Raw genomic sequence first — 57,671 nt, 5'->3', positions numbered from 1 at the left:
AGGCGAAGCGGATAGTGGACTTCTTAAGCGGTACAGTGTATGCTATAGGTGGAGACATTCAGCGAATCGGCTCCAATATTTTTCTTTGCACACCTGACAACGTTGATGTGTCAGGCAGCATTACCGGTATACTTCAAGATGAAGAGTCTGATGATTTAAGGTGGTAAATAAATGAGTTTAGTTTTTGTAATTTTGGTGCAAGCAATAAGAATATACTCATATGCATTGATTATCTACATACTAATGTCATGGTTTCCAGGTGCACGTGAGTCGTCTATCGGACAAATTTTAGGAAAGATTTGTGAACCGTACTTAGAAGTGTTCAGAAAATTTATCCCGCCGCTTGGTATGTTTGATTTCTCGCCGATTGTGGGCATTCTTGCTCTGCAGTTTGCGACATATGGAGTCTATCAAGTGTACGCATGGATTATGTAATTATGAAGAGAAAAGGCTAATGCTCGGAATTCGTTCCGTTGTATTAGCCTTCTTGTACTTTTAATAGATGGATGAAGGGATCTTTATGAATATATATCAACATTTTCGCAAGGAAGAGAAAGCGTTTATTGACCAGTGCATGCAGTGGCAGGAGCAGGTTGTCAGGCAATATACTCCCCGTCTGACGGCGTTTTTGACACCGCGTGAGCAGCAGATTTTAGCTTCGATTATCGGTAAAAACAGCGAATGTCAAGTTGCTTTTTTCGGAGGTTCGCAGACAGCTGAAAGGAAAAGAGCTTTTCTTTATCCTGAATATTATGAGGCGTCTGAAGCGGATTTCAATATAGCGGTGCTTGAAATCGGCTATAACAGCAAGTTTCATGAATTACGCCATCAGCAAATATTGGGGACGATGATGTCTTTAGGCATTGTACGCGACAAGTTTGGGGATATACTGATTGCCGATAATAAAGCGCAAGCAATTGTCTCTGATGACATAAGCGATTATGTTTGTGCGCATATTAATAAAATAGCAAATGCCGGAGTGGCTTTGTCGAAAATTAGCATAGCTGAAGTTGTGCACGTTCAAGAAGCTTGGAAAGATTATTCGACGACGTGTTCGTCATTAAGGCTCGATACGGTTTTGGCAGCAATGACCAACTTATCGCGGCAAAAAGTCCAGGAAGCAATAGCTGGCGGTAAAGTAAAGGTCAATCATGAACTGATTGAAGAAAATGATTTTGAGTGTGGTGAGGCTGATATCCTATCAGTCAGAGGTTTAGGTAGGTTTAAACTGATGTCGATTAATGGTAAGTCAAAAAAAGAAAAATGGAAAATTTCTTTTGGAAAACAACAATAATTGTCACTTTGAAGGATTTACAAATGTTGTGTCGAAACGTAGAATATAAATAACAGATAAATTAATTCTTTGGAGGTGCAACAATGCCCTTAACGCCACTTGATATACATAATAAAAGTTTTAATAAAGGTTTTCGTGGTTATGATGAGGATGAAGTGAACGAATTTCTTGAGCAAGTAATGAAGGATTATGAGCTAGTCCTTCGTGAAAAGAAGTCGCTTGAGGAAAAATACGCAAATGTCCGTGAAAAGCTAGGTCACTTCAACAATATCGAAGAAACGCTGAATAAGTCGATTTTCTTTGCTCAGGAAACCGCAGAGGAGATAAAGCGCAACGCAAAAAATGAAGCGAAACTCATCATAAAAGAAGCGGAGAAAAATGCCGATCGCATTGTCAATGATTCTCTTGTAAAGGCTCAAAAAATCGCGCTTGAAATCGAAGAGCTGAAGAGACAATCGAAGGTTTTCCGAACAAGATTCACGATGTTGGTAGAAGCCCAACTTGATTTGATTAAGAACGAAGATTGGGAGCACTTAATGGAATTTGACAAAGATGCGACAGATATTTTATCGAAAGATATAGAATCGTAATATTGACTATTTAATCAGTTTTGTATATAATTCCAAACAAGATTATAATTCATGACGTTGATAGGGACAGTACGTTTCTTTTAGCACTTATAACAGTCGTTTTGACTGATCAGCGAAGCGGGGATGGTGGAAGCCCGCCTGTAAGTAGAGAGATGGAAGATCACCCTGGAGTCCTTTTATGAAACCATCTTGGGAGTAGTTAAAGCGTGTCGTTCGCGATAAGAACAAGTAGAGCGGATGTTTGTTTATAAACATTTACTAGGGTGGTACCGCGGGAATAACAAGCCTTCTCGTCCCTTATTTTTTAGGGGATGGGAAGGCTTTTTTGCTGTTTATATAGATTTATCCGGCACTTAACCTAATCCTAGCCCCAAAAATTTGCGAAAGCTTTATATAAAAAGATTCGCATTTCATGAATGCGAGAATTGGAGGAAGCAAAATGGAATATAAAGATACGTTATTAATGCCAAAAACTGAATTTCCGATGCGTGGAAATTTACCAAAAAGAGAACCAGAGATGCAAGCTAAATGGAATGAGATGGACATCTATAAGAAAGTTCAAGAACGCACAAAAGGTCGTCCGATGTTCGTATTACACGATGGGCCTCCATACGCAAACGGCGATATCCACATGGGTCACGCATTGAACAAAGTGTTAAAAGATTTCATTGTTCGTTTCAAATCTATGAATGGTTTTAACGCGCCATATGTGCCAGGTTGGGATACACACGGTCTTCCAATCGAGACAGCTTTAACAAAGAGCGGCAAAGTAAACCGTAAAGAAATGAGTGTAGCGGCTTTCCGTAAACTTTGCGAAGAGTACGCATATGAACAAGTAGCTAGACAAAAAGCGCAATTCCGTCGTTTAGGCGTTCGCGGTGACTGGGATAATCCGTATATCACATTGAAGCCTGAATACGAAGCGCAACAAATTAAAGTATTCGGTGAAATGGCTAAAAAAGGCTACATCTATAAAGGTCTAAAACCGGTTAACTGGTCTCCGTCAAGTGAGTCAGCATTAGCGGAAGCGGAAATTGAATACCAAGATAAAAGATCAGCTTCAATTTATGTGGCATTTGATGTAAAAGATGGTAAAGGTGTTGTTGAAGAAGGAACGAAATTCATCATCTGGACAACAACTCCTTGGACAATTCCAGCTAACTTAGGTATTTCTGTACACCCTGACTTGAACTATGTAGTAGTTGATGTTGACGGTACGAAATACATCGTTGCTGAAGAATTGTTAGCAAACGTTAAAGAAACAATCGGCTGGGAAATAGTAAATATCGTAAAAACAGTAAAAGGCCGCGATCTTGAGTATGTTGTTGCTAAACACCCACTATATGACCGTGATTCATTAGTAATGAATGGCGAACACGTTACGACAGATGCAGGTACCGGCTGCGTTCATACAGCTCCTGGTCACGGTGAAGATGACTTTATCGTTGGTCAAAAATATAAATTAAAAACATTATGTCCAGTTGACGAAAAAGGTCACATGACAGAAGAAGCACCTGGTTTTGAAGGTATGTTCTACGAAAATGCCAACAAAGCAATTGGTGAAGCGTTAGAAGAGAAGGGCGCATTATTAAAGCTTTCTTTCATCACTCACTCTTACCCGCATGACTGGAGAACGAAGAAGCCGACTATTTTCCGTGCAACAGCACAATGGTTCGCATCAATCCATGATTTCCGCGATCAGCTTCTAGAAGCAATCAAAGAAACAAAATGGTATCCTGCATGGGGCGAAACTCGTCTTTACAACATGGTTCGTGACCGTGGTGACTGGTGTATTTCTCGTCAACGCGCATGGGGTGTTCCAATTCCGGTATTTTATGCGGAAAACGGTGAAGCAATCATCACAGACGAAACAATCAACCATGTATCGAACTTATTCCGCGAGCACGGTTCAAACATTTGGTTTGAGCGTGAAGCGAAAGACTTATTGCCGGAAGGATTCACGCATGAAGGTAGCCCGAACGGCATCTTCACAAAAGAAACAGATATCATGGACGTCTGGTTCGATTCCGGTTCATCTCACCAAGCTGTATTAGAAGAGCGCGAAGATTTGGTAAGACCTGCTGACCTTTATTTAGAGGGATCTGACCAATACCGTGGTTGGTTTAACTCTTCTTTATCTACAGCTGTTGCGGTAACTGGCAAAGCGCCATACAAAGGCGTATTAAGCCACGGCTTCGCTCTTGACGGCGAAGGACGCAAAATGAGTAAATCATTAGGTAACACAGTTGATCCAATCAAAGTTATGAATCAACTAGGCGGAGACATCCTACGTCTATGGGTTGCTTCTGTAGACTATCAAGCAGATGTTCGTGTATCGGATGCAATTCTTAAGCAAGTTGCGGAAGTTTACCGTAAAATCCGTAATACTTTCCGTTTCTTATTAGGTACGTTAGAAGGATTTGATCCTAAAACTGATAGCCTTGCTTACGACGAACTTCGTGAAGTCGATCAATTCATGCTTGTGAAGCTGAACAACTTGATCAAGAACGTGAAAAAAGCATACGACGAGTATGAATTCGCGAACATTTATCATTTTGTGAACAACTTCTGTACGCTTGATTTGAGTGCGTTCTACCTGGATTACGCGAAAGATATCCTTTACTGCGAAGCGCCGAACAGCAAAGATCGCAGAGCGATTCAAACAGTTCTGTATGAAACATTACTTTCATTAACGAAACTTGTAACGCCAATCCTTCCTCACACAGCGGATGAAGTTTGGGCTTATATCCCGAATGTGGAAGAAGAAAGCGTACAATTAACAGATATGCCGGAAGCAAAAGAATTGCCGAATGCTAAAGTGCTAGAAGAGAAATGGACTAAGTTCCTTGTACTTCGTGATGACGTGCTAAAAGCATTAGAAGAAGCTCGAAACGCGAAAGTAATCGGTAAATCATTAAATGCGAAAGTGTCTATGTATGTAGATGCTGATACTAAGCAATTCCTTGACAGCATTGACGAAAGCTTCGAGCAATTATTCATCGTGTCTAAGTTTGAAGTGGCTGGTTTGAGGGAAGAAGCTCCTGCTGAAGCTCTTCAACTTGAAAACAGCGCAATCGTTGTTTCTAAAGCGGAAGGCGAAACTTGTGAACGCTGCTGGAATGTAACAACTGAGGTAGGTCAAGATGAGTTGCATCCGACACTTTGCCCTCGTTGTGCAACTGTAGTAAAAGAAGCATATTCACTATAAGTAATTGGCAAATGTAGGCGTGCTGGCTGATTTTATTAGTCAGCGCGCTTTTTGTTTGCCGGCCGATGTGCTAAAATGCTAAAGAATAGAATATATATAGAAGCTTGGGGGATTACCGTGAAAAACATTGTTTATTATATAATTGCACTTGTTATTATCGCTGTGGATCAACTGACTAAGAAGCTTGTTGTTGATAATATGGAAATTGGGGAAAGTATTGAAGTCATTAATAATTTTCTATATATCACGTCTCACCGCAATCCTGGCGCTGCTTGGGGGATTTTGGCGGGGCAAATGTGGTTCTTCTATTTAGTGACGGTTGTTGTAATCGTCGGATTAGTTATTTATATTCAGAAAATGGCAAAACAGCATGTGATGCTGGGTGTATCTCTTGCATTGATGTTGGGCGGAGCAATCGGCAATTTTATCGATCGCGTTCGGCATCAAGAAGTCGTGGATTTTGTGCATACATATATTTTCGGATATAATTTTCCGATTTTTAATGTTGCGGATTCGGCTTTAACTGTCGGGGTCGTATTGTTAATTATTTTCATGTTATTTGAGGAAAAACTTTTGAAGGAGAAAAAAGAATGAATGTAGTTGTTTACAACGTTGATGAAGCAAACAAAGGAGTACGGATTGACAAGTTCATTTCGACTGTAAATGAAGAAATGTCCCGTACGCAAGTGCAGCAATTAATTAAGGAAGATCACGTGAAAGTTAATGATCAGCCTGTCAAAACGAATTATAAATGTCAGGAAGGCGATGAAGTAGCTGTAAGCATCCCTGAGCCTGTAGAACTGAACATTGAAGCGGAAGAAATGAATCTTGATATTTATTACGAAGATGAAGACGTTCTTGTGGTCAATAAGCCTAAAGGAATGGTTGTTCACCCGGCCCCTGGACATACAAGCGGTACTCTTGTTAACGGTCTGATGGCGCATTGCAAAGATTTATCCGGCATTAACGGCGTTATGCGCCCAGGTATTGTTCACCGTATCGATAAAGATACTTCTGGTCTGTTAATGGTGGCGAAAAATGATATGGCGCACGAAAGTCTTGTTGATCAACTTGTTGAAAAGTCGGTTACAAGAAAATATACTGCCATCGTTCATGGGGTTATCCAACATAGCCATGGAACAATTGATGCGCCAATCGGTCGCGATAAAAAGGATCGACAAAGCCAAGCAGTTACACCGGACGGTAAAAATGCAGTCACGCATTTTGAAGTGCTGGAAAGATTCAATGACTTTACACTTGTTGAATGTCAGCTTGAAACGGGACGCACACACCAAATCCGTGTTCATATGAAATATATTGGCTATCCATTAGCTGGCGATCCGAAATACGGGCCGAAAAAGACGTTGGATATTGGCGGACAAGCACTGCATGCGGGCGTGTTAGGGTTCGTACATCCGCGCACGAAGGAATATATGGAGTTTAATGCGCCGTTACCTGAGTATTTCGCGGAATTAATTGAAAAATTACGTAAATAAAGTTATTGACAAATAACTTTTAGGCATGTAAACTAAAGTCAGTTGAATATGAACCTTTAAAAACAGTCCCGTGAGGCTGACAAGGAAACGGATAAAAGCGATTCATGTATATTTGCAGGATTCGTGTATATTTTCTTGTATCCTCTCGCACCGGGCGAGAGGATTTTTTTGTTCTATTAAGTTTGAGAGGTGTTAATATGAATGAAAAAGCGATAGTGCTAGATGAGCAAGCGATTCGCCGAGCGCTAACAAGAATAGCGCACGAAATTATCGAGAGAAATAAAGGAATCGATAATTGTGTGTTAGTTGGAATTAAAACAAGAGGGATTTTCATCGCCAATCGGTTAGCTGAGCGCATTCAGCATATCGAAGGGAAATCAATCGAAGTCGGTGAACTGGACATTACACTTTATCGTGATGATTTAACTACGAAAAGTGCAGATGGAGAGCCTTTTGTAAAAGGTTCGGATATACCGGTAGATATTAACAACAAGAAAGTAATTGTCGTTGATGATGTCCTGTATACAGGGCGTACAGTGCGAGCGGCAATGGATGCTTTAATTGATATCGGCAGACCATCACAGATTCAACTGGCAGTTTTAGTAGACCGCGGTCATCGTGAGTTACCGATTCGGGCTGATTATGTCGGGAAAAATGTACCGACATCTTTAAATGAAAAAATAACAGTCCATTTAACTGAAGTAGACCAACAAGATAAAGTAAGTATTTTTGAATAATAATTTACCTTTTTAAGTGAGTCCCGAGAGGCTTACAAGGGGAAGCATGGATTAAACATACAACGAGAAAAGTATGTCCTGCCCCTTAGTGCCCTCGATTAATTCGAGGGTTTTTCAGAAGGATGGAGGAGAACATCATGGAACAAGAAAAAAGAAATGTAGTTTTAGACGTAGAAGAGAAGCCGAAACCGTCGCAATGGCTGACATTGAGTTTGCAGCACGTGTTCGCGATGTTTGGTGCGACAGTATTAGTTCCATTCTTAGTAGGTTTAAGTCCTGCGGTTGCATTAGTATCAAGCGGTTTAGGAACATTGGCATACTTATTGATTACAAAAGGACAAATTCCCGCATATTTAGGATCATCATTTGCCTTCATTTCGCCGATTATTATAGCTAAGACATTGGGCGGACCGGAAGCTGTCATGTTCGGCTGCTTCTTGGCAGGTCTTGTATACGGAGTTGTAGCGCTAATCATTAAGAAAGTCGGAGTAAAATGGCTGATGACGCTTCTTCCACCGGTAGTAGTAGGACCTGTAATCATCGTTATCGGATTAGGTTTAGCAGGAACAGCAGTCGATATGGCAATGTACAGTAACTATGGTGCACCTGCGGGAGAGCTTGTATATAGTCTTAAGCACTTTGGAGTAGCATTATTCACATTAGCAGTAACAATCATTTGCTCAATCTTTGCAAAAGGATTTTTGAAAATTATTCCGATTCTGATCGGGATTGTATCAGGTTATGTATTAGCGCTATTTGTAGGAATTGTTGATTTCAGCGGCGTTAAAGAAGCAGCTTGGTTTGCTTTGCCGGAATTCCAAATTCCATTTGTGAATTATGACCCGGTGTTATCTTGGAAAATTGCCATCGTAATGGTACCGGTAGCAATAGTAACTTTGGCAGAGCATATAGGACATCAATTAGTACTTGGTAAAGTAGTCGGCAGAAACTTTATCGAAAAGCCAGGTCTCCACCGCTCAATTTTAGGTGACGGTGCCGGAATCATCATCGGTTCTTTCATCGGTGGACCGCCATTAACATCATATGGAGAAAATATTGGCGTAATGGCCATCACTCGTGCATATAGTGTTTATATCATCGGAGGAGCTGCAGTAATTGCAATCTCGTTCGGTTTCATCGGAAAAGTTTCAGCATTAATCAGCTCAATACCGCAAGCGGTTATGGGCGGTATCTCAATCCTGCTGTTCGGTATTATCGCTTCAAGTGGTTTAAGAATGCTGATTGACAACAAAATTGACCTTGGAGTTAACAGAAATCTGATTATCTCTTCAGTCATTCTGATCATCGGAATCGGCGGCGCATTTGTACAAATCGGAAAAGACTTCTCACTATCCGGCATGGCGCTGGCAGCAATTGTCGGTATCGTTTTAAACTTAATCCTTCCGGGTAAAGAAGAAGGAAAAGAATTATTGGATGAAAATGTAAATTCATAATCACCTTTTAAAAATAGTCCAGAGAGGCTATCAAGGGTGTTGCAATAAGGAGATATAGCTGTCAGGTTCCGTATGCTCACAGGCAGGAGGAATCAGATTACCTGCATCTGCTTACTTGCGCAAAAACACCCTAAACAAAATCGTTTAGGGTGTTTTTTATATAAAGAGTGTCTTTAACGAACTTTAATTAGTGAAGGGAGCAAGCGATTATGAATCATTTATTGACAACGAAAGAGTTAACGGTGAACGAAATTTATGGAATCTTAAATGATGCGATTAGCTTTGCGAATGGACAAACGTGGAAGCCGAATAATCAGATATTTGCCTGTAATCTCTTTTTTGAGAATAGTACGAGAACAAAAAGCAGCTTTGAAGTAGCGGAACGCAAACTAGGTTTGGATGTGATTCCTTTTGAAGCATCAACATCAAGCGTACAAAAAGGAGAAACCTTATACGACACAGTTAAAACGTTAGAGTCAATCGGAGTAGGAGCAGTAGTAATCCGACATTCGGAAGATGAGTACTTTAATGAGCTTGTCGGAAAAGTGAATATCCCAATCATTAATGGCGGGGACGGATGTGGTCATCATCCGACACAATGCTTGCTCGATTTGCTGACAATCTATCAGGAGTTTGGAAGCTTTGAAGGGTTAAAAGTCGCAATAGTCGGAGATATCAGACACAGTCGTGTAGCACGTTCAAATGCGGATGCACTAACAAGACTAGGAGCACATGTCGTTTTCTCAGGTCCTGAAGAATGGTTTGATGAAACAATTGAAGGGGCAGAGTTTGAAGAACTTGATCGAGTAGTGAACAATGCGGATGTAGTTATGCTGCTTCGCATACAACACGAACGTCATGACGGTAAGACGGTAATGAGCAAAGAAGAATATTTAGCGAACTACGGCTTAACGAAAGAAAGAGAAAGAAACATGAAAAAAGGAAGCATTATCATGCATCCTGCACCTGTAAATAGAAATGTAGAGATTGATGAAGACTTAATAGAATGCGAACGTTCAAGAATTTTTAAGCAAATGGAAAATGGTGTGTATGTTCGCATGGCAGTTTTAAAAAGAGCATTGGAAGCACAACAATTAAAGGGAGGCAACGCAAATGGCGCTTATCATAAAAAATGGTCAATTGTTTAATAAAGAGGGAGTTTTACAAACTGCAGATGTGAAAATCGAGAATGGCAAAGTTATAGAAATTGCCGCAACTATAAACGATGAAGGGTATGAAGTAATCGATGCGAAAGGATTAGTTGTTTCACCGGGATTCGTTGATATGCATGTCCATCTTCGCGAACCTGGTGGAGAAAAGAAAGAAACAATCGAAACGGGCACAAAAGCAGCGGCAAGAGGAGGATTCACAACAATCGCAGCGATGCCGAATACTCGTCCGGTTCCCGATACAAAAGAAACTGTTGAAGCATTGATGAAACGTATAGAAGAGACAGGGGTTGTCCGTGTGCTTCCATACGGATCAATTACAATTCGCGAAGCTGGCCAGGAGCTGACAAACTTCGAAGAGTTAAAACAAGCTGGAGCCTTCGCTTTCACTGATGATGGAGTTGGTGTGCAGTCGGCTGCTATGATGCTTGAAGCGATGAAGCAAGCTGCGAAAGTCGATGCTGCAATTGTAGCGCACTGTGAGGAAAATACATTAATTAATAAAGGTTGTGTACATGAAGGGGAGTTTTCTCAGAAGCATGGTTTAAACGGTATTCCTTCTGTATGTGAATCTGTACATATCGCCCGTGACATTTTGCTTGCTGAAGCAGCAGATTGTCATTACCACGTCTGCCATATTAGCACAGAAGGTTCTGTCCGAGTTGTCCGCGATGCGAAACGGGCAGGATTGAAAGTAACAGCGGAAGTATCGCCGCACCACTTATTACTGTGCGAAGACGATATTCCGGGATTGGATACGAATTATAAGATGAACCCGCCTTTACGCGGTAAAAAAGACCGTGAAGCATTAATCACCGGATTGCTTGATGGCACAATCGATTTTATCGCGACAGATCACGCGCCGCATACAGCAGAAGAAAAAGCGGAAAGCATGCAGTTGGCTCCATTTGGAATCGTTGGCTTAGAAACAGCATTCCCGCTATTGTATACGCACTTTGTTGAAAAAGGCATCATTACGCTAGAACAGCTATTAAACTTTTTAACTTCGAAACCGAGCGATGCGTTTAAGTTGCCATACGGCCGAATTGAAGAAGGCAAACCTGCTGATATCGTATTGATTGATTTAAATGAAGAAAAAGAGATTGATGTAAATGAATTTGCTTCAAAAGGGAAAAACACACCGTTTGCAGGCTGGAATTGCAAAGGCTGGCCAGTACTGACAATGGTTGATGGCAAGGTAGTATTTCAAAAGGAGACTGTGAAAGCATGAAAAGACAGCTAATTTTAGAAGATGGTACAGTTTTTATCGGGGAAGCGTTTGGTGCAGATACAGAACGTATGGGAGAAGTGGTATTCAACACAGGAATGACAGGTTATCAAGAAATAATAAGCGACCCGTCTTACTGCAACCAAATTGTTACCCTTACATATCCGCTAATCGGCAATTACGGCATTAATCGAGATGATTTTGAAACGATTATTCCAGCAATTTCAGGATTTGTCGTGAAGGAAGTAGCGGATCTGCCATCAAACTGGCGCAGCGAGCTTTCATTAGATGAGTACTTCAAACAAAATAACATCCCTGGTATTTCGGGAATTGATACTAGAAAATTGACAAGAATTATCCGTCAGCACGGAACGTTGAAAGGCGCGCTAGTGAGTATCGACAGCAACCCTGATGAAGTGATTAAAGAGCTGCGCACGAAGCAGCTTCCGACAGACCAAGTGAAGCAAGTTTCGACGAAAAGCGCATATCCAAGTCCGGGCAGAGGGTCTCGAGTTGTGCTGGTTGATTTCGGTATGAAGCACGGCATTCTTCGTGAACTGAACAAGCGTGATTGCGATGTTGTAGTCGTTCCTTACAATGTAACAGCAGAAGAAGTATTAAAACTTAGACCGGACGGCATTATGTTGTCAAATGGACCTGGGGACCCGAAAGATGTACCGGAAGCAATTGAAATGATCCAAGGCGTACAAGGGAAAGTTCCGTTATTCGGAATTTGCTTAGGACACCAGCTTTTCGCTCTTGCAAACGGGGCAAACACAGAACCATTGAAATTCGGTCACCGCGGCTCTAACCATCCGGTAAAAGAGCTGGCAACAGGCAAAATCGCGATTACATCGCAAAATCACGGTTACACAGTAGAAGAAGATTCAATTGCTGCTACAGCGCTTGAAGTAACACACGTCGCTTTAAATGACGGAACAGTAGAAGGCTTGAAACATAACCAATATCCGGCATTCACAGTACAATACCATCCGGAAGCTTCACCCGGACCGGAAGATGCGAACGGTTTGTTTGACCAATTTATGAACATGATTGATGCAGCGAAAGTGGAGGGAGTAAAATAATGCCAAAACGTACAGACATAAAAAGTATTTTAGTAATCGGATCAGGTCCTATCATTATCGGGCAAGCAGCGGAGTTCGACTATGCGGGCACGCAAGCTTGTATCGCTCTGAAAGAAGAGGGCTACCGTGTTATTTTAATCAACTCCAACCCGGCAACAATCATGACAGATACAGAAATTGCCGATGCAGTGTACATTGAGCCTTTAACATTAGAATTCGTAAGCAAAATTATCCGCAAAGAGCGTCCAGATGCGCTTCTGCCGACTTTAGGCGGACAGACGGGCTTGAACTTGGCAGTTGAATTATCAGAAGCAGGAGTTCTTGAAGAATGCGGAGTGGAAATTTTAGGAACGAAGCTTTCAGCGATCCAGCAAGCAGAAGACCGTGATTTGTTCAGAAGTTTAATGAATGAATTAGGCGAGCCGGTACCAGACAGTGACATTATTCATACACTTGAAGAAGCTTACAAGTTTGTTGAGCGCGTCGGTTATCCGATTATCGTTCGTCCGGCATTCACCCTTGGTGGTACAGGCGGCGGCATTTGCTCTAATGAAGAAGAATTAATTGAAATCGTATCAAGCGGTCTTAAACACAGTCCGGTAACACAATGCTTAATTGAGAAAAGCATCGCCGGTTTCAAAGAAATCGAATATGAAGTAATGCGTGACAGGAACGACAGTGCGATTGTTGTATGTAACATGGAAAACATCGACCCAGTCGGCGTACATACGGGTGATTCTATCGTAGTAGCGCCAAGCCAAACGTTAAGCGATCGTGAGTATCAGTTATTGCGTAATTCATCATTGAAAATCATTCGCGCTCTGAAAATCGAGGGCGGCTGTAACGTACAGCTGGCACTTGATCCGCACAGCTTCAACTATTACATCATCGAGGTTAACCCGCGTGTAAGCCGCTCTTCAGCACTTGCATCTAAAGCGACTGGATACCCGATTGCGAAGTTGGCTGCAAAAATCGCTGTAGGTCTGACACTGGATGAAATGATGAACCCTGTTACGGGCAAAACATATGCAAGTTTCGAGCCAGCGCTTGATTATGTCGTTTCTAAGATTCCTAGATGGCCATTTGACAAGTTCGAATCTGCTAACCGTCACTTGGGTACGCAAATGAAAGCAACAGGCGAAGTAATGGCAATCGGACGTTCATTGGAAGAGTCATTGCTGAAAGCGGTCCGCTCACTAGAATCGGGCATTTATCACTTAGGCTTGAATGACATGAACGGCATTGATGATGCTTTAATTGAAAAACGTATTCGAAAAGCTGGAGATGAGCGCTTATTCTACATCGGCGAAGCATTAAGACGCGGCGTGACGATTGAAACGATTCATGAATGGAGCCAAATCGATTTATTCTTCCTGAAGAAATTCGAGAATATCGTAGTTCTGGAAAAAGAGATTGCTGAAAACCCATTCAATCCGGAAGTAGCAGAAAAAGCGAAGAAATATGGTTTCTCTGATAAAACATTAGCAAAGCTATGGAACGCGAAAGAGATCGAAGTTTACAACTGGAGAAAAGAACAACAAATCGTACCAGTATATAAAATGGTTGATACATGTGCCGCGGAGTTTGAATCAGAAACACCTTACTTCTACGGAACATATGAAGAAGAGAATGAGAGCATCGTAACTGAACGCAAAAGCGTTATCGTGTTAGGATCTGGTCCGATTCGTATTGGTCAAGGGGTAGAGTTCGATTATGCGACAGTTCACTCTGTATGGGCGATAAAGGAAGCAGGCTATGAAGCAATCATTATTAATAATAACCCTGAAACAGTATCGACGGACTTCAGCATCAGCGATAAGTTATACTTCGAGCCGCTGACAATTGAAGATGTTATGCATATCATTGATCTTGAGAAACCGGAAGGGGTTGTCGTACAGTTCGGTGGACAAACAGCAATCAACTTGGCAGCTGCGCTTGTAGAGCGAGGCGTGAAAATTTTAGGGACATCACTTGAAGCATTAGATACAGCGGAAAATCGTGATAAATTTGAGCAGGCTTTAACGACTCTTGGCATTCCTCAACCTAAAGGGAAAACAGCGACATCTGTTGACCAAGCGGTGAAAATTGCAGACGATATCGGTTATCCGGTACTTGTGCGCCCATCTTATGTACTAGGCGGCCGTGCGATGGAGATCGTCTACAAACAGGAAGAACTGCTTCATTATATGGAAAATGCCGTGAAAATCAATCCAGAGCATCCGGTATTGATCGATCGCTATTTAACAGGTAAAGAAATTGAAGTCGATGCAATTTCCGACGGCAAAGATGTTGTGATTCCGGGAATCATGGAGCATATCGAACGTGCCGGTGTCCATAGCGGTGACAGTATCGCTGTATACCCGCCACAAAATATTACAGAAGATATCAAGCGGAAAATTGTAGACTATACGGTGGCATTGGCTAAAGGTTTAAATACAATCGGTCTTGTCAACATTCAATATGTAGTCTCAAACGGTGAATTATATGTCATTGAGGTTAACCCTCGTTCAAGCCGTACAGTACCATTCTTAAGCAAAATTACGAATGTGCCGATGGCGAATGTCGCAACAAAAGTAATTTTAGGTCAAAGCTTGGAAAGCCAAGGCTATACAACTGGTTTAGTAAAAGAACAGCCAGGCGTATATGTAAAAGTGCCGGTGTTCTCATTCGCGAAGCTGCGCCGTGTTGACATTACACTAGGGCCTGAAATGAAGTCGACTGGTGAAGTCATGGGTAAAGATATGACTCTTGAAAAAGCGTTATATAAAGGTCTTGTTGCTTCAGGTATTCAAATGCAAGAGCACGGAACAGTGCTTCTGACAATTGCCGATAAAGATAAAGAAGAGGCGTTACAACTGGCAAGACGCTTCAACAGTATCGGCTACAAATTGCTTGCGACAAGTGGAACAGCAGATTTGCTGCAAAAAGCGGGCATTCCGGTTAGAGTTGTGAACAAAATTGGCGCACAAGAACCGACATTGCTTGATGTCATTCGAAATGGCGAGGCACAGTTTGTCATCAACACATTGACGAAAGGCAAACAGCCGGAGCGCGATGGCTTCAGAATCCGTCGTGAATCAGTTGAGAACGGTGTAGCTTGCTTAACTTCACTGGATACAGCAGAAGCAATTTTACGAGTATTCGAAGCAATGTCATTCTCAGCAGAACCTATGAATCAACTAAACAAGGAAGGTGCAATCGTATGATTAAAAACGAAAAGATGACAGTCGTAAAACAACAAGAAATTGCACATTCCATTTTCGAGCTTACCCTTAAGGGTGAGCTCGTTTCAGAAATGAAACAGCCGGGGCAATTTGTACATCTGAAAGCATCGAACAGCTTTGAACCGCTTTTAAGAAGACCAATTAGCATTTGTGACATCAATCAGGAAGAAAAGCAGTTCACAATGATTTATCGAGCGGAAGGCCGTGGTACAAAGCTGATTTCTGAGAAAAAAGCAGGAGAACAAATCGATGTGCTTGGACCGCTTGGTAACGGTTTTCCTGTAGAAGAGGCGGCATCGGGTAAAACGGCACTTTTAGTTGGCGGCGGCATTGGAGTTCCGCCATTATACGAACTTTCGCAGCGTTTGACAGCGAATGGTGTAAAGGTTGTTCATGTGCTGGGCTTCCAGACAAAAGATGTAGTTTTTTATGAAGAAAAATTCGCGAGTCTTGGAGAAACATACATCGCAACAGTAGACGGTTCGTTAGGCACGAAAGGTTTTGTAACTGATGTGATCACTGATAAAAATATCAATTTCAATGTCTTGTATTCATGCGGACCGACTCCGATGCTAAGAGCGTTAGAACAAAACTATAGCGATAAAAAACTGTTTCTGTCATTGGAAGAAAGAATGGCTTGCGGAATCGGAGCATGTTTCGCTTGCGTATGCAAAACGTCAACAGAAGGTACAGGTTATAAAAAAGTGTGCAGCGATGGACCGGTATTCCGATCAGGTGAGGTGGTACTATGAGTAAATTACATATTGAGCTTCCAGGCTTATCACTAAAAAATCCGATTATGCCAGCATCAGGATGTTTCGGCTTTGGTAAGGAATTCAGTCAGCTTTACGATTTAAATAAACTTGGTTCGATCATGATTAAGGCAACGACTGTAGAACCACGATTTGGCAATCCGACACCGAGAGTAGCTGAAACGCATGCCGGTATGCTAAATGCGATTGGGCTACAAAATCCAGGTCTTGATCATGTGATGAATAATGAATTGAAATGGCTTGAGCAATTTGATTTACCGATTATTGCTAACGTCGCTGGCTCACAAGAAGATGACTATGTAGAAGTAGCGAAAACAATCTCAAAAGCACCGAATGTAGCGGCACTTGAGCTAAACATTTCTTGTCCGAACGTGAAAGAGGGAGGGATCGCTTTCGGAACCGATCCTGAAACGGCGAAACGTCTGACGAAAAAAGTGAAGGCTGTTTCAAGTGTGCCTGTGTATGTAAAGTTATCACCAAACGTAACGAATATTGTTGAAATGGCTAAAGCGGTTGAAGACGGTGGAGCAGACGGTTTAACGATGATTAATACATTGCTAGGTATGCGTCTTGATTTGAAAACGGCTAAGCCGGTTATCGCTAATAAAACAGGTGGTCTTTCTGGCCCTGCAATTAAACCGGTCGCTATCCGCATGATACACGAAGTTAGCCAGCAAGTTAACATCCCGATTATCGGTATGGGCGGTATCACTAACGCTGAGGATGTTATCGAATTTTTCTATGCGGGAGCGAGCGCAGTAGCAGTCGGCACAGCAAACTTTGTCGATCCGTTTGTATGCCCAAATATAATTGATAGATTGCCTTCTTTATTGGATGAGCTTGGATTTGAACATATTAATGAATGCATCGGAAGGAGCTGGAAGTGATGGAGAAAGCGTTAATTATCGCTTTAGATTTCAATAGTTTAGAAGAAGTGACTGCTTTTTTGGATCAATTCCAGGAAGAGAAGCTGTTTGTTAAAGTCGGAATGGAACTGTTTTATAGCGCGGGACCAAGCATTATAACAGAAATCAAGAAGCGCGGTCATCAAATTTTTCTAGACTTGAAGCTTCATGACATCCCTAATACAGTTAAACAAGCGATGAAGGTGCTTGCAAAGCTCGATGTGGATTTAGTCAATGTTCATGCAGCCGGAGGAAAATGGATGATGGAAGCGGCACTTGCAGGGTTGCAAGAGGGGACGCAAGAAGGAAAACAACGTCCAGCGATTATTGCGGTCACGCAGCTGACAAGCACAACAGAAGAAGATATGCAGCATGATCAACGTATACCTCTTACACTCGAACAGTCGGTTTTATCATACGCGACATTAGCAAGTGAAGCAGGTTTAGACGGTGTTGTATGCTCGACACATGAAGTGGAAGCAATCCACGGAAAATTAGGCAACGATTTCTTGACAGTCACACCGGGAATTCGTATGGCAGATGATGATACGCACGATCAAAAACGCATCGCTACACCGGAAAAAGCAAGATTGCTAGGAACGAACAGCATCGTAGTCGGACGTTCCATTACTAAGGCAACTTCACCTGTAGAGGCATACAGACTAGTAAAAAAAGCTTGGGAGGGCACAAACTAATGAATGCACAAATCGCACAACAATTACTTGATATTAAAGCTGTATTTTTACAACCAAATGATCCGTTCACTTGGTCTTCAGGCATGAAATCTCCAATTTATTGCGATAATCGCCTAACATTATCGTATCCGTCCGTACGCAAGGATATTGCGAAAGGTTTAGTTCAATTAATACGCGAATATTACCCGGAAGTAGAGCTGATAGCAGGTACTGCGACAGCGGGCATTCCTCATGCTGCTTGGGTAAGTGATGAAATGGATTTACCGATGTGCTACATCCGCTCAAAAGCAAAAGGCCACGGTAAAGGTAACCAAATCGAAGGAATAGCTTCACCAGGACAAAAGGTTGTAGTAGTAGAAGACTTAGTTTCTACAGGAGGAAGCGTTATTACAGCTGTGCAGGCATTGCGCGAGGCAGGGTGTGAAGTGCTTGGTGTCGTTTCAATTTTCACTTATGAATTGACTAAAGGGAAAGTGCAGCTTGACGCAGAAGGGATTACAAACCACTCATTGAGCAATTATTCTACATTGGTAGAAGTAGCGAAAGAGCAAGGCTATATTACAGCTGAAGATGTTGAAAAGCTGACAAAATGGCGCGAAAATCCAGAAGATTTATCGTGGATGGAATAGAAAAACCGTCACCGGTCCTTTTTCATTTTTGATTTGACTCCTTGATTTTTCTTCAATGAAAAAGGAGCTATGCGGGAGGACTAAGATGAATCACACGGGAAACCCGCCTTTGGTTTCTCGGGGGAGGCAGCTTAGGACCGAGAATGGCAGGTGTAAGGTTAGACATCGAGAAAAACCGTCACCGTTCCTTTTTCATTTAGGAATACCTCCAGCAGAAAACATTGCTGGAGGTATTTTTTAAACTATAAGAAAGAATATAAGTTTTCTTTATCCTTGAGTATGTAATTCAAATTCCTCTCGCAATATCGAGTAAAGCTTTAAATCGTGATGTTTTCCTTTAGCAAAAATCCCCTTGCGGATAATGCCTTCGAATGTCATACCGCATTTCTCCATTACTCTTTGCGAACCGATATTTCCAATCATGCAGCGTGCTTGGATGCGCACTAAATCCATTTTTGTAAATCCGAAATTGATGAGTGCTTTTGCCGCTTCTGTCGTAATGCCTTGACCCCAATAAGGTTGGGCAACGGCATATCCTATTTCTGCATTATGATGCTTTGGCTGCCATGAAACAAAGTCTATTGTGCCGATCATTTTATTATTCTCTTTGTATTCAATACCCCATGGAGCCACTTTCTTTAGGGCGTATTGCTGATTTACAAAGTGGATAAAGCCTTTTGTATCGAGAATTGTTTCGTGGTGATCCCATGTAACAAATTCACTGACCATTTGATCGGATGTGTATTCAAATAAATCATTGGCATCATCAAAGGTAATTTTCCGCAAAAGCAGTCGTTCTGTTTCTATAATCGGCAAGTTTCCGTATATTTGAGCAATCTCCATCTCAGCACTCCCCATCCGATAGCATTTATTTCTATTATAGCGGTAACGATATCGAATAGGTAGAATGTTATTGAGTGTAAATTTATAAAAGCCTCCTTCTCATGCCTAAATTCAGCACAAAACCAGTAGTCCTGGCTCTTCGTCCAATTTGTTTACAGGCTTAATTCATCCGCTTTTTCGAGGAATTCTTCCGAATTTCTGATTAATTCATCCACTTCTCTGAATAATTCGTCCAACTTCTCGGCAATTCTGCCGCTTTTTAATTTTTTTCTGCCGCTTTTGAAAATAATTCGTCCCACCCGCTTGAACCAGTTATAAGTTACCGATTTGTATACTTATATTCCACGCAAACAAAGAGGGCAAAATAAAAACCGTTGAGAAAGGATTTTCTCAACGGTCTGAACAAAGCCCTTGAAGATAGGGGGCTTTGTTAGAAGAAAAGATATTATCAATTAAAAAAGGATCGGTGCCGGTTTTTTCTTTATTTTTTCATTCGCAATACTTCGTCAGCATCCGGCGTGACGTAAAGAGTTGTTTGGTTGTCGTAGATGACAAAACCGGGTTTTGAACCGCTTGGCTTTTTCACATGACGAATCATTGTGTAGTCAACCGGTACGCGGCTTGAATTTTTTGCTTTGCTGTAGAATGCCGCCAGCACTGCCGCTTCGTGCAGCGTTTGCTCTGATGGCTCGCTGTTGCGGATGACAACGTGTGATCCTGGTATATCTTTCGTGTGAAGCCAAATATCATCACGGCGGCTGAATTTATTCGTTAAATATTCATTCTGTTTATTATTCTTTCCGACATAGATTGTGTCGCCGTCCGATGAGACATACTCATCTAAAACCGGCTTTTTGTCTTTCGATTTTTTGAATCCTTTTTTATTTCGCTGTTTTAAATAGCCGCCTTCCTGCAGTTCTTCGCGCATTTCTTCTATATCACGAGGGTCGGCAGAGTCTAGCTGCTGCAGCAAGCCTTCAAAATAAGCGACTTCCTCAGAAGCAAGCTGAATTTGCTCGGTAACAAATTCAACAGCATTTTTTGCTTTTTGGTATTTCGTGAAGTATTTTTGCGCGTTTTGAGAGGGCGTTTTTTGCGGATCAAGCGGTATCGTTATCATCGTACCATTTTCATCGTAATAGTTGATGACTTCAATTTCTTTCATGCCGATCTGCAACTGATAAATATTTGCTGTCAATAATTCTCCGTACAATTTGAATTGATCACCTTTTTCGCTTTCCGTCAAAGTTGCCTTCAGTTTCTTAATTTTCTTCTCATTTTTCGCTCTCTCATTTGTAATAAACCGTTCTAAGTCCTGTCCTTGTTGCTTTATGCGGTCGCGTGCCGCTTTTCCGAAGTAAAAACGGTCGAGCATTTCGCTTAATGAAGAGAATGTTTTTACTGTTTCATCTGCAGAAGCGAGCGGTATACAATAAAAAATCTCTTTATTTTGCTTTAACATAATTGCTGGATTATACTGATTGTTTTTAAAAGGCATCATCAATTTATTGAAAGCAGCAAGAACGTTCGCTTGTGTAGGCAGCTTGCTTTCGAATAGCATTTCCTTCGCTAAAAGCGGTGATATGCCGGCAAATGCTGACACGAGTTGTTTATCCAAAGTCCCAGCATTAAAATCAAGCGCCTTTAAAACATCTTCATCGGATGCTGTTAAAGGATTGATTTTCTGTTGAGCCGGCGGGAATTTATACGTTTGTCCCGGCAATATAGCTCGATGAGAATTCACAGCGTAAGAGACATGCTTTATGCTGTCGAGAATGAGATTGTTCTCTTTGTTCACCAGGACAATATTGCTGTGTCGGCCCATAATTTCTACAATCAATTTTTTATAGCTTAAATCACCGAGCTCGTCACGACCTTTTATATCAAAAATAATCATGCGGTCAAGCTCATGCTGTGTAATGTTTTCGATGATGGCTCCTTCTAAATGTTTGCGAAGCAGCATACAAAACATCGGCGGCTCCTGAGGATTTTCATACGACTCCTCTGTTAATTGGGCACGGCTGTAACTGGGATGTGCAGACAGCAGCAGTTTTTGGTTTTTGCCGTTTGCGCGCACAATTAAAATGATTTCATTCGGATACGGCTGATGAATTTTATTAATCCGTCCTCCGCTTAATGCAGAGGTAAGCTCCTCGCACATTGCTTTTGTAAAAAGTCCATCAAATGACATATATAACTTCCTTTACTAAATGTATTTCTTTAAACAGTATAGCATTTTTTAAGGCTTGTCTGAATATGCATGGTTTAAGAAGGACAACTAACGGTTGTTTTACGATTGGGGGAGTGAAGGAGTACATGTTATACAGGGAAATGAACACAGCCCAGCTGGAAGCTGCCTTAAAAACGAATATCACAAAAGGGTTAACCGATGAGGAAGTTGTAAAAAGGCTTGAGGAACATGGCCTTAATGAGCTGGAAGAAGCCGAGAAAAAATCTGCTCTGCTCATGTTTTTTGCGCAATTTAAAGACTTCATGATGCTCATTTTATTAGCGGCGACACTCGTCTCCGGCTTTCTCGGGGAGTATGTCGATGCGATTGCCATTATTGCCATACTTGTTATGAATGCAATAATGGGATTCGTTCAGGAATGGAAGGCGGAAAAATCTTTAGATGCCCTAAAGGAGATGTCGACTCCGCAAGTGCAGGCGCTGAGGAATGGCGAGTGGGAACGCATCTCCTCTAAGGAAGTGGTAGTTGGCGATATTATCCGTTTTGTAACCGGTGATCGAATCGGAGCAGACCTTCGCATTATTGATGAGGCATCGTTGGAAATAGAGGAGTCGGCACTGACCGGAGAATCTGTCGCAATCAATAAAGTGACAGATCCAAACTTTCAAGTCGTAAACAGTATCGGTGACGAGCATAATATGGCTTTCATGGGCACGATGGTTACGAGAGGAAGAGGGGTCGGCATTGTCACCGCTACAGGGATGAAAACGGAAATGGGGCAAATCGCCAACATGCTGCAAACAGCAGGGCAAATGATTACTCCGCTTCAGCATAAATTAGAGCAACTAGGAAAAATTTTAATTTTTGCCGCATTAATATTGACCGTTCTTGTCATCGGATTAGGAATCATTCAAGGGAACGATGTCTATACAATGGTGCTCGCCGGTGTTTCTTTAGCAGTCGCAGCGATTCCGGAAGGTTTGCCGGCTATCGTCACAGTCGCGCTTTCGCTCGGCGTCCAGCGAATGATTAAACAAAGAGCGATTGTCAGAAAGTTGCCGGCAGTCGAAACATTAGGGTGTGCTACTGTTATTTGTTCTGACAAAACAGGCACACTTACACAAAATAAAATGACGGTAACAGCTCTTTGGGATAGCGGCAAAACATGGACAGTGACGCGAAAAGAAAAAGAATGGGACGGCGATTTTTTTGAAGAAGGCGATGAGAAGGCTAAAGTTACAAAATCAATCAAACAGCTGTTGACGTTCGGTCTGCTATGCAACGCGTCTGAAATGAAAAAAAATAACGAACACATTTTTATTGAAGGAAGTCCTACTGAAAGCGCGATGCATATCGCTGCGATTAAAGCAGGTATTACGAAAGAACAATTGAAAGAACAGTTTACCATCGTAAAGGAATTTCCATTCGATTCAACCCGCAAGATGATGAGTGTCATTGTGAAAGATGCCCATAACAAACATTTTGTTGTGACGAAAGGAGCTCCTGATGTTCTGATTGGGAAGTGTTCATCAATTTTATGGGATGAAAAAGTCGAAGGATTAAACAAGAATTTTAACGAGAAAATTCAAGCTGCTATAAATAACTTAGCTTCCCAGGCTTTACGGACGATTGCGATCGGTTTCAAATCCATTCAGCCTCCGGGAAGCCATATTCAAGAAGGCGAAGTAGAAAAGGGATTAACCTTCATCGGCTTGCAAGGGATTATTGATCCGCCTCGCCCGGAAGTAAAAGATGCGGTAGCAGAGTGTAAGAAAGCGGGTATCAAAACAATTATGATTACGGGGGATCATGCTTCAACTGCGACTGCTATCGCCAAACAGCTCGGCATTATTACTGACAATGAGTTAGTTGTTGAAGGTCGGGAACTGAATGAGATGGATGTGAAAGAGCTTGAGGACATCGTAGAAGATGTTGCTGTTTTTGCTCGTGTATCGCCAGAGCATAAATTAAAAATAGTCAAGGCGCTCCAAAATAAAGGACATGTTGTCGCGATGACCGGAGACGGCGTCAATGATGCTCCGGCAATCAAGTCGGCAGATATCGGCATTGCGATGGGTATAGCAGGTACGGATGTCGCGAAAGAATCTTCATCACTTGTATTGCTCGATGATAATTTTGCGACAATTAAAGCAGCCATTAAAGAAGGACGCAATATATATGAGAATATCCGTAAGTTCATTCGTTACTTGCTCGCTTCTAATGTAGGAGAAATATTGGTAATGCTGTTCGCGATGATTCTTGGCTTGCCTTTGCCTCTTACCGCTATCCAAATACTTTGGGTGAACCTTGTAACTGATGGATTGCCGGCGATGGCACTCGGCTTGGATCAGCCGGAGGAAAATGTCATGAAACGAAAACCGCGAAATGCGAAGGAAGGTATTTTTGCCCGCGGTTTAGGCTGGAAAATTGTTTCACGTGGATTCTTAATCGGAGGCGTTACACTAATAGCGTTTATGACAGCATTGAATAACAATCCGAATGATTTGGAATATGCACAAACCATTGCTTTTATTACTTTAGTTTTGGCACAATTGATACACGTTTTTGATTGCCGCAGCGAAATCAGCATATTCTCGAGAAATCCTTTTGGCAATATGTATTTGGTATGGGCAGTGATCATTTCACTGGTTATGGCGTTAATTGTTATTTATTATCCGCCATTACAAGAAATCTTCGGTACGCTTTATATTCACCCGCGTGACTGGCTGCTTGTGATTGCATTAGCAGCACTTCCGACATTTTTACTGGCCGGCTCTTTTTTATTAAGAAAAACTAAATAATTTATGTTATACTGTAAAAGGTGGTAGAGTGTGCTCTATTGCCTTTTTATTTGTATATATTAAAGATTGCTTAGGTTGGTAATTGGAAGTGAGTGATTGGAATGATTGTCAGTATGACCGGATATGGTCTTGGGACGAGTGAAAGCGAAAGGCTTAAAGTAAGAGCGGAAGTGAAAACAGTCAATCATCGTTTTTCGGAGTTTTACGTCCGGATGCCCCGCCAGTTGCTTGTACTTGAAGACAAGATTAAGAAATTGCTAGCTACATACATAAGAAGAGGAAGAGCGGAAATATTCATCACCATTGATGGAGAAGGCTTGCTCACTAAACGTTTGGAAGTGGATTGGTCTTTGCTTGATCAATATATGTCTCATTTAAACGAGGTTACATATAAGTACAATCTTCATCCCAACGATGCTCTTCAAAATATCACTCATCTTGAAGGGATTTTCCACATTCATGAGGAGCAGACAAATACGAGTGAAGTAGAAGAACTAGTTATGGAAGCAGTCAAGCAAGCTGGAGAGCAATTGCTAGCAATGAGAAAGGCAGAAGGAATGCGTCTGCAGGAAGATATTGCCGAACAATTGAAGAATTTTTCCGATGCTGCTGATCAAGTAAAAGAATACGCTCCGTTAGTGCTTGAGCAATATAAGCAAAGGTTGCAGACGAGAATGACAGAATTTGCTTCCGGAATCATAGATGAAACAAGAATGCTGAATGAAGTGGCGATTTTTACCGATAAGGCGGACATCAATGAAGAAATTACCCGATTGAAAAGCCATTTGTCTCAAGTATATGAAACAATTGAGAGCGATGCGGCAATCGGGCGGAAATTGGATTTTCTTGTTCAGGAAATGAATCGTGAAGTAAATACGATTGGCTCAAAGGCAAACGATGCAAAAATTGCTTCGCAAGTAGTTGAAATGAAAAGTTTACTTGAAAAAATAAAGGAACAAGTTCAAAATATAGAATAATCATTGTTTACAGCATCTCTGCAAAGGTCACACTACTATTACGATAATGGGGGACGGTTATGACGATTCAGTTAATTAATATAGGCTTTGGGAATATTGTATCAGCTAATCGAATCATTTCGATCGTAAGTCCGGAGTCTGCTCCTATTAAGAGAATCATTCAAGAAGCAAGGAACAAAGGGGCGCTGATTGATGCCACATACGGCCGGAGAACAAGAGCTGTTATCGTAACAGACAGTGAACATGTTATTTTGTCGGCTGTTCAACCTGAGACGGTTGCTTCAAGATTGCATGGCAGAGATGATAGTGTAGAGGAAGGATAAGGTACATGAAAGAAAAAGGTTTACTTATTGTATTATCAGGACCGTCTGGTGTTGGTAAAGGGACTGTACGAAAAGCGCTGTTTTCGCAACATGATACAGCCTTTGAATACTCAATCAGCATGACTACACGCGCACCGCGTGAGGGAGAAGTCGATGGCGTCGATTATTTCTTTAAAACAAGAGAAGAATTCGAAGCGTTGATTGAACAAGGGAAGCTGTTGGAATATGCGGAGTTTGTCGGCAATTATTACGGCACTCCGGTTGATTACGTTCGTGAAACCCTGGCAAAGGGCAAAGACGTATTTTTGGAAATCGAAGTGCAGGGGGCTCGTCAAGTACGCGAGAAATTCCCGGAAGCTTTATTTATTTTCCTTGCGCCGCCGAGTCTTTCTGAGCTTGAAAGCCGTATTATCGGACGCGGCACGGAATCAGATGAAGTCATCGCCAACCGTTTGAAAACGGCGCGCGAAGAAATAGAAATGATGGATTTATACGATTATGTTGTAGAAAATGACACAGTAGAGTCAGCTTGTGATAAAATAAAATCCATTGTTGTTGCAGGACACTGCAATCGAGAATATGTTGCAAAAAGATATTTGAAAATGTTGGAGGTTGAATAATAGATGTTATATCCTTCTATTGATTCGTTATTAGAAAAAATTGATTCAAAATACTCGCTTGTATCGGTAGCTGCTAAACGCGCCCGCAAAATGCAAATTAACCACGACCAAAAAATTGCTAAGCCGGTTTCATATAAAAGCGTCGGTAAAGCATTGGAAGAAATTAACGCAGGTATTTTAACATATACAACTGATCCTGTAGAAAAAGAAGCAGTGCACGCAAACGAATAAGCAGTTATAGTAAAGAGGTTGACTATGAAGCGCTATACGCTTTCTGGTCAACCTCTTTCAACTTACATAGGTATTATTTATGAGTAGATTTTATTATATGTCATTTGTTGAGTGAAGCATGCAGGCTGTATATGCTGATGTTGATTGGAGTGGAGGGCGGCGACTCCTGCTCAGATGAAGCATGCAGGCAGATACACCGCAGGAGCGAATAGCGACGAAGAGGATTGGCGCATGCCCCGCGGAAAGCGTCCGCTAAGCAGCGGAAATCAACATAATCGCCTAATCAAGATTAATAAGAAAAAACAGCAATAAACTCTCTCAAATGGATGAAAAAACACGGCGCATCATTCATAATAGAAGCAGTATAGAATGGAGGAATCTTCAGATGCTAAACAATAAGAAAATTTTGCTATGTGTAACCGGCGGGATTGCCGTGTTTAAAGCAGCCGCTTTAACAAGCAAGCTGACTCAGGCAGGCGCACAAGTAAAGGTTGTCATGAGCCAATCAGCTACTGAATTTGTAACACCATTAACGTTTCAATCATTATCAAGAAACGAAGTATATACAAGCACTTTTCAAGAAAACAACCCGAAAGTCGTCGCTCATATCGATTTAGCAGACTGGGCTGATTTGGTATTAGTCGCTCCGGCAACAGCTAATATTATTGGGAAAATCGCAAACGGTATTGCTGACGATATGATTTCGACTATTATGCTTGCTACAACAGCGGATGTATTTATTGCTCCTGCGATGAATGTGCATATGTACTCTCACCCTGCTGTCCAGAAAAACATGAACACATTGCTTGATTACGGGTACAGCATGATTGAGCCGGCAGAAGGCTATTTGGCGTGCGGCTATACAGGAAAAGGCAGATTATCTGAGCCTGAACATATTATTCAATACTTGGAGAATTATTATGCTGCCTTGAATGCAGACAAGCCATTAAGCGGCAAGAAAGTGTTAGTAACAGCAGGTCCGACGAAAGAAAGAATCGATCCTGTCCGTTTTATCACGAATCATTCGACAGGTAAAATGGGCTATGCGATTGCCGAAGAAGCGGCAAAAATGGGCGCTGATGTGACATTAGTATCCGGTGAAGTGCAACTGAGTCCGCCACCGAATGTAAATATTATTAAAGTCCGCTCTGCGCAGGATATGTATGAAGCAGTCGCAGCCCAATTCGATAAACAAGATCTTGTAGTGAAAAGTGCATCTGTTGCCGATTACCGTCCGAAGCTTGTTCATGACCAAAAGATGAAAAAGAAAGATGGCGATTTAGTTATTGAATTGGAACGGACGATCGATATTTTGAAAACATTAGGTGAACGTAAAACTTCACAAGTATTAGTCGGATTCGCTGCTGAAACAGAAAATGTCGAGGAGTATGCGAAACAAAAGCTTGAGAAGAAAAATGTGGATATGATTGTCGCTAACAATGTATCAGTGAAAGGCGCCGGATTCGGAAGCGATACGAATATCGTCACAATGTTCAAAAGAGACGGAAGCAAGATTGAATTGCCGATTTTGAGCAAGCATGATGTGGCGAAAGAAATATTGAACGAAAGCGCAAAACTATTAGCTGAACGAAGAGAATAGTTAGGAAATTTGTTACGTTGGTGTAAAGGACTGATGGCAATGGATATTGCATCTATAATTGTAGATGTGCCGACAAGGCAGACGGATAATGCATATGATTATGCAGTTCCGGAAAAGTGGGCCGGCATTATATCGCCCGGCATGAGAGTCGTGGTTCCGTTCGGTCCGCGTAAAGTTCAAGGGTTTGTCGTTTCCATGAAGGATAGCAGTGACGTCAACTTAGACAAGTTGAAAAAAATTGATTCTATCCTTGATTTTGAGCCTGTTTTAACAGAAGAACTGCTTGAGCTGGGCGATTATTTGACGAAGGAAACATTATGTTTGAAAATAATCGCCTACCAGGCGCTGTTGCCTGCTGCCTTGAAGGCGAAGTATAAGAAGTTTTTGCGTCTGACAGGTCCGATGAATAGTCTTGATGAGCATGTTCAAAAGTATTTTCTTCATCAAGAAATGGTCGATTTTGACGCAGCGATGAACCATGAATATGCGAAGCTTTTTCAAAAAGAATTGAAGGCTGGCCACTTAGAAGTTCATTATCAGGTGGGAAATAAGCTGAATAGAAAGACAGAGCGAAGTGTAGAAGTGCTATTATCGGGAGAAGAGCTTCGCGCATTTAAAGAGACAATCAGCCCTACCGCGAAAAAACAGCGCTATCTAATTGATTATTTTATCGAGCATCCGGAAACAATTCGATTTCAACAGTTAGCCGAAAGGACGAACTGCGGTGATGGCGTCATTAAAGCCCTAGCTGAAAAAGGTGTTGTTCAAATCATCCAAACGGAAGTTTATCGCGACCCTTTTAAAGAGAGAATTTTTGAGAAAAGCAATCATTTGCCGCTGACTGAAGAACAGAAGCAAGTGTTCGATATCGTAAAGGGAAGTATTGATGAGGATCGCCATGAAGTATTTTTGCTTAAAGGTGTTACCGGCAGTGGAAAGACAGAGGTTTATTTGCAAAGCATTGATGAAGTTTTAAAGAAAGGGCAGGAAGCGATTATGTTGGTTCCTGAAATTTCTTTAACGCCGCAAATGGTCGAGCGATTCAAAGGACGATTCGGCGACCGCGTCGCTGTGCTGCACAGCGGTCTGTCAGTAGGAGAAAAATATGATGAATGGCGCAAAATTTTTCGGAAAGAAGTGCAAGTCGTAGTCGGAGCCCGTTCGGCAATCTTTGCACCGTTCCAAAAGCTTGGTCTTATTATTATTGATGAAGAGCATGAAGCGACGTATAAGCAAGAAGAAACGCCGCGTTACCATACCAGGGATGTGGCGATTAAACGGGGAGAATATCATCAATGTCCGGTCATTCTCGGTAGCGCGACACCGACATTGGAGTCATTTGCAAGAGCGCAAAAAGGCGTTTATAAGTTGCTGGAGCTAAAAAGCCGAGTCAACAGCCGGCCGCTACCGTCTGTCAAAATTGTCGACATGCGCGAAGAGCTCCGTTCCGGAAACCGTTCCGTTTTTTCTAAGCTTTTATTGGATAAAATACATGAAAAAATCGAGAAAAATGAGCAAATTATCCTCATGTTAAATAAGCGCGGTCATTCCTCATTCGTTATGTGCCGAAGCTGCGGTGAGGTAACGAACTGCCCGAATTGCGATATTTCGTTAACCTTTCATAAATATAATTCAATGCTGAAATGTCATTATTGCGGCTATGAGGAGAGAATGCCTTCTGTTTGTCCGGCATGTGGAAGCGAAGCAATTCGTTTTTTTGGGACCGGCACGCAAAAGGTGGAAGAAGAATTAATTAAGCTGATCCCCGATGTGAGGATAATCAGGATGGATGTCGATACGACGAGCCGAAAAGGCAGCCATGAAAAGCTGCTTCAGCAGTTTCAGGATCGAAAAGCGGATATACTGTTAGGCACGCAAATGATTGCTAAAGGCCTTGATTTTGCCAATGTCACTTTAGTTGGAGTTCTATCTGCCGATACGATGCTGAATTTGCCTGATTTTCGTTCTTCGGAGAAAACATTTCAATTGCTTACGCAAGTGAGCGGCCGAGCCGGCCGGCATGAGAAGCCCGGTGAAGTAATTATACAATCATACACGCCGGAACATTATTCGATAGTCTTGGCTGCGAAACAATATTACGATGATTTTTTTGCCCATGAAATGCACATACGGCGGTTAAATCACTATCCGCCGTATTATTATATTGCGATGATTAATATTTCTCATGAAGATTTAATGAAAACGGTTGGCGTTGCTGATCGGATTGCTCATTATTTGCGACAAGGTCTTTCGCAGCAAGCAATCATACTCGGACCGTCTGCGTCACCAATCCCGCGAATCAATAATAGATATCGCTACCAATGTTTGATAAAATACAAGCGGGAACCGCAGCTTCATGAATTGCTACGCAATATTATGGAGCATTATCGCCAGGAAATGGCACAAAAGGGTCTGCAAATCAATGTTGATTTGCACCCGCAAATGATGATGTAAAGTGAAGTTTTAGGAGGAAATGAATTGGCTGTATTACCAATCGTAGAATATCCAAACGATATTTTAGAAAGAAAATGTGAAACTGTGACTGTGTTCGATAAAAAATTGGCAAAGCTGTTAGATAATATGTACGATACAATGATCGAACATGATGGCGTAGGCTTGGCAGCGCCGCAAGTCAATGTCGCAAAAAGAATCGCTATTGTTGAAATAGATGAAGAAACAGGCACACTTGAAATGATCAACCCGAAAATTTTACAAATGAAGGGTTCTCAAACGGATGTGGAAGGATGCTTAAGCTTTCCGGGGTTATACGGCGAAGTGGAGCGAGCAGACTATGTAAAAGTAGAAGCGCAAGACCGTAAAGGCAACACGTATATTGTCGAAGCGGAGGACTTTTTTGCGAGAGCGATTATGCATGAGATTGATCACTTAGAAGGTGTTCTATTTACAACAAAGGTTACACGTTATATTGATGAAGCAGAATTAGAAGGGTTTGAAGAAGAATGACAAAAATCGTATTTATGGGAACGCCGGATTTCTCAGTGCCGGTATTGCAAAGGATTTTAAACGACGGCTATGAAGTAATTGCGGTCGTGACACAGCCGGATCGTCCTGTTGGAAGAAAGCGCGTTTTAACGCCGCCGCCTGTAAAAGTAGAGGCATTAAAGCATAACATTCCGGTTTATCAGCCGGAAAAAATCCGTAATCGCGAGGATTTGGATCAAATCTTAGCTTTGCAGCCGGATTTAATTGTGACGGCGGCTTTCGGACAAATTTTGCCGAAGGAGCTGCTTGATGCGCCAAAGCTTGGGTGCATTAACGTTCACGCATCATTGTTGCCTGAACTAAGAGGCGGAGCGCCAATTCATTATGCAATCTTAGAAGGCAAAAAACAAACGGGCATTACAATTATGTATATGGCTGAAAAATTGGATGCAGGTGATATTTTAACGCAAGCAGCAGTTGAAATTGCTGAGGATGATAATGTAGGAACATTGCATGATAAGTTGAGCGCAATTGGTTCGGATCTTTTATCGGAAACATTGCCGAAGCTGATTGCCGGTGAACTGAAGGGCATTCCTCAAGACGATGCGAAAGCTACTTTTGCTTCTAATATTAAACGTGAGCAAGAAAAGATTGACTGGTCTGCTCCAGGTGAAGAGATTTACAATAAAGTTCGAGGCTTAAACCCATGGCCTGTCGCTTATACAACGCTTCAAGATAAGGTCTTGAAAGTATGGAAGGCTGAGAAAGTAGCAAGCCAAGCAGAAGCAGCTCCAGGTGAAATTATTAGTCGTGAAGAAGACGGATTCATAGTAAAAACAGGTAATGATACAGCCATTAAAATTACTGAACTACAACCTGCTGGCAAAAAGAAAATGTCTAGCTATGATTACTTGCGTGGTGCAGGGTTACAACTTTCAATCGCTGAAAAACTGGGAGCTGAATCATGAGCAAGAAAGCAATGAAAAAGACTGTTCGTGAGCTTGCATTAGATTTAATCTTATCCGTTGAGAAAAATCAATCATACAGCAATCTATTATTGAACACGACTATTAATAAAAATCAGTTATCGCCAGCTGACAGCCGTTTGTTGACGGAACTGACATACGGAACGATTCAAAGGAAACTGACATTGGACTATTATTTGCAACCGTTTATTAAAAAGGGTACGAAAATTGAAGAATGGGTAATGGTTTTGCTGCGATTATCACTCTATCAATTGCAATATTTAGATAAGGTTCCTGACCACGCTGTATTGTTCGAAGCAGTAGAAATCGCCAAAAAGCGCGGTCATAAAGGGATTGCCAGCATGGTGAACGGCATTCTTCGTTCTGTTCAGCGAAAAGGTGTACCTTCAACTGAACTAATTGCCGATCCGATTGAAAGAGTCAGTGTGGAAACTAGTACACCTATGTGGCTAGTGAAACGCTGGGGCGATCAATATGGCATTGAGAGAACAAAGGAAATGTGTGAAAGAAACCTGCAGGCTCCAAGGCAGACAGCAAGGGTCAATACGACGAAGGCGAGTCGTGAGCAAGTGATCGCGTTATTAGAGGAAGAGGGCTACTCAGTCGAAGCGAGTGAAGTTATTCCGGAAGCCATTATCTGCTTGCAAGGCAATATGGCGCACTCTAAAGCATTTGCAGCCGGGCTATTTACGATTCAAGATGAAAGCTCAATGCTGGTTTCATACGCACTTGGAGCAAACGGTAATGATACGGTGCTTGACACATGTGCAGCGCCTGGAGGCAAAACAACTTCTATCGCAGAGAAGTTGACGGATGGACAAGTAGTCGCACTGGATTTGCATGAGCATAAAGTGAAGCTGATTAACGAGACAGCAAAGCGTCTAGGATTGAATAACATCACGACATACGCATTCGATGCCAGAAAAGTTAAGGAAAAATTCGACGCGGAATCATTCGATAAAGTATTGGTCGATGCACCATGTTCAGGTCTTGGTGTTTTAAGAAGAAAGCCGGATGCAAAATATGCTAAAAGTGCAGAAGACGTTAGCCGCCTGGCAACGATTCAAGAAAATATTTTATCCGCAGCAGCACCTTTAGTTAAACAAGGTGGCACATTAGTATATAGTACGTGTACAATAGACAAAGAGGAAAATGATGGGGTTGTACAGGCATTTTTGGCCGAGCATCCGCAATTTAAGTTAGATTCAAAATTAATGGACCGCTTGCCTGATAAAGTGAAGCCGTTAGTAGAAAACAACTGCTTGCAACTTTTCCCGCAAGATATTGAAAGTGACGGGTTTTTTATCGCCTGTTTTAGAAAAGAGGAATAACAAATGAAACAAAAGAATGCAACAGAAGAAACACATAAGCCGTCAATTTATTCTCTTGAGCCTAATGAGCTGAAGGAATGGTTAAAGGAAAATGGAGAAAAGCCGTTCCGTGCTGATCAAATTTTGCAATGGTTATATAAACAAAGAGTTGCAAGCTTTGAAGATATGTCGAATTTATCAAAATCGCTTCGTGACAAGCTTGATGCGCACTTTACGTTAACAACATTAAAAACGCTTATTCAGCAAACATCAGCTGATGGAACAATGAAATTTTTATTCGAGCTGCATGATGGCTATTCTATTGAAACAGTATTAATGAAACATGATTATGGAAACTCTGTTTGTGTGACTACACAGGTCGGTTGCCGTATCGGCTGTACATTCTGTGCTTCTACATTAGGCGGATTAAAGCGAAATCTGGAAGCGGGTGAAATTGTTGCTCAAGTTGTTAAAGTACAGCAAGCTCTAGATGAAATGGACGAGCGTGTAAGCTCTATCGTAATTATGGGCATTGGCGAGCCGTTTGATAACTATGATGAAATGATGAGCTTCCTTCGTATTGTCAACCATGAAAAAGGTTTGCATATCGGGGCAAGACATATTACTGTATCGACAAGTGGAATTGTGCCGAAAATTTATCAATTTGCTGATGAAAATCTGCAAATTAATTTCGCGATTTCACTTCACGCACCAAACAATGAACTTCGAGGCAAGCTAATGCCAATTAACCGTGCATACAAGCTGCCACAACTGATGGAAGCGGTAAGATATTATGTGGATAAAACCGGACGCCGAATTACGTTTGAATATGGGTTGTTCGGAGGAGAAAATGATCAAGTCGAGCATGCGATTGAACTGGCTGATTTAATTAAAGGCTTAAAATGCCATGTGAATTTAATACCTGTAAACTATGTGCCGGAGCGTGACTATGTCAGAACGCCGAAAGAACAAATTGCTCTGTTTGAAAAAACATTGAAGAGCAGAGGCGTTAACGTTACGGTTCGCAGAGAGCAAGGGCATGACATCGATGCAGCATGCGGACAACTTCGTGCGAAAGAGAGAAAAGAAGAGACGAGGTGATTGGAATGAAGGCTGTTTTTAAAACAGACCGAGGCAAAGTGAGGTCACACAACGAGGATGATGGCGGATATTTTTTCAATAAAGCAGGAGAAATCCTTGTTGTTGTGGCTGATGGTATGGGCGGACACCGTGCTGGAGATGTAGCGAGCAGTATGGCTGTCACGTATTTGCAGCAGCAATGGGCGGAGCAGGAAGCGATGTCTAATCCGGCAAGTGCGGAAAGCTGGTTAGGTGAACAAATCAATCAAGTTAATGCAGCTATTTTTAATCATGCCCAAGCACATGACGAATGCCAAGGAATGGGTACAACACTTGTTGCGGCAATATGTACAGAAAGGTTTACGACTATTGCTCATATTGGTGATAGTCGCTGCTACCTTTACAATGAAAACGGCTTTAAACAAATTACCGAGGATCATTCGCTTGTAAACGAACTCGTTCGGACTGGTCAAATCAGTCGTGAAGATGCGGAACATCATCCAAGAAAAAACGTTTTGCTTCGTGCTTTAGGAACTGAACCGAATGTCCAATTTGATTGCAAGACAATTGTTTTTGAAGAAGGCGATTATTTACTATTAAGCTCTGATGGTTTGACGAATAAAGTCAGCCATCAGGAGCTCCTTGAAGCGCTTGAGCAGGATATGAAGCTTGAGGAGAAGGCAGATTTGCTTGTGAGTAAGGCGAACGACTACGGCGGGGAAGATAATATTACGCTTGTTTTGCTACAATATGATCAAGCTGCAGAAGGTGTGGAAACGTCATGATGATCGGCAAACGTATTAATGGCCGTTACAAAATTGCCGAGATGATTGGCGGAGGCGGAATGGCCAATGTCTATTTGGCAGAGGATATGATTCTTGAAAGAGAAGTTGCCGTCAAAATATTGCGCTTGGATTTTGCTAATGATGAAGAGTTAATCCGGCGTTTTAATCGTGAAGCGCAAGCTGCCACAAGTTTAGACCACCCGAACATTGTAAATATATATGATGTCGGTGAAGAGAAAGATATTTATTATATCGTTATGGAATATGTAAAAGGAATGACATTGAAGCAATACATTCAAAGATATCACCATATTCCGGTCGAAAAAACGCTACATATTATGGAGCAAGTGACGTCAGCAATCGAACATGCCCATCAGCATGGAATCATTCATCGTGATATTAAACCACAAAATATATTGATTGACGATAATGATAACGTGAAAATTACCGATTTCGGCATTGCGACAGCTTTGAGTGCGACGACGATCACACAAACAAATTCTGTATTAGGATCCGTTCATTATTTGTCTCCTGAACAAGCCAGAGGCGGAATGGCTAATAAAAAATCCGATGTTTACTCATTGGGAATTGTCATGTTTGAGTTGTTGACAGGGAGGTTGCCTTTCTCCGGCGAATCTGCTGTTTCGATTGCTTTAAAGCATTTGCAGACGACAACGCCTTCTGTAAAACGATGGAACCCGTCTGTTCCTCAAAGTGTAGAAAATATCGTGTTGAAGGCAACCGCAAAGGATCCTTTTCACAGATATGACAGTGTTCATGAAATGAAAGAGGATTTAAGTACAGCTCTTATGCCTAATCGCCTGGATGAACCGCCATTTGTCATTCCGGAAGATATGGATGCAACAAAGGCGATGCCGATTATAACCGAGCATACTGTTGTCCCTGGTTATGATGATACCATTGTCGCAAAAGACGATACGGCAATAAAAAGTGTGCCTAGACAAACTGCGGACAATGATACGGCTGAGTCCGGAAAAGAGAAGGCGAAGAAGAAAAAGAAGAATAAAAAAGAGAAAAAGCCGAAGAAAAAACTGACTAAGATATTATTGATTATACTCGTCACTTTAAGTTTACTTATTGTATTGGCTTTGACTGTTTTGCCGAGACTGTTGACTCCTTCAGAGGTAAGAGTGCCTGATGTCTCAGGAGAAACTCTTGAAGATGCTATTGAGATTTTGCTGGCAGAAGGACTTGAGGCAGGAGACGAAATAGAAGTTGAAAACGATGAAGTGGAAGCGAATCATATTATCAGCACCAGCCCGAAAGCTGGAAGAAGCGTTAAAAAAGGTACTGCTGTTAATTTGACGGTCAGTATGGGTCCAAAGGAAGTCGAATTGGATAACTATGTCGGAAAAAATATTGATGTCGTTACAAGACTTCTTGGAAATCTCGGATTTGAAGAGGAAAATATTATTGTGACTGAGGAATATAGTGATACCGTTCCTTCCGGTGATGTTATTGAACAATCGCCGGCGGATAATTTAACAGTTGTTCCTTCTAAGACGACAGTCAAACTGACGGTGAGCAAAGGATCGCAGAAGATTGAGCTGGATGATTTGAGCAACTATAATGAAGCTGCTTTAAAAGGATATGCCTCTAAAACTGGATTTAATATTACGGTTTCCGATAGAGTGTATTCAGATACAGTTAATGAAGGTTTAGTTATAAAACAAGATCCCGCTGCTGGTGCAAAGTTGAATAAAGGGAGCACTGTAAAAGTGGTTATTTCTAAAGGGAAAGAAGAACTGCCTCCTAAGCAGCAAACGATAGAAATAACGATTCCATATGCGCCGGAAGTTGAAGGAGAGCCGCAGCAAGTCATTATATATATTGAAGATATGACAAGAGATATAACGGTGCCTGCAGATACTTTTTCAATAACAGAAACGACAACAAAGCAATACACGGTACAAATTGCTCCGGACTCGGTTGCCAGATACAAAGTTACGAGAGACGATAGTCAAATAAGTGAGCAAACGATACAATATTCAACGGGGAATTAATATTAGGAGTGAAGCTATGCCTGAAGGTAAAATTATTAAAGCGTTGGCCGGGTTTTATTATGTTAAAGACGGTGATAAAACAATTCAATGCCGTGGCAGAGGAGTTTTCCGAAAACGGAAAATTACGCCTCTTGTCGGAGATGACGTTGTTTACCAATATGAAAACGAGCAAGAGGGCTATATTTTAGAAATAAAAGAGCGTAAAAATGAGCTCGTCCGCCCGCCAATCAGCAATGTTGACCAAGCGATTCTCGTTTTCTCGGCGGTTGAACCGGCCTTCAGTACCTTGCTGCTAGACAGATTTTTAGTGCTGATTGAAGCCAACTACATCCAGGCGATTATTGTCATAAGCAAATTTGATTTGCTTTCAGAAAGCGAACAGCAGGTAATTATGCAATACAAAGAAGACTATGAAAAAGCAGGATACGATGTTTTGACGACATCTTCTGTTACAGCAGAAGGAATGCAAGAGTTAAAGCCGTTTATCGGGGAATCCGTCAGCGTATTTGCCGGTCAATCCGGTGTTGGAAAGTCTTCCTTGCTGAATGCGTTAGATCCGGAACTGCAATTGAAAACAAACGATATTTCCTCACATTTAGGTCGTGGGAAGCATACGACGCGTCATGTCGAACTGATTCCAATTGGAGAAGGGTTGGTTGCAGACACTCCGGGATTCTCTTCCCTTGATTTTACAATTGATGAAGGGGAATTATCCGATTGTTTCCCGGAAATGCGCGAGAAAAGCCAAGAATGCAAATTCCGGGGCTGTTTGCATGATAAAGAGCCGAAATGTGCCGTTAAAGAGGCGGTAGAGAGCGGAGAAATTAAGCAATACAGATATGATCATTATTTGGAATTTTTAGCTGAAATTAGAGACAGAAAGCCGAGGTATTAAACTATGATTAAAATTGCTCCTTCGATTTTATCAGCAGATTTTGCGAAACTAGGGGAAGAAATTAAAGATGTGGAACGCGGCGGTGCTGATTATATTCATGTGGATGTAATGGATGGTCACTTTGTTCCGAACATTACAATCGGTCCCTTAATTGTTGAAGCGATTCGTCCTGTGACTAAGCTACCTCTAGATGTGCATTTAATGATTGAAAATCCTGATCAATATATTGAGGAATTTGCCAGAGCAGGCGCAGATTACATTACGGTGCATGTGGAAGCGTGTAAGCATCTCCACCGAACTATCGGTCTAATTAAATCTTTGGGGGTTAAAGCGGGGGTTGTGTTAAATCCTGCAACACCGGTCTATACCATTCAACATATCATTAAACATGTCGACATGGTGTTGTTGATGAGCGTCAATCCGGGATTCGGCGGACAATCCTTCATTCATGAAGTGCTTCCAAAAATTCGCGAAGTGAAGGAGATGGCAGATGAGTTCAATCCGGCGCTTGAAATTGAAATTGATGGTGGCGTGAATGAAGAAACGGCGAAGTTATGTATTGAAGCAGGAGCGAATGTTTTAGTGGCAGGATCGGCTATTTATAATAAATCTGATCGGAAAGCGGCAATTGCTGCAATTCGAGGCTAAAAACATAAGAAAAATCGTTACCGGCTCTTTTTCATTTTTGATTTAACTCCTCGAAACTACTTCAATGAAAAAGAAGCCATGCGGGAGGCGAAAAGCGAAAGCGGCCCGCAAGTATGGAACAGCGACTAAGAGCGCTACGTCCGCATATCTTCGTCGCTGTGACTATCGTCCAGAGAGCCTCCGACCTGCATAAGACGAATCACGTAGGAAATTGTAAAATTTCTGAAGTGATTTGGCTTAGACCATAGAGCTGTAAAATTCATCACTTGTCAGTCATGAATTTTACAAAATATTCGAGGAAGCATTTCTAAGTTGAAAACTGGCTGGGCCGCTGCAGCCAGACAAATTCTAAGTAGGAACAGCGACTAAGGACGCTAGTCCGCATATCTTCGTCACGATGACTCTCTCGTGAGAGCCCTGCTCTAGAAACCCGGTTTTGGTTTCTTGGGCGAGGCAGGAGGGGAGATGGGAGCATAGGCTAAATGCGCCACGTCCGCATTTCTTCGCCGATATGACCTACATCCTGTAGGCCTCTGAGCATGGCAGGTGTAAGGTTAGACAGCAAAGGGCCCCTAATAAGCCGTTATCGGCTTTTTAGGGGCCTTTTTGGCTTCATATATAGAAAGGTAGGGTTAACAAGATGAAAGACATATACATAATGGCAGGAGGACCGCGGGAACACGTTCCCGATGTATCAACCCTTCATAAACGAGAGATTTGGGTTGGGGTCGATAAGGGCATCGGTACGCTCCTTGAACAAGGCATTATGCCGAATATTGTTTTTGGTGATTTTGATTCCATTGATGCGAAGTACTTAAAGTTCATCCAAAATGTCGAAAAGTTTGAGTATCCTTCAGAAAAGGATGATACTGATCTTGGTTTGGCATTAGAATGGGCACTGAAACAAGAGCCTGAAATAATTCGGATTTTCGGAAATACAGGCGGGCGGATGGACCATACATTGGCTGGTGTGCAGTTGTTATTGCAAGACAAGTTATTAAGAAGTCAAACAACGGTGCAAATTGAAGATGAGAGCAATTTGCTGACAGCATTTTTGCCGGGAGATTATACAATTGCCCGACTGGACCGCTTCAAATATGTGTCTTTTTTCTCCATGACGCCAATTGTGAGTGATTTGACGCTGCATGGTTTTAAATATCCTCTTATTAATAAAGAACTCCGTTTAGGAGATACATTATGCGTAAGCAATGAACTTATTTTGGAGAGCGGTCATTTTTCATTTACTGACGGCATATTATTAATGGTAAGAAGTATGGATTAATAAATTCCATTTTGAATGAAGGTACATTGTCATTAACCGCGATAAGAGACGAAATTCATAGGCAATGTTTGATGTATAGTGAATAAGCTGTTAGCAGGTGAGGAGGGAAATTATGAAGTTTTATACGATTAAACTTCCAAGATTTCTTGGCGGGTTGGTTCGGGCTATGCTGGGAGCATTTAAAAAAGGGTAACAATAGAAACATATCCTAAAATGCAAAACAGCACTCTTATAACAAGAGTGCTGTTTTTTAAGTTAAAATTAAGTAAGATTAAACGCGTTCAACTTTACCAGATTTTAATGCTCTAGCAGAAACATATACGCGTTTTGGTTTACCATCTACTAAAATACGAACTTTTTGAAGGTTTGCACCCCAAGTACGTTTGTTAGCGTTCATAGCGTGAGAACGAGAGTTACCAGAACGAGTTCTTCTTCCCGTGATTACACATTTGCGTGCCATATATAAATTCCCTCCTAACTACAACGAGCTTAAGTTTCAATAATTCTTAAGTCAAGTAATCAAATACTTAAATAATGTATCATACATATTTTCGAAATGCAATAGTATATCTTCAACCTTTCAAGAAAAAAACCTTGACATAGGATTTGATATAAAAAATGGAGAAAAACTTTTAGAAGTTTTTACTTTATAATTTAGGGGCTTTAATCCTTCTTATAGCATTTTCTTATGTGTATCGTTTTAGTTAGGGAGAAGCATGCTGAAGCAATTTGAACCTGCAATTCAACTAAAAATCGATAACTTTGAGCTTAATCGTCCCGAATAAAGAGAAAATAAAAAATCGGGTAATATTGCTCTGTAAAAAGAGCAAAAGCGCTGATTTAATTCAGCGCTTTTATTATGATTACTATTTGAAAAAAATTAATTATAGGGTATATTAGTTAAGAATATTGTAGCTGCAAACGTGCTCTTTTTCAGGTGTAATCTGTGATTTTAATACACAATTGAACACATCAGCAATTCCGAAATCGGAAGAAAATCCTTTATGAATGGCTATTTTTAGCGGTTTGTAGTGCATTTTCTTTATTGTTATAGTAAAATGTTTGTAGTCAAAATGTATTTTTCCAAAAGGGGGAAAAACAAATGTCCATTGAAATCAACACAAAATACGGACAAATTGATATATCCAATGATGTTATTGCTACAATCGCCGGCGGCGCTGCAGTAGACTGCTACGGCATTGTCGGTATGGCAAGCAAAAAACAACTGAAAGACGGAATTACCGAGATCTTAAGAAAAGAAAACTTCACTAAAGGTGTTATTGTGCGTCAAGAAGAAGAGGCCATCAATATTGATATGTACATTATTGTTAGCTACGGCACGAAAATCTCTGAAGTTGCTCATAATGTTCAGTCGAAAGTGAAATATACCCTGGACAAAACGGTCGGTTTAGCAGTTGATTCCGTCAATATTTATGTACAGGGAGTTCGCGTGACGAACCCTTAGTAAGGAGGAAACATTTGTGTCAATAACAAATTTAGAAGGAAAACGTTTTGCTGAAATGGTACTAATGGGTGCGAACCAATTATCCGTTAATGCCAAATTGGTAGATGCTTTGAACGTTTTTCCTGTGCCAGATGGAGATACTGGAACAAACATGAACCTATCAATGACTTCTGGTGCTAAAGAGGTAGAAACTCATATTAATGAGCACATCGGTAAAGTGGGTCAAGCTTTATCAAAAGGCTTGCTTATGGGAGCTCGCGGAAACTCTGGAGTAATTCTTTCACAGCTTTTCCGTGGTTTCTCTAAAAAAATCGAATCAAAAGCAAGTATTAATAGTGTAGAATTCGCTGAAGCATTCTCAGCAGGTGTGGAAACAGCATATAAAGCGGTTATGAAGCCTGTAGAAGGAACAATACTTACGGTTGCTAAAGATGCAGCGAAAGCGGCAGTCGCCTCTGCTGAAGTTAATACGGATATCGTTGCTGTTATGGAAGACATCGTAAAAGAAGCGAACGCGTCCCTGCAACGTACTCCTGATCTATTGCCTGTACTTAAAGAAGTAGGCGTAGTAGATAGCGGCGGACAAGGTCTTGTTTTCGTTTATGAAGGATTTTTAGCGCAACTTAAAGGTGAAAAAGTGAGCCTAAGCGCCACTGCTCCTTCAATGGATCAACTTGTCAGCGCAGAACATCACATGAATGTTGCTGATCATATCAGCAGCGAAGACATTACGTTCGGTTTCTGTACAGAAATTATGGTGCGCTTCAAAGATGGCATGGAGCCATACAATGAAGATGCATTCCGTAATCATTTAAGCGAATTGGGTGATTCATTATTAGTCATCTCTGATGATGAAGTAGTGAAAGTTCACGTGCATACAGAACAGCCCGGTGAAGTGCTGAACTATGGTCAAAAATTCGGTACTTTAATTAAAATCAAAGTCGATAACATGAGAGAGCAACATTCTAGCCTTGTTTCGAATGATGCGCCTTCTGTATCTTCAACTCCAGCTCCTTCTAAAAAGAAAGAGGAGTATGGAATCGTAACAGTTGCAATGGGTTCAGGTGTTGCTGATTTGTTCAGAAGTATCGGCGCTAAAGCAGTAATCGAAGGCGGCCAAACAATGAATCCGAGCACAGAGGATATTGTTAAAGCAATCAAAGAAGTAAATGCGAAAAATGTTATTATTTTGCCTAACAATAAAAACATCATCATGGCTGCTCAGCAGTCTGTTGATTTAGTGGACGAGAATGTAATTGTCATCCCGTCAAAAACTGTACCGCAAGGAATGGCTTCATTATTGGCATTCAATCCTTCATTATCGCCGGAAGACAATGAATCTGCGATGACTGAATCATTGTCTACAGTAAAAACTGGCCAAATTACATTCGCAGTGCGTGACACAAACATCGATGGCTTAGAAATCGAAAATGGAGATTTTATGGGAATTGCGGAAGGCAAAATTTTAAATACAAGCAAAGATAAGCTTGAAGCTACAAAAGAATTGCTGGACGAAATGATCGATGACGATTCTGAAATCTTAACAATCATTTATGGTGAAGATGTCAATGAGTCAGAAGTCAATGAATTAGTTGAATACTGCGAAGAAAAGTTTGAAGATGTTGAAGTGGAATTGCATGATGGCAAACAGCCACTTTATTCATTCATTTTAGCGGTAGAATAAGCTTTTACTTTAGTACATATCGCCAGTGGCGCTGATACTGTATAGAAAGTAGATATTACACGAATAGTATATGATGAGTTAGGAATAGAAGACAATGTCTTCTATTCCTATTTTTCATCTAGAAAAGATTTTTCTTAAATAAATAAAGTTGTGCTTGGAAAGCTGTCTAATCTTATACCTGACACGCTAGGTCCTAAATCAACCCACCCAAGAAACCAAGGGCGGGTTTCTCGAGTGAGTCTCTCAGGATGGGAGTCACAGCGACGAAGATATGCGGATGTAGCGTCCTTAATTGCTGTTCCATACTTGCGGACCGCTTCCGCTTTTCGCCTCCCGTATGTCTCTTTTTTCACTGAAGTGATATCGGGGAGAAAATCAAAAATAAAAAGGACCGGTAACGTTTTTTTTAGTATACTGTTAGTGTAAATTTTAAGTTATATACAAAATGTGAGGGAACAATATGAAATATAGAAGTGTGTTTGATATTATCGGTCCGGTTATGATTGGGCCCTCAAGCTCACATACTGCTGGTGCAGCAAGAATCGGCAAGGTAGCCAGAAGTCTATTCAGAAGGCAGCCAAAATGGGTAGATATTCATCTGTATGGCTCGTTTGCGAAAACGTATAAAGGGCATGGAACAGATGTAGCCATTATCGGTGGCATATTGGATTTTGAAACAGATGATGAAAGAATAATTCGTTCTATAGAAATTGCTGAGGCTGACGGTATGAAAATCCGTTTTATAGAGGAAGAGGCTGTGCCTGATCATCCGAATACGGCAAAAATTCGTATGGGCGATGAAATAGGCAACTTGGAAATGGTTGGTATTTCTATCGGCGGAGGAAAAATCGAAATCATTGAGTTGAACGGTTTTGTATTAAGATTGTCGGGACAACATCCGGCAATATTAGTCGAACATACTGATCAATTCGGAGCGATTGCGAATGTTGCAACTGTATTGGCACTACATCAAATTAACATCGGCCATATGGAAGTGTCGAGAAAAGAATTGGGACAAAGAGCTTTAATGACAATTGAGGTCGACCAAAATATCGAAGATCCAATTTTGGATGAGATTGAAAAATTGCCGGCCATTCTTGGTGTAACAAAAATTGTCGATTGAGTTTTAGGGAGGTAAAGTATTGTTTAGAAATGTTGCTGAGCTTGTACACTTGGCAGAAAGTCAAAATAAAAAAATATCAGAAGTTATGATTGAACAGGAAATGAAAGTACTCCAGTTAAGCCGAGAAGAAATCATCGCGAAAATGGACAAAAATCTTGTTGTAATGGAAAAGGCGATTGAGCGTGGCTTGCAAGGTGTTAAATCTCATTCCGGATTAACAGGCGGAGATGCTGTACTCCTACAAGAATATATCGCATCCGGAAAATCATTGTCAGGGGATTTGCTGCTTGATGCGGTCAGTAAATCGGTGGCAACGAATGAAGTAAACGCGGCGATGGGAACAATTTGCGCGACACCGACAGCAGGATCAGCCGGTGTTGTACCGGGAACACTTTATGCGGTTCGGGAAAAATTAAACCCAACTCGTGAACAGATGGTGGCCTTTTTATTCACTTCAGGTGCTTTTGGATTTGTTGTCGCTAATAATGCGAGCATTTCCGGTGCGGCTGGAGGCTGTCAGGCCGAGGTAGGTTCTGCGAGCGGAATGGCAGCAGCGGCTATTGTTGAAATGGCAGGCGGAACACCATCCCAATGTGCGGAAGCGATGGCAATTACGCTAAAAAATATGCTAGGCCTTGTTTGCGATCCGGTTGCAGGTCTTGTAGAAGTACCGTGCGTGAAACGGAATGCAATGGGAGCTGCCAATGCGATGGTAGCGGCAGATATGGCTTTGGCCGGCATTAAGAGCCGTATTCCTTGCGATGAAGTGATTGGAGCAATGTTCCGCATCGGTCAATCGATGCCGGCAGCCTTGCGAGAAACGGCGTTAGGAGGACTGGCTGCTACGCCGACAGGAAAAGCTTTGGAGGCGAAAATTTTCGGAGCACCGAAAAAAGAGGGGAAATAATGAACGTATATAATCCGGTTTCAGATATTAAAGGGATAGGGCCAGAAACGACAGAAGCTCTTTTAGAGATGGGAATCGAAACGGTTTTGGATCTACTGGAATATTTGCCGTACCGATATGACGATTTCCGTCTCCGTGATTTGGAGGAAGTTGAGCATGATGAGCGAGTAACTGTTCAAGGAGTCATTCATAGTGCTCCGGCAGTTGTTTATTACGGCAAAAAGAAATCGAGGTTGACATTCAAATTATTAGTAGGACGCTATTTAGTGTCAGTTATTTTCTTTAATCAGCCGTATTTGAAAAGTAAATTGGCATTGCAGCAAACGATATCGATTACAGGAAAATGGGATCGTCACAGACAGACGATTACCGCTACAACGTTTTCTGATGGAGAAAGTGCGGAACAAAAAGATTTTGAACCTGTATACTCAACGAAGGGCAGTGTTACGGTAAAAGGCTTGAGAAAGTTTATGACAATTGCTTTTTCTCAATATGCACAATCAATTCCGGAAGTGCTGCCTCCTTATTTGTTGAAAAAATATCGGTTGTTAAGCAAAAAGGATGCTTTGCGTGCTATGCACTTTCCGGAAGGAGCGGAAGATTTAAAGCAGGCGAGAAGACGGATGGCATATGAAGAGTTGTTGCTGTTTCAATTAAAAATGCAAAGTTTGAGAAGAATTGAGCGGCACGGTTCTGCCGGCATGCAGCAACAATTTGATGAAGCGAAATGGCAACGTTTCATTGGCAGTCTGCCATTTCCGCTTACATCTGCCCAAAATCGGGTAGTAAATGAAATTATAGCTGATATGAAATCCCCGCATCGTATGAACCGGCTTCTGCAAGGAGATGTTGGTTCAGGAAAAACCGTTGTGGCAACAATCGCTTTGTTGGCATCTGTTTTAGCAGGGCATCAAGGAGCGTTAATGGTTCCGACGGAAATATTGGCCGAACAACACGCAGCTTCCATTGCTGGTTTACTAGAAGGAACGGGCGTAAGATCAGCACTTTTTACGAGCTCGGTTAAAGGCAAGAAACGCCGTGAGCTGCTTGCAGACCTGCAGGCAGGAGATATTGATATATTGATAGGTACGCATGCTTTAATTGGCGATGAAGTATCATTCCGTTCACTAGGGTTGGTCATAACAGATGAGCAGCATCGTTTCGGTGTAGAGCAAAGGAAGATTCTGCGTGAAAAAGGTGAAAATCCGGATGTGCTGTTCATGACAGCGACTCCGATACCGCGTACGCTCGCAATTACTGTTTTTGGCGAGATGGATGTATCAATTATTGACGAAATGCCAGCTGGACGTAAACCGATTGAAACATATTGGGCAAAGCATAATATGCTTGAGCGCGTTTTAGGTTTTATGAACAAAGAACTCGTTAAAGGCAGACAAGCTTACGTTATTTGCCCGCTTATAGAAGAATCGGAAAAGCTTGACTTGCAAAATGCGATTGAGGTTCATGACATGCTTTGCCATTATTACGGTGATCGGTTCAAGGTTGGGCTCATGCACGGAAAGTTGCTTCCAGCAGAAAAAGATGAAGTCATGAAAGCTTTCAGCGAAAATAAAGTGCAAATATTGGTTTCAACTACAGTTGTAGAAGTAGGGGTGAATGTGCCGAACGCGACATTCATGCTCGTATACGATGCAGAGCGCTTCGGCTTGTCGCAGCTGCATCAATTGCGTGGAAGGGTTGGACGAGGCAGTGAACAATCATATTGTGTTTTAGTGAGCGATGCCAAATCGGAAAACGGCAAGGAACGAATGCGGATTATGACGGAAACGAATGATGGATTTGTTTTGTCTGAGAAAGATTTGGAGCTTAGAGGACCCGGCGATTTCTTCGGCAAAAAGCAAAGCGGTCTGCCGGAATTTAAAGTGGCTGATCTTATTCACGACTATCGTATTCTGGAAGTGGCCAGAGACGATGCTTCTCAGTTAGTCAATAGCGAACAGTTTTGGGAAGAGGAAATGTTTGAAGGTTTACGAACTTATTTGCGCTCACAAGGCGTATTTGCGGAGATGAAGTTTGATTAATTAGCAGGTTCCTACCTGGCTTTTGTTTAAAAAGTGAATTTTATTTGTTGATGGAGGCGTAGACTAGCAACTCCTGCTCAGATGAAGCATGCAGTTCGATGCAACACAGGAGTGATGAGCGGCGAGGAGGATTGGCGCAGGCCTCAGCGCGAAAGCGTCCATCCGCAGCGGAAATCAACAGACGCCTAATAGATTTTGAACTTAGATGACTGTCTAGCCTTACACCTGCCATGCTCGGTCCTAAGCTGCCTCCCCCAAGAAACCAAAAGCGGGTTTCTTGGGGGATTCATCTTAGTCCTCCCGCATGGCTCCTTTTTGATTAGCAACATATCTAAGAAAGGCAATCATTCGTGAGTAGTGCTGATTATTGGGTACGTACCTCACCAAAAAGGACCGGTGACGGCTTTTCTAATTGTCTAGCTATAGCGGCCAGCCTCTCGAGGTCATAAGCCAATCCGTCCGGAAGGTAAAAAGCAACCTACCAGCCGGCTCGTCTTATGCTGGTCGAGGCTGAACAGGCCGCTTCCGCTTTTCTACTTGTCTAGCCTTACACCTGCCATGCTCGGTCCTAAGCTGCCTCCCTCCAAGAAACCAAAACCGGGCTTCTTGTGTGATTCATCATAGTCCTCCCGCATGTCTCCTTTTTTATCGAGGTGAATCTGAGTAGAGTATACATGATAAAAAAGGACCGGTGACGGCTTTTCTGATAGATTGCGAGTTTTTAAATAAATCTTGCAATCTTTTTTTAAAATGTATATACTGCTATTAGTACCTAGTCATAATACTCGGATGGTGACAACATATATGAGACGAAGCAAAAAGGACCGTCAATTACAATTAACAGAAACAATTGAAAATAATCCCTTTATTACTGACGAAGAGCTTGCTGACAAATTTAGTGTCAGCATACAAACAATTCGTCTTGACCGCCTGGAATTATCTATTCCGGAGTTGAGGGAACGTATTAAAAACGTTGCTGAAAAAAATTACAGTGATGAAATAAAAGCTTTACCTATTGAAGAAGTAATTGGTGATATTATAGATATAGAACTTGACCATAGTGCGCTTTCAATATTCGATGTCAAAAAAGAGCATGTATTCACGCGAAACGGTATAGCCCGCGGCCATCACTTATTTGCGCAAGCTAACTCATTAGCGGTAGCTGTTATCAATGATGAATTGACTTTAACGTCTAAAGCGGAGATAAATTTTACCCGTCCTGTTAAAGAAAATAGTCGGGTTATAGCGAAAGCTAAAGTGATCGAGCGACAAAATGATTCCGGGCGTTCGATTGTTGAAGTAATCAGTCACGTGAATAACGAAATCGTATTTAAAGGCACTTTTGAAATGTACCGTTCGAATATAGACAGAAGGAATGAAGAGAACAATGAAAATAGCAATTGACGCAATGGGCGGAGACCACGCACCTAAAGAAGCTGTTTTAGGCGCTGTTGAAGCCGTTAAAGAATTTAATGATATCGAGATTTTATTAGTTGGTGATGAACAGCAAATTATGCAATACTTATCAGCACCGCATAATCGAATCTCCATTTTACATACAGATGAGCAAATTTTGCCTACAGATGAACCGGTACGAGCGGTGAGACGCAAGAAACAAGCTTCTATGGTTCTAGCTGCACAACAAGTAGCTGAAGGAAAGGCGGATGCATGTATCTCGGCCGGAAGTACTGGTGCTTTAATGGCCGCGGGGCTGTTCGTGGTCGGAAGAATAAAAGGAATTGAAAGACCGGCTTTAGCGCCGACATTGCCGACGTTAAACGGAGATGGTTTTGTTCTTCTAGATGTCGGAGCGAATGCAGAAGCGCGAGCTGAGCACTTATTGCAATTTGCGATTATGGGCTCAGTGTATGCGGAGAAAGTAAGAGGAATTAAAAATCCTCGTGTCGGCTTACTTAATATCGGTACGGAAGACAAGAAAGGCAATGAACTGACAAAAGCAGCTTTTGCATTAATGAAAGAGGCTCCAATCAATTTTGTCGGTAATGTTGAAAGCCGTGACTTAATGGAAGGTGTTGCTGACGTTGTTGTAACAGACGGATTTACAGGCAACATGGTATTAAAAACAACTGAAGGAACGGCAATGGCAGTTTTCAAGATGTTGAAAGAGTCTTTAATGAGCAGTGTCAGAAGCAAACTGGCAGCTGCGGTATTGAAACCGGAGTTTAAGGAAATCAAAGGGAAGATGGATTATTCAGAGCATGGAGGAGCGGCATTGTTCGGTCTGAAAGCTCCTGTGATAAAAGCGCACGGTTCTTCTGATGCAAGAGCATTCTACAGCGCAATCCGTCAAACGAAAACGATGGTTCAGCATGAGGTAGCCTCTACTATTCAGAGATATGTTGAAAAAGAGGATAATAAGTAATTAATATTCGGCAAGGAGTGATAATATGGCTGTAATAGGTTTTGTTTTTCCGGGTCAAGGTTCACAGTCTGTTGGAATGGGCTTGGAGCTTGCAGAACAATTCGAAAGTGTACGAGCTTATTATGAAAAAGCGGACGAAGTGCTGGAAGTTTCCTTAAGTGAATTGATTTTTCAAGGGCCTCAAGAAAAATTGACTTTAACCGCAAATGCCCAGCCGGCTTTATTGACGACCAGCATAGCGATAATGTCAAGACTGCAGCAGTTTGGAATTAAGCCGGATTATGTAGCAGGTCACAGTTTGGGAGAATATAGCGCTCTTGTGGCCGGTGGCATGCTTGACTTTGAAGATGCAGTTCGGATTGTACGTAAGCGAGGCGAATTCATGGAAAAGGCTGTACCTGCAGGGGTCGGAAAAATGGCTGCGATTCTTGGACTTGATCGCCGAACACTCGAAGACCTTACATCATCTATCTCTGCCGATGGTTACTCCGTACAATTAGCGAATATTAACTGTCCCGGACAAATAGTAATATCCGGTTCAGCTGAAGGTGTGACAATTGCTTGTGAAAAGGCAAAAGAAAGCGGCGCTAAACGCGCGATTATGCTTGATGTGAGCGGTCCGTTCCATTCAAGTTTAATGCAGCCCGCAGCGGCTGATCTCAACGAAGTATTAGTACAGTTTTTGTGGAAAAATGCGGAAGTACCGGTTGTGTCGAATGTTAATGCAAAACCGATTACTTCAGCTGATGAAATGAAAGTGAAGCTGTTACAACAATTATATTCTCCCGTATTATGGCAAGACTGTGTAGAGCATATGATTGAACTTGGAGTCGATACATTTATTGAAATCGGTTCGGGTAAAGTATTGTCCGGTCTAATAAAAAAAATCAATCGTTCTGTAAAAGTGTATTCCGTGTCGAATGAAAAGGAAATACAAGCAGTTGTTGCTGCATTAAAGGAGGAATAGTTGTGAAAGTACAAGGTCAAGTAGCGCTTGTAACAGGGGCATCAAGGGGTATCGGGCGGGAAATTGCACTTGAATTGGCACGCCAAGGCGCCGATGTAGCTGTTAATTATGCCGGAAATGAAGCTCTTGCTAACGAAGTAGTTGCAGAAATCGAAGCAATGGGGCAAAAGGCGATTGCTATCCGCTGTAATGTAGCAGATGCAGATGAAGTGTCGCATATGGTAAAAGAAACGATTGAGAAACTTGGCAAAATCGATATTCTTGTCAATAATGCCGGTGTAACGCGCGATAATTTACTTATGCGCATGAAGGAAGAAGAATGGGATACGGTCCTTAATACGAATTTAAAAGGTGTGTTCCTTTGTACAAAGGCAGTTACCAGACCAATGATGAAACAGCGTAAAGGCAGAATCATCAACGTCGCAAGTGTTGTCGGTGTTGTCGGTAATGCCGGTCAGGCAAATTACGTAGCGGCAAAAGCCGGCGTAATCGGGTTAACGAAAACAACAGCTAAGGAGCTTGCTCCAAGAGGCATTAATGTCAATGCGATTGCGCCCGGATTTATATCGACTGATATGACCGAGCAGCTGCCTGAAGACGTACGAAACAGCTTGCTTTCACAAATTCCTCTGGCAAGATTCGGAGAGCCTGCTGATATTGCCAAAGTAGCGGTCTTTTTAGCTAGTGAGGATAGCTCCTATATGACAGGACAAACACTCTGCATAGACGGCGGAATGGTCATGTAATAATTAATTGTGTTTGTCACAATTAATGGCAATTGATAAAAAATATTTATTATTGCAGTAAAATCAAATATAATAAGGAGAATTGAAAGGAGGTGAAAAATATGGCAGATGTATTAGAGCGTATTACGAAAATCGTCGTTGATCGTTTAGAAGTTGAGGCGTCAGAAGTAACGCTTGATGCTTCTTTTAAAGATGATTTAGGTGCTGATTCACTTGATGTAGTTGAACTAGTGATGGAGCTTGAAGATGAATTCGGAATGGAAATTTCTGATGAGGACGCAGAAAAAATCTCAACGGTAGGCGATGCCGTTAATTACATAAAAAGCAATATGTAATAGATCATTTTCATGATAAGGTCGACTCGTATGAAGAATTTGACAGCTTGCTTCATGTAGAGCATTCTCTATATAAAGTGATAAACTGTCTCTTCAAGAGTTGGCCTTTTTCTTATGAAAAAGAGACGGTGACGGTTTTTCTGTAAAATATTGAAATAAAAAGTAAAAGTTTATTTTCTTTTTTGACAATCATTTTATATACTAGGTAATGTTGAATGTTATTTTAATAAGAGTCAGATTTAGGTTTCGGAGGATGTTATGCAAAAGAATGGAAGAGAAAGAAAAATTCCAAATAAAAATATGAAATTTGATAAGTTTCAACGTGAAATCGGTATCCGATTTTTGAATGAAAGATTATTGAAACAAGCGTTTACTCATTCATCTTATGTGAATGAGCATCGTCGCAAGCCTTATGAAGACAATGAAAGGCTTGAGTTTTTAGGGGATGCCGTATTAGAATTGACAGTTTCACAATACCTGTATCGAAAATATCCGCTCATGAGCGAGGGAGAATTGACAAAACTTCGCGCAGCGATTGTATGTGAGCCTTCTTTGGTGACATTTGCGCACGCTCTTTCTTTCGGTAAGCTTGTACTGCTTGGTAAAGGGGAAGAACTGACTGGCGGCCGCGAGCGTCCGGCGTTATTGGCAGATGTGTTTGAAGCTTTTATTGGCGCTTTGTATTTAGACCAAGGTATGGACGTTGTCAATTCATTTTTAACAAAAGTAGTATTTCCTAAAATTGATGAAGGTGCTTTTTCTCATGTGATGGATTATAAAAGCCAGCTGCAAGAATTAGTGCAAAGAGATGCGGCCGGAGTCATCGAATATCGAATTCATCAAGAAAAGGGTCCGGCTCATAATAAAGAGTTTGTATCTAACGTTTCATTGAACGGAGAGATACTTGGGACAGGCGTCGGACGCTCCAAAAAAGAAGCGGAGCAAAAGGCCGCACAAGAAGCACTAATTGTTATGAAACAAGCAAAAAATAAGAAGTAAACTGTAAGGGGGGGAAAGTATTGTTCCTCAAACGTTTGGATGTAATGGGATTTAAATCGTTCGCAGAAAGGATCTCCATTGATTTTGTTGAAGGGGTTACAGCTGTTGTCGGACCGAATGGAAGCGGCAAGAGCAATGTAACAGATGCGATCAGATGGGTGCTTGGCGAGCAATCAGCAAAATCGCTTCGTGGAGCAAAAATGGAAGATATCATTTTTGCAGGAAGTGATTCAAGAAAATCTCTTAACTTTGCTGAAGTAACATTAACTTTAAATAACGAAGATCAATTTCTTCCTCTTGACTATCAGGAAGTCAGCGTTACTAGAAGGGTGTTCCGTTCTGGTGAGAGTGAGTTTTTCATTAATAAACAAAGTTGCCGCTTAAAAGATATTGTTGACTTGTTTATGGATTCTGGTTTAGGCAGAGAAGCATTTTCTATCATCAGTCAGGGGAAAGTTGAAGAAATATTGAGCAGCAAGGCTGAAGAACGAAGAACGATTTTTGAAGAAGCGGCCGGTGTTTTGAAATATAAAACGCGTAAAAAGAAAGCTGAGCAAAAACTAATTGAGACACGGGAGAATTTGAATCGTGTACAAGATATTCTGTATGAGCTGGAAGGACAAGTAGAACCTTTAAAAATACAGGCTTCCATGGCGAAAGATTATTTGGAGAAAAAACAAGAGCTTCAGCAGTATGAGGTTGCTTTGACAGTGCATGAAATTGAAGTGCTCCATGGAAAGTGGCAGGAGCTTTCAAAGCAAAACGAAGAGCACAGCAATCAGGAAATGCAACTGAGCTCGGATTTACAAAAAAAAGAAGCTAATATTGAACAACTTCGCGATCGGATTACTGCACTGGATGAATCTGTCAGTGATTTACAGGAAGTACTTTTAATTACAACGCAAGATTTAGAAAAGCTTGAAGGAAGAAGAAGTGTTCTTCAGGAGCGTAAGAAAAATGCGACGCAAAGCAAACAGCAGCTGGAGCAGACTATTGAAGAAGCTCAGAGCCAAGTAGTCCGGCTGAAGGCTGAACAAGCCGAACAACTGCAAAAGCTCGAGGGCATTCAAGCGACTGTTAAGGACTTGAAGCAGCAACTTAATGAGAAAGAAATTAGCTTGTCCTCTTTCAGTGAAGATTTAGAGCTTGAAATCGAGTCACTGAAAGCGGATTATATTGATTTGCTGAACGAGCAGGCAGCGGCCAATAATGAAATGCGAATGGTGAAACAACAACATGAGCAAATTAATGCGCGCAGCGCTAGGCTCGATTCAGAGAACGAAGAGCTTCTTTCCAAACGTTCGGATATTACAGCTGAAAAGGAATTGTTAATTTCTCAGCTTAAGAGCATTAAACAAAAACTTGAGGAGACAGCCTCCGGAATATTTGAAAGAAAGACAAACTTAGAAAAGCTGCAAGAAAAATATAAAAGTGAAGAAACGAAACTGTATCAGGCATATCAATATGTGCAACAAGTAAAATCACGTATTGAAATGCTTAAAGGTATGGAAGATGAATATGCAGGCTTTTTCCAAGGTGTCAAAGAAGTTTTGAAGGCGCCAAATCTGCAAGGCGTGGAAGGTGCTGTCGCAGAGCTGATTACAGTTCCGAGAGAATATAATTTAGCGATTGAAACAGCACTTGGCGCTGCGATGCAGCATGTTGTTGTTGACACAGAAGAAAATGCCCGTAAAGCAATCCAATTCTTGAAAATCAATTCATTCGGTAGAGCTACCTTTTTACCAATGACCGTCATGAAGGAAAGAAATATTCCGTCATCGCAGCTGCAGCTTGTATCGAATCATCCTTCTTTCATTGGTGTCGCATCGCAATTAGTGCGCTATCAATCCAAGTATGCAGAAATTGTAGCGAATTTATTAGGCGCAGTCATCATTACCTCCGATTTAAAAGGTGCCAATGAATTGGCGAAAAAGCTGCACTATAAATATCGAATTGTGACGCTTGAAGGTGATGTCGTCAACCCGGGTGGAAGTATGACAGGCGGTGCAACTAAATCAAAAAATTATTCGCTTCTTGCCCGTAAAGGCGAGTTAGAAGAACTATCGAATAAATTACCGTTAATGGAAGAAAAGACAGTACAGCAAGAAACAAAAGTGAAGCAATTGAAAGAAAGCATTCAACAGCATACCGAGTTGTATGAAAGTTTGCGCGCCAACAGCGAACAATTAAGAATTCAGGAGGAAAGCGTCAAAGGTCAACTCCGTGAAGTCGAAACGAATGAAAGAAACTTAAATGACCGTCTGGCTCTGTATGACTTGGATCAATCGTCATATGTGGAAGAGAAACTTCAAAGAGAGCATCGATTGGCTGAGCTTGAACAGCTATTAGGGGAAATTGCCGCTAAGCTGGAAGAGAGCAAAGTGAAGATCGATGAATTGACGAACCGCAAAAATGCGCAGCAAAGCTCAATTTCGGCCGTCACATCAGAGTTGAACGAATTAAAGATTCAGTATGCCGCAAAACGTGAACAGCAACAGCATGCTCAAGCAACTTATGACCGTTTGCTTAAAGATTTAACAGAATGGCAGCGCAAGGAAGAAGATGCTACAGAAGACCGTAAACTATTGTTCACTGATATGGAGAGTAATACCAGTGGTGAACAACAACTTGAAGAATTGGCAAAAATGAAGCTTCAGGACAAAAATGAAACAATTCAACTCATTTCAGCCCGCAGAGAAGAACGGAATCAATTGCATATGCAATTAGAGGACGCCGAAAGGGAACTGAAAGAGCAAAAACGTATATATAAAGGCTACGTAGAGACGATGAAGGATGAAGAAGTGAAGATTAACCGTCTCGATGTAGAGCTTGAAAACCGTCTTCAACATTTGCAACAGGAGTACTTGCTCTCTTTTGAAGATGCTAAAGAACAGTTCTTGTTGCAGGACTCACCGGAGGAAACGACGAAAAAGGTGAAGTTGATTAAAATGGCGATTGAGGACCTTGGTACAATTAATCTTGGTGCAATCGATGAATATGAACGTGTTTTTGAGCGCTTTACGTTTTTAACGGAACAAAAAGCAGACTTGCAAGAGGCGAAGGATACTCTTTTCCAAGTGATTGACGAAATGGACGAAGAGATGAAGCGACGATTCAAGGAAACTTTCGATGGTATCAGCAATGAATTTGAATCTGTATTCCAGCAGCTTTTTGGAGGCGGGCGTGCGCAATTGAAGCTGACCGACCCTGATGACTTGCTGAATACAGGTGTAGAAATCATCGCGCAGCCGCCAGGGAAGAAACTGCAGAACCTTGGGCTGTTATCCGGAGGAGAAAGAGCGTTGACAGCCATCGCTTTATTATTCTCGATCTTAATTGTACGTCCGGTTCCGTTTTGCGTACTCGATGAGGTAGAGGCGGCGCTTGATGAAGCGAATGTGCAGCGATTCAGCCAGTACTTAAGAAAATTCAGTACCCATACTCAGTTTATCGTTATTACACACAGAAAAGGAACGATGGAAAGCGCTGATGTATTGTATGGGATTACTATGCAGGAATCTGGTGTTTCTAAGCTCGTATCTGTAAGACTAGAAGATAAAAAATTAGCAGAACAAACGAAATAGGAAGTGAAAGCATGAGTTTCTTTAAAAAATTAAAAGAGAAGTTTACAGCAACGACCGATCAGGCAAGTGAGAAGTTTAAAGAAGGCCTTACGAAAACGCGAGATTCTTTTGCGAGTAAAGTAAATAATCTAGTCGCTCGTTATCGTAAAGTTGATGAGGACTTTTTTGAAGAGCTTGAAGAGATTTTGATTGGTGCTGATGTCGGCTTCAATACGGTTATGGAATTAATCGATGAACTGAAAATGGAAGTGAAACGCCGCAATATTCAAGATACTCGTGACGTGCAGGCTGTCATTTCTGAGAAGCTTGTCGATATTTACCGCAACGATGAAGAAATCGATGCGACTCTTTCAATGAATAATGAACTGACAGTTATTTTGTTTGTCGGTGTAAACGGTGTTGGTAAAACAACAACAATCGGGAAACTTGCTCATAAGTTTAACAGCGAAGGTAAAAAAGTGTTGCTAGCAGCAGGAGATACATTCCGTGCCGGTGCCATCGAGCAATTGGAAGTATGGGGCGAGCGTGTCGGAGTCGATGTTGTGAAGCAAACAGCCGGCTCTGACCCTGCAGCAGTTATGTTCGATGCGGTTCAGGCAGCTAAATCCCGTAATGTTGATGTGTTGCTTTGCGATACAGCCGGCCGTCTGCAAAATAAAGTCAACTTGATGAAAGAGCTTGAAAAAGTGAAGAAAGTCATTGAACGTGAAATTCCTGGAGCACCGCACGAGGTTCTGCTTGTGCTTGATGCGACTACAGGTCAAAATGCTCTTGTTCAAGCAAAAATGTTCAAAGAAGTAACCGATGTATCCGGCATCGTGCTGACAAAGCTTGACGGAACAGCCAAAGGCGGTATTGTGCTTGCTATTAAAAATGAGCTTGGCATACCGGTTAAATTTGTCGGCCTAGGCGAAAAAATGGATGATCTGCAAGAATTCGACGCAGAGAAATATGTATACGGCTTATTCGCGGATATTATTGAAAAAGAAGAGGAATAAGACATGCGCTGTAAAGAACCCGATCTCATTTGAGTTCGGGTTCATTTATTGCTATCCAAGGTATGATTTGCAAACTGTATAAGAATGTAATCATCTGAAGCTGACTGTAAATTCTTGAGTATGTGCACTACCAAAAGGATCGGTGACGGTTTTAATAATTATAAAGGTTATATTTTTGAACTAAGATGGCAGTCCAACCTTATACCTGCCATGCTCTGTCCTAAGCTGCCTCCCCCAAGAAACCAAAGGCGGGTTTCTCGTGTGGGGCTCTCAGGATGAGAGTCACAGCGACGTTGCTACAGGACGTAGCGCTCTTAGTCGCTGTTCCTGCTTAGAATTTGTCTAGCTGCAGCGGCCAGCCCCTCGAGGTCATAAGCCAAATCACTTCAGAAATTTTACAATTTCCTACGTG

General features: G+C 41.6%; 51 protein-coding genes and 1 other annotated feature (1 of these 52 running past the window's edge). Of the genes, 47 read left to right on the top strand and 4 right to left on the bottom strand.

Translation table 11 applies throughout. The annotated features are described in order from the left end of the window. From IEO70_RS00255 to pyrE, 17 genes are all read left to right on the top strand, one after another. Positions 1–167 carry the 3' portion of a cell division protein SepF gene (locus IEO70_RS00255; RefSeq protein WP_190996354.1) on the top strand. The gene continues 295 nt to the left of window position 1, outside the view, so only the last 167 of its 462 coding nucleotides appear in the window; its start codon lies beyond the left edge, outside the window; it ends in the stop codon at positions 165–167. Between the two features lie 4 nt (positions 168–171). Continuing rightward, on the top strand, positions 172–435 hold the full coding sequence (locus IEO70_RS00250; protein WP_190996353.1) for a YggT family protein: 264 nt from the start codon (positions 172–174) through the stop codon (positions 433–435). Between the two features lie 85 nt (positions 436–520). Further along, positions 521–1,294, top strand: coding sequence for a YlmH family RNA-binding protein (locus IEO70_RS00245; protein WP_190996352.1), 774 nt, complete (start codon positions 521–523; stop codon positions 1,292–1,294). An 83-nt stretch (positions 1,295–1,377) separates the two neighbouring features. Then, positions 1,378–1,884, top strand: a complete 507-nt coding sequence (locus IEO70_RS00240) for a DivIVA domain-containing protein (protein WP_190996351.1) — start codon at positions 1,378–1,380, stop codon at positions 1,882–1,884. Between the two features lie 48 nt (positions 1,885–1,932). Beyond that, positions 1,933–2,185 (top strand) — a binding site (T-box leader). Positions 2,186–2,323: 138 nt separating this feature from the next. After that, positions 2,324–5,092, top strand: a complete 2,769-nt coding sequence (gene ileS / locus IEO70_RS00235; RefSeq protein ID WP_190996350.1) for an isoleucine--tRNA ligase — start codon at positions 2,324–2,326, stop codon at positions 5,090–5,092. 126 nt (positions 5,093–5,218) lie between these two features. Then, positions 5,219–5,686 carry a signal peptidase II gene (lspA, locus tag IEO70_RS00230; protein ID WP_190996535.1) on the top strand — a complete coding sequence of 156 codons (468 nt, stop codon included), beginning with the start codon at positions 5,219–5,221 and terminating at the stop codon, positions 5,684–5,686. Then, a complete protein-coding gene (locus IEO70_RS00225) occupies positions 5,683–6,588 on the top strand; it encodes an RluA family pseudouridine synthase (protein WP_190996349.1) in 906 nt (301 codons plus the stop codon). Before lspA ends, IEO70_RS00225 begins: the two co-directional genes overlap by 4 nt. Positions 6,589–6,785: 197 nt before the next feature. After that, entirely contained in the window at positions 6,786–7,325 is a 540-nt protein-coding gene (pyrR, locus tag IEO70_RS00220; protein WP_190996348.1) for a bifunctional pyr operon transcriptional regulator/uracil phosphoribosyltransferase PyrR, read from the top strand. A gap of 122 nt (positions 7,326–7,447) precedes the next feature. Then, positions 7,448–8,779: a solute carrier family 23 protein gene (locus IEO70_RS00215; protein ID WP_407948121.1), complete on the top strand. Its 1,332-nt coding sequence runs from the start codon at positions 7,448–7,450 to the stop codon at positions 8,777–8,779. Positions 8,780–8,988: 209 nt separating this feature from the next. Then, positions 8,989–9,927, top strand: coding sequence for an aspartate carbamoyltransferase catalytic subunit (locus tag IEO70_RS00210; RefSeq protein ID WP_190996346.1), 939 nt, complete (start codon positions 8,989–8,991; stop codon positions 9,925–9,927). Next, positions 9,893–11,179, top strand: coding sequence for a dihydroorotase (locus IEO70_RS00205; RefSeq protein ID WP_190996345.1), 1,287 nt, complete (start codon positions 9,893–9,895; stop codon positions 11,177–11,179). The genes IEO70_RS00210 and IEO70_RS00205 overlap by 35 nt, the downstream gene beginning before the upstream one ends. After that, a complete protein-coding gene (locus IEO70_RS00200) occupies positions 11,176–12,261 on the top strand; it encodes a carbamoyl phosphate synthase small subunit (protein WP_190996344.1) in 1,086 nt (361 codons plus the stop codon). The genes IEO70_RS00205 and IEO70_RS00200 overlap by 4 nt, the downstream gene beginning before the upstream one ends. Further along, complete coding sequence (carB, locus tag IEO70_RS00195; RefSeq protein WP_190996343.1) at positions 12,261–15,467, top strand: carbamoyl-phosphate synthase large subunit; 3,207 nt, start codon at positions 12,261–12,263, stop codon at positions 15,465–15,467. Before IEO70_RS00200 ends, carB begins: the two co-directional genes overlap by 1 nt. Further along, positions 15,464–16,237 carry a dihydroorotate dehydrogenase electron transfer subunit gene (locus IEO70_RS00190; RefSeq protein ID WP_190996342.1) on the top strand — a complete coding sequence of 258 codons (774 nt, stop codon included), beginning with the start codon at positions 15,464–15,466 and terminating at the stop codon, positions 16,235–16,237. The genes carB and IEO70_RS00190 overlap by 4 nt, the downstream gene beginning before the upstream one ends. Next, positions 16,234–17,145: a dihydroorotate dehydrogenase gene (locus IEO70_RS00185; protein ID WP_190996341.1), complete on the top strand. Its 912-nt coding sequence runs from the start codon at positions 16,234–16,236 to the stop codon at positions 17,143–17,145. The genes IEO70_RS00190 and IEO70_RS00185 overlap by 4 nt, the downstream gene beginning before the upstream one ends. After that, positions 17,145–17,858 carry an orotidine-5'-phosphate decarboxylase gene (gene pyrF, locus IEO70_RS00180; RefSeq protein ID WP_190996340.1) on the top strand — a complete coding sequence of 238 codons (714 nt, stop codon included), beginning with the start codon at positions 17,145–17,147 and terminating at the stop codon, positions 17,856–17,858. The genes IEO70_RS00185 and pyrF overlap by 1 nt, the downstream gene beginning before the upstream one ends. Next, a complete protein-coding gene (pyrE, locus tag IEO70_RS00175; RefSeq protein ID WP_190996339.1) occupies positions 17,858–18,487 on the top strand; it encodes an orotate phosphoribosyltransferase in 630 nt (209 codons plus the stop codon). The genes pyrF and pyrE overlap by 1 nt, the downstream gene beginning before the upstream one ends. 267 nt (positions 18,488–18,754) lie before the next feature. Here the strand turns inward: pyrE and IEO70_RS00170 are convergent, their stop codons facing one another. The 3 genes from IEO70_RS00170 to IEO70_RS00160 all read right to left on the bottom strand — a co-directional run bounded on the left by IEO70_RS00170 (position 18,755) and on the right by IEO70_RS00160 (position 21,521). Further along, positions 18,755–19,330 (bottom strand): GNAT family N-acetyltransferase, encoded by a 576-nt coding sequence (locus IEO70_RS00170; RefSeq protein WP_190996338.1) that lies wholly within the window; start codon positions 19,328–19,330, stop codon positions 18,755–18,757. Between the two features lie 152 nt (positions 19,331–19,482). After that, positions 19,483–19,629: a hypothetical protein gene (locus IEO70_RS00165; RefSeq protein ID WP_190996337.1), complete on the bottom strand. Its 147-nt coding sequence runs from the start codon at positions 19,627–19,629 to the stop codon at positions 19,483–19,485. A gap of 182 nt (positions 19,630–19,811) precedes the next feature. Next, positions 19,812–21,521: an Rqc2 family fibronectin-binding protein gene (locus tag IEO70_RS00160; RefSeq protein ID WP_190996336.1), complete on the bottom strand. Its 1,710-nt coding sequence runs from the start codon at positions 21,519–21,521 to the stop codon at positions 19,812–19,814. Positions 21,522–21,646: 125 nt separating this feature from the next. Between IEO70_RS00160 and IEO70_RS00155 the strand changes: the two genes are divergently transcribed. From IEO70_RS00155 to spoVM, 17 genes are all read left to right on the top strand, one after another. Then, entirely contained in the window at positions 21,647–24,322 is a 2,676-nt protein-coding gene (locus IEO70_RS00155) for a cation-translocating P-type ATPase (protein ID WP_190996335.1), read from the top strand. Positions 24,323–24,423: 101 nt separating this feature from the next. Beyond that, the gene (locus IEO70_RS00150; protein ID WP_190996334.1) at positions 24,424–25,299 is read left to right on the top strand and encodes a YicC/YloC family endoribonuclease; all 876 of its coding nucleotides are present in this window, start codon (positions 24,424–24,426) and stop codon (positions 25,297–25,299) included. 59 nt (positions 25,300–25,358) lie between these two features. After that, entirely contained in the window at positions 25,359–25,622 is a 264-nt protein-coding gene (gene remA, locus IEO70_RS00145; protein ID WP_190996333.1) for an extracellular matrix/biofilm regulator RemA, read from the top strand. 5 nt (positions 25,623–25,627) lie between these two features. Next, on the top strand, positions 25,628–26,242 hold the full coding sequence (gmk, locus tag IEO70_RS00140) for a guanylate kinase (RefSeq protein WP_190996332.1): 615 nt from the start codon (positions 25,628–25,630) through the stop codon (positions 26,240–26,242). 3 nt (positions 26,243–26,245) lie between these two features. After that, positions 26,246–26,473 (top strand): DNA-directed RNA polymerase subunit omega, encoded by a 228-nt coding sequence (gene rpoZ, locus IEO70_RS00135; RefSeq protein ID WP_190996331.1) that lies wholly within the window; start codon positions 26,246–26,248, stop codon positions 26,471–26,473. Between the two features lie 385 nt (positions 26,474–26,858). Beyond that, on the top strand, positions 26,859–28,073 hold the full coding sequence (coaBC, locus tag IEO70_RS00130; RefSeq protein ID WP_190996330.1) for a bifunctional phosphopantothenoylcysteine decarboxylase/phosphopantothenate--cysteine ligase CoaBC: 1,215 nt from the start codon (positions 26,859–26,861) through the stop codon (positions 28,071–28,073). 39 nt (positions 28,074–28,112) lie between these two features. After that, a complete protein-coding gene (gene priA / locus IEO70_RS00125) occupies positions 28,113–30,527 on the top strand; it encodes a primosomal protein N' (RefSeq protein WP_190996534.1) in 2,415 nt (804 codons plus the stop codon). Between the two features lie 24 nt (positions 30,528–30,551). Next, on the top strand, positions 30,552–31,037 hold the full coding sequence (def, locus tag IEO70_RS00120; RefSeq protein WP_190996329.1) for a peptide deformylase: 486 nt from the start codon (positions 30,552–30,554) through the stop codon (positions 31,035–31,037). Then, positions 31,034–31,984, top strand: coding sequence for a methionyl-tRNA formyltransferase (gene fmt / locus IEO70_RS00115; RefSeq protein ID WP_190996328.1), 951 nt, complete (start codon positions 31,034–31,036; stop codon positions 31,982–31,984). The genes def and fmt overlap by 4 nt, the downstream gene beginning before the upstream one ends. Then, the gene (gene rsmB, locus IEO70_RS00110) at positions 31,981–33,333 is read left to right on the top strand and encodes a 16S rRNA (cytosine(967)-C(5))-methyltransferase RsmB (RefSeq protein WP_190996327.1); all 1,353 of its coding nucleotides are present in this window, start codon (positions 31,981–31,983) and stop codon (positions 33,331–33,333) included. Before fmt ends, rsmB begins: the two co-directional genes overlap by 4 nt. 3 nt (positions 33,334–33,336) lie before the next feature. Further along, positions 33,337–34,413, top strand: coding sequence for a 23S rRNA (adenine(2503)-C(2))-methyltransferase RlmN (gene rlmN / locus IEO70_RS00105; protein ID WP_190996326.1), 1,077 nt, complete (start codon positions 33,337–33,339; stop codon positions 34,411–34,413). Positions 34,414–34,418: 5 nt separating this feature from the next. Further along, a complete protein-coding gene (locus IEO70_RS00100; RefSeq protein ID WP_190996325.1) occupies positions 34,419–35,177 on the top strand; it encodes a Stp1/IreP family PP2C-type Ser/Thr phosphatase in 759 nt (252 codons plus the stop codon). Continuing rightward, on the top strand, positions 35,174–37,201 hold the full coding sequence (pknB, locus tag IEO70_RS00095; RefSeq protein WP_190996324.1) for a Stk1 family PASTA domain-containing Ser/Thr kinase: 2,028 nt from the start codon (positions 35,174–35,176) through the stop codon (positions 37,199–37,201). Before IEO70_RS00100 ends, pknB begins: the two co-directional genes overlap by 4 nt. Before the next feature lie 16 nt (positions 37,202–37,217). Further along, complete coding sequence (rsgA, locus tag IEO70_RS00090; RefSeq protein WP_190996323.1) at positions 37,218–38,096, top strand: ribosome small subunit-dependent GTPase A; 879 nt, start codon at positions 37,218–37,220, stop codon at positions 38,094–38,096. A gap of 3 nt (positions 38,097–38,099) precedes the next feature. After that, complete coding sequence (gene rpe / locus IEO70_RS00085) at positions 38,100–38,744, top strand: ribulose-phosphate 3-epimerase (protein WP_190996322.1); 645 nt, start codon at positions 38,100–38,102, stop codon at positions 38,742–38,744. Positions 38,745–39,384: 640 nt separating this feature from the next. Beyond that, positions 39,385–40,026, top strand: coding sequence for a thiamine diphosphokinase (locus tag IEO70_RS00080; RefSeq protein ID WP_190996321.1), 642 nt, complete (start codon positions 39,385–39,387; stop codon positions 40,024–40,026). A 112-nt stretch (positions 40,027–40,138) separates the two neighbouring features. After that, positions 40,139–40,219 (top strand): stage V sporulation protein SpoVM, encoded by an 81-nt coding sequence (gene spoVM / locus IEO70_RS00075; RefSeq protein WP_050614735.1) that lies wholly within the window; start codon positions 40,139–40,141, stop codon positions 40,217–40,219. Between the two features lie 78 nt (positions 40,220–40,297). On the opposite strand, the gene rpmB is transcribed toward spoVM, so the two are convergent. Further along, on the bottom strand, positions 40,298–40,486 hold the full coding sequence (rpmB, locus tag IEO70_RS00070; protein WP_190996320.1) for a 50S ribosomal protein L28: 189 nt from the start codon (positions 40,484–40,486) through the stop codon (positions 40,298–40,300). Positions 40,487–41,128: 642 nt separating this feature from the next. On the opposite strand from rpmB, the gene IEO70_RS00065 reads away from it, so the two are divergent. The 13 genes from IEO70_RS00065 to ftsY all read left to right on the top strand — a co-directional run bounded on the left by IEO70_RS00065 (position 41,129) and on the right by ftsY (position 57,259). Beyond that, a complete protein-coding gene (locus tag IEO70_RS00065; protein WP_190996319.1) occupies positions 41,129–41,491 on the top strand; it encodes an Asp23/Gls24 family envelope stress response protein in 363 nt (120 codons plus the stop codon). Positions 41,492–41,507: 16 nt separating this feature from the next. Next, positions 41,508–43,175 carry a DAK2 domain-containing protein gene (locus IEO70_RS00060; RefSeq protein ID WP_190996318.1) on the top strand — a complete coding sequence of 556 codons (1,668 nt, stop codon included), beginning with the start codon at positions 41,508–41,510 and terminating at the stop codon, positions 43,173–43,175. A 460-nt stretch (positions 43,176–43,635) separates the two neighbouring features. Then, on the top strand, positions 43,636–44,298 hold the full coding sequence (gene sdaAB / locus IEO70_RS00055) for an L-serine ammonia-lyase, iron-sulfur-dependent subunit beta (RefSeq protein WP_190996317.1): 663 nt from the start codon (positions 43,636–43,638) through the stop codon (positions 44,296–44,298). Positions 44,299–44,317: 19 nt separating this feature from the next. Further along, on the top strand, positions 44,318–45,205 hold the full coding sequence (gene sdaAA / locus IEO70_RS00050) for an L-serine ammonia-lyase, iron-sulfur-dependent, subunit alpha (RefSeq protein WP_190996316.1): 888 nt from the start codon (positions 44,318–44,320) through the stop codon (positions 45,203–45,205). Then, positions 45,205–47,247 (top strand): ATP-dependent DNA helicase RecG, encoded by a 2,043-nt coding sequence (gene recG / locus IEO70_RS00045; protein ID WP_206711445.1) that lies wholly within the window; start codon positions 45,205–45,207, stop codon positions 47,245–47,247. The genes sdaAA and recG overlap by 1 nt, the downstream gene beginning before the upstream one ends. Before the next feature lie 804 nt (positions 47,248–48,051). After that, entirely contained in the window at positions 48,052–48,651 is a 600-nt protein-coding gene (fapR, locus tag IEO70_RS00040) for a transcription factor FapR (RefSeq protein ID WP_190996315.1), read from the top strand. Then, positions 48,635–49,630 (top strand): phosphate acyltransferase PlsX, encoded by a 996-nt coding sequence (gene plsX, locus IEO70_RS00035; protein WP_190996314.1) that lies wholly within the window; start codon positions 48,635–48,637, stop codon positions 49,628–49,630. The genes fapR and plsX overlap by 17 nt, the downstream gene beginning before the upstream one ends. A gap of 25 nt (positions 49,631–49,655) precedes the next feature. Further along, positions 49,656–50,597, top strand: a complete 942-nt coding sequence (fabD, locus tag IEO70_RS00030; RefSeq protein ID WP_190996313.1) for an ACP S-malonyltransferase — start codon at positions 49,656–49,658, stop codon at positions 50,595–50,597. Between the two features lie 2 nt (positions 50,598–50,599). Further along, complete coding sequence (fabG, locus tag IEO70_RS00025) at positions 50,600–51,343, top strand: 3-oxoacyl-[acyl-carrier-protein] reductase (RefSeq protein WP_190996312.1); 744 nt, start codon at positions 50,600–50,602, stop codon at positions 51,341–51,343. A 101-nt stretch (positions 51,344–51,444) separates the two neighbouring features. Beyond that, positions 51,445–51,678 carry an acyl carrier protein gene (locus tag IEO70_RS00020; RefSeq protein WP_190996311.1) on the top strand — a complete coding sequence of 78 codons (234 nt, stop codon included), beginning with the start codon at positions 51,445–51,447 and terminating at the stop codon, positions 51,676–51,678. Positions 51,679–51,936: 258 nt separating this feature from the next. Continuing rightward, positions 51,937–52,677: a ribonuclease III gene (gene rnc / locus IEO70_RS00015; RefSeq protein ID WP_190996310.1), complete on the top strand. Its 741-nt coding sequence runs from the start codon at positions 51,937–51,939 to the stop codon at positions 52,675–52,677. Between the two features lie 20 nt (positions 52,678–52,697). Then, positions 52,698–56,261, top strand: a complete 3,564-nt coding sequence (smc, locus tag IEO70_RS00010; RefSeq protein WP_190996309.1) for a chromosome segregation protein SMC — start codon at positions 52,698–52,700, stop codon at positions 56,259–56,261. An 11-nt stretch (positions 56,262–56,272) separates the two neighbouring features. Continuing rightward, positions 56,273–57,259 carry a signal recognition particle-docking protein FtsY gene (ftsY, locus tag IEO70_RS00005; protein ID WP_190996308.1) on the top strand — a complete coding sequence of 329 codons (987 nt, stop codon included), beginning with the start codon at positions 56,273–56,275 and terminating at the stop codon, positions 57,257–57,259. Positions 57,260–57,671: the final 412 nt, after the last annotated feature.

It is taken from the genome of Peribacillus faecalis (genome assembly GCF_014712675.1).
GTDB lineage: Bacteria > Bacillota > Bacilli > Bacillales > DSM-1321 > Bacillus_AD > Bacillus_AD faecalis.
Note: the sequence above shows the minus strand (reverse complement) of the source record. Positions and strands in the feature narration are given on the sequence as shown.

What these genes read in the sequence shown, in the direction of transcription:
- IEO70_RS00250 (WP_190996353.1), top strand. Translation starts at nt 172, where the DNA reads ATGAGTTTAGTTTTTGTAATTTTGGTGCAAGCAATAAGAATATACTCA.
- IEO70_RS00245 (WP_190996352.1), top strand. Translation starts at nt 521, where the DNA reads ATGAATATATATCAACATTTTCGCAAGGAAGAGAAAGCGTTTATTGAC.
- IEO70_RS00240 (WP_190996351.1), top strand. Translation starts at nt 1,378, where the DNA reads ATGCCCTTAACGCCACTTGATATACATAATAAAAGTTTTAATAAAGGT.
- ileS (WP_190996350.1), top strand. Translation starts at nt 2,324, where the DNA reads ATGGAATATAAAGATACGTTATTAATGCCAAAAACTGAATTTCCGATG.
- IEO70_RS00225 (WP_190996349.1), top strand. Translation starts at nt 5,683, where the DNA reads ATGAATGTAGTTGTTTACAACGTTGATGAAGCAAACAAAGGAGTACGG.
- pyrR (WP_190996348.1), top strand. Translation starts at nt 6,786, where the DNA reads ATGAATGAAAAAGCGATAGTGCTAGATGAGCAAGCGATTCGCCGAGCG.
- IEO70_RS00215 (WP_407948121.1), top strand. Translation starts at nt 7,448, where the DNA reads ATGGAGGAGAACATCATGGAACAAGAAAAAAGAAATGTAGTTTTAGAC.
- IEO70_RS00210 (WP_190996346.1), top strand. Translation starts at nt 8,989, where the DNA reads ATGAATCATTTATTGACAACGAAAGAGTTAACGGTGAACGAAATTTAT.
- IEO70_RS00205 (WP_190996345.1), top strand. Translation starts at nt 9,893, where the DNA reads ATGGCGCTTATCATAAAAAATGGTCAATTGTTTAATAAAGAGGGAGTT.
- IEO70_RS00200 (WP_190996344.1), top strand. Translation starts at nt 11,176, where the DNA reads ATGAAAAGACAGCTAATTTTAGAAGATGGTACAGTTTTTATCGGGGAA.
- carB (WP_190996343.1), top strand. Translation starts at nt 12,261, where the DNA reads ATGCCAAAACGTACAGACATAAAAAGTATTTTAGTAATCGGATCAGGT.
- IEO70_RS00190 (WP_190996342.1), top strand. Translation starts at nt 15,464, where the DNA reads ATGATTAAAAACGAAAAGATGACAGTCGTAAAACAACAAGAAATTGCA.
- IEO70_RS00185 (WP_190996341.1), top strand. Translation starts at nt 16,234, where the DNA reads ATGAGTAAATTACATATTGAGCTTCCAGGCTTATCACTAAAAAATCCG.
- pyrF (WP_190996340.1), top strand. Translation starts at nt 17,145, where the DNA reads ATGGAGAAAGCGTTAATTATCGCTTTAGATTTCAATAGTTTAGAAGAA.
- pyrE (WP_190996339.1), top strand. Translation starts at nt 17,858, where the DNA reads ATGAATGCACAAATCGCACAACAATTACTTGATATTAAAGCTGTATTT.
- IEO70_RS00170 (WP_190996338.1), bottom strand. Translation starts at nt 19,330, where the DNA reads ATGGAGATTGCTCAAATATACGGAAACTTGCCGATTATAGAAACAGAA.
- IEO70_RS00160 (WP_190996336.1), bottom strand. Translation starts at nt 21,521, where the DNA reads ATGTCATTTGATGGACTTTTTACAAAAGCAATGTGCGAGGAGCTTACC.
- IEO70_RS00155 (WP_190996335.1), top strand. Translation starts at nt 21,647, where the DNA reads ATGTTATACAGGGAAATGAACACAGCCCAGCTGGAAGCTGCCTTAAAA.
- IEO70_RS00150 (WP_190996334.1), top strand. Translation starts at nt 24,424, where the DNA reads ATGATTGTCAGTATGACCGGATATGGTCTTGGGACGAGTGAAAGCGAA.
- remA (WP_190996333.1), top strand. Translation starts at nt 25,359, where the DNA reads ATGACGATTCAGTTAATTAATATAGGCTTTGGGAATATTGTATCAGCT.
- gmk (WP_190996332.1), top strand. Translation starts at nt 25,628, where the DNA reads ATGAAAGAAAAAGGTTTACTTATTGTATTATCAGGACCGTCTGGTGTT.
- rpoZ (WP_190996331.1), top strand. Translation starts at nt 26,246, where the DNA reads ATGTTATATCCTTCTATTGATTCGTTATTAGAAAAAATTGATTCAAAA.
- coaBC (WP_190996330.1), top strand. Translation starts at nt 26,859, where the DNA reads ATGCTAAACAATAAGAAAATTTTGCTATGTGTAACCGGCGGGATTGCC.
- priA (WP_190996534.1), top strand. Translation starts at nt 28,113, where the DNA reads ATGGATATTGCATCTATAATTGTAGATGTGCCGACAAGGCAGACGGAT.
- fmt (WP_190996328.1), top strand. Translation starts at nt 31,034, where the DNA reads ATGACAAAAATCGTATTTATGGGAACGCCGGATTTCTCAGTGCCGGTA.
- rsmB (WP_190996327.1), top strand. Translation starts at nt 31,981, where the DNA reads ATGAGCAAGAAAGCAATGAAAAAGACTGTTCGTGAGCTTGCATTAGAT.
- rlmN (WP_190996326.1), top strand. Translation starts at nt 33,337, where the DNA reads ATGAAACAAAAGAATGCAACAGAAGAAACACATAAGCCGTCAATTTAT.
- IEO70_RS00100 (WP_190996325.1), top strand. Translation starts at nt 34,419, where the DNA reads ATGAAGGCTGTTTTTAAAACAGACCGAGGCAAAGTGAGGTCACACAAC.
- pknB (WP_190996324.1), top strand. Translation starts at nt 35,174, where the DNA reads ATGATGATCGGCAAACGTATTAATGGCCGTTACAAAATTGCCGAGATG.
- rsgA (WP_190996323.1), top strand. Translation starts at nt 37,218, where the DNA reads ATGCCTGAAGGTAAAATTATTAAAGCGTTGGCCGGGTTTTATTATGTT.
- rpe (WP_190996322.1), top strand. Translation starts at nt 38,100, where the DNA reads ATGATTAAAATTGCTCCTTCGATTTTATCAGCAGATTTTGCGAAACTA.
- IEO70_RS00080 (WP_190996321.1), top strand. Translation starts at nt 39,385, where the DNA reads ATGAAAGACATATACATAATGGCAGGAGGACCGCGGGAACACGTTCCC.
- spoVM (WP_050614735.1), top strand. Translation starts at nt 40,139, where the DNA reads ATGAAGTTTTATACGATTAAACTTCCAAGATTTCTTGGCGGGTTGGTT.
- rpmB (WP_190996320.1), bottom strand. Translation starts at nt 40,486, where the DNA reads ATGGCACGCAAATGTGTAATCACGGGAAGAAGAACTCGTTCTGGTAAC.
- IEO70_RS00065 (WP_190996319.1), top strand. Translation starts at nt 41,129, where the DNA reads ATGTCCATTGAAATCAACACAAAATACGGACAAATTGATATATCCAAT.
- sdaAB (WP_190996317.1), top strand. Translation starts at nt 43,636, where the DNA reads ATGAAATATAGAAGTGTGTTTGATATTATCGGTCCGGTTATGATTGGG.
- recG (WP_206711445.1), top strand. Translation starts at nt 45,205, where the DNA reads ATGAACGTATATAATCCGGTTTCAGATATTAAAGGGATAGGGCCAGAA.
- fapR (WP_190996315.1), top strand. Translation starts at nt 48,052, where the DNA reads ATGAGACGAAGCAAAAAGGACCGTCAATTACAATTAACAGAAACAATT.
- plsX (WP_190996314.1), top strand. Translation starts at nt 48,635, where the DNA reads ATGAAAATAGCAATTGACGCAATGGGCGGAGACCACGCACCTAAAGAA.
- fabD (WP_190996313.1), top strand. Translation starts at nt 49,656, where the DNA reads ATGGCTGTAATAGGTTTTGTTTTTCCGGGTCAAGGTTCACAGTCTGTT.
- IEO70_RS00020 (WP_190996311.1), top strand. Translation starts at nt 51,445, where the DNA reads ATGGCAGATGTATTAGAGCGTATTACGAAAATCGTCGTTGATCGTTTA.
- rnc (WP_190996310.1), top strand. Translation starts at nt 51,937, where the DNA reads ATGCAAAAGAATGGAAGAGAAAGAAAAATTCCAAATAAAAATATGAAA.
- ftsY (WP_190996308.1), top strand. Translation starts at nt 56,273, where the DNA reads ATGAGTTTCTTTAAAAAATTAAAAGAGAAGTTTACAGCAACGACCGAT.